The 57,671-nt window shown below is 37.8% G+C and carries 57 protein-coding genes and 1 other annotated feature (1 of these 58 only partly in view); of the genes, 35 read left to right on the top strand and 22 right to left on the bottom strand.

Annotation, left to right across the window (positions count from 1 at the left end; genetic code table 11):
• Positions 1-51: 51 nt before the first annotated feature.
• From DS745_RS05590 to DS745_RS05545, 10 genes are all read left to right on the top strand, one after another.
• A complete protein-coding gene (locus tag DS745_RS05590; RefSeq protein WP_129077299.1) occupies positions 52-2,847 on the top strand; it encodes an EAL domain-containing protein in 2,796 nt (931 codons plus the stop codon).
• A 10-nt stretch (positions 2,848-2,857) separates the two neighbouring features.
• Positions 2,858-4,498: a thiamine pyrophosphate-binding protein gene (locus DS745_RS05585; RefSeq protein WP_129077298.1), complete on the top strand. Its 1,641-nt coding sequence runs from the start codon at positions 2,858-2,860 to the stop codon at positions 4,496-4,498.
• 271 nt (positions 4,499-4,769) lie between these two features.
• Positions 4,770-5,219 (top strand): hypothetical protein, encoded by a 450-nt coding sequence (locus tag DS745_RS05580; RefSeq protein WP_129077297.1) that lies wholly within the window; start codon positions 4,770-4,772, stop codon positions 5,217-5,219.
• A gap of 84 nt (positions 5,220-5,303) precedes the next feature.
• Positions 5,304-6,344, top strand: coding sequence for a hypothetical protein (locus DS745_RS05575; protein ID WP_129077296.1), 1,041 nt, complete (start codon positions 5,304-5,306; stop codon positions 6,342-6,344).
• A gap of 73 nt (positions 6,345-6,417) precedes the next feature.
• Positions 6,418-7,002, top strand: coding sequence for a hypothetical protein (locus tag DS745_RS05570; RefSeq protein WP_129077295.1), 585 nt, complete (start codon positions 6,418-6,420; stop codon positions 7,000-7,002).
• Between the two features lie 40 nt (positions 7,003-7,042).
• Entirely contained in the window at positions 7,043-7,624 is a 582-nt protein-coding gene (lepB, locus tag DS745_RS05565) for a signal peptidase I (RefSeq protein WP_129077294.1), read from the top strand.
• A gap of 411 nt (positions 7,625-8,035) precedes the next feature.
• A complete protein-coding gene (locus DS745_RS05560; RefSeq protein ID WP_206662916.1) occupies positions 8,036-9,367 on the top strand; it encodes a sensor histidine kinase in 1,332 nt (443 codons plus the stop codon).
• Positions 9,360-9,989, top strand: coding sequence for a response regulator (locus DS745_RS05555; RefSeq protein WP_129077292.1), 630 nt, complete (start codon positions 9,360-9,362; stop codon positions 9,987-9,989). Before DS745_RS05560 ends, DS745_RS05555 begins: the two co-directional genes overlap by 8 nt.
• Before the next feature lie 39 nt (positions 9,990-10,028).
• On the top strand, positions 10,029-11,162 hold the full coding sequence (locus DS745_RS05550; RefSeq protein ID WP_129077291.1) for an HD-GYP domain-containing protein: 1,134 nt from the start codon (positions 10,029-10,031) through the stop codon (positions 11,160-11,162).
• A gap of 128 nt (positions 11,163-11,290) precedes the next feature.
• The gene (locus tag DS745_RS05545; RefSeq protein ID WP_129077290.1) at positions 11,291-11,488 is read left to right on the top strand and encodes a hypothetical protein; all 198 of its coding nucleotides are present in this window, start codon (positions 11,291-11,293) and stop codon (positions 11,486-11,488) included.
• A gap of 25 nt (positions 11,489-11,513) precedes the next feature.
• On the opposite strand, the gene DS745_RS05540 is transcribed toward DS745_RS05545, so the two are convergent.
• A complete protein-coding gene (locus DS745_RS05540) occupies positions 11,514-11,816 on the bottom strand; it encodes a hypothetical protein (protein ID WP_129077289.1) in 303 nt (100 codons plus the stop codon).
• A 185-nt stretch (positions 11,817-12,001) separates the two neighbouring features.
• Between DS745_RS05540 and DS745_RS05535 the strand changes: the two genes are divergently transcribed.
• Positions 12,002-13,072 carry a GGDEF domain-containing protein gene (locus tag DS745_RS05535; protein ID WP_129077368.1) on the top strand — a complete coding sequence of 357 codons (1,071 nt, stop codon included), beginning with the start codon at positions 12,002-12,004 and terminating at the stop codon, positions 13,070-13,072.
• A 165-nt stretch (positions 13,073-13,237) separates the two neighbouring features.
• Positions 13,238-13,828, top strand: coding sequence for a DUF6944 family repetitive protein (locus DS745_RS05530; RefSeq protein ID WP_129077288.1), 591 nt, complete (start codon positions 13,238-13,240; stop codon positions 13,826-13,828).
• Between the two features lie 40 nt (positions 13,829-13,868).
• On the opposite strand, the gene DS745_RS05525 is transcribed toward DS745_RS05530, so the two are convergent.
• On the bottom strand, positions 13,869-14,159 hold the full coding sequence (locus DS745_RS05525) for an MTH1187 family thiamine-binding protein (protein WP_129077287.1): 291 nt from the start codon (positions 14,157-14,159) through the stop codon (positions 13,869-13,871).
• Between the two features lie 254 nt (positions 14,160-14,413).
• Between DS745_RS05525 and DS745_RS05520 the strand changes: the two genes are divergently transcribed.
• The gene (locus tag DS745_RS05520; RefSeq protein ID WP_129077286.1) at positions 14,414-16,072 is read left to right on the top strand and encodes a glutamine--tRNA ligase/YqeY domain fusion protein; all 1,659 of its coding nucleotides are present in this window, start codon (positions 14,414-14,416) and stop codon (positions 16,070-16,072) included.
• Between the two features lie 402 nt (positions 16,073-16,474).
• The gene (locus DS745_RS05515) at positions 16,475-17,866 is read left to right on the top strand and encodes an L-cystine transporter (RefSeq protein WP_129077285.1); all 1,392 of its coding nucleotides are present in this window, start codon (positions 16,475-16,477) and stop codon (positions 17,864-17,866) included.
• A gap of 37 nt (positions 17,867-17,903) precedes the next feature.
• Here the strand turns inward: DS745_RS05515 and DS745_RS05510 are convergent, their stop codons facing one another.
• Together DS745_RS05510 and DS745_RS05505 are read right to left on the bottom strand one after the other, a co-directional pair.
• Positions 17,904-18,713, bottom strand: coding sequence for a histidinol-phosphatase HisJ family protein (locus DS745_RS05510; RefSeq protein ID WP_129077284.1), 810 nt, complete (start codon positions 18,711-18,713; stop codon positions 17,904-17,906).
• A 29-nt stretch (positions 18,714-18,742) separates the two neighbouring features.
• Entirely contained in the window at positions 18,743-19,963 is a 1,221-nt protein-coding gene (locus DS745_RS05505; RefSeq protein ID WP_129077283.1) for an NAD(P)/FAD-dependent oxidoreductase, read from the bottom strand.
• A 388-nt stretch (positions 19,964-20,351) separates the two neighbouring features.
• On the opposite strand from DS745_RS05505, the gene cshA reads away from it, so the two are divergent.
• Entirely contained in the window at positions 20,352-21,887 is a 1,536-nt protein-coding gene (cshA, locus tag DS745_RS05500; RefSeq protein WP_129077282.1) for a degradosome RNA helicase CshA, read from the top strand.
• 253 nt (positions 21,888-22,140) lie between these two features.
• On the opposite strand, the gene DS745_RS05495 is transcribed toward cshA, so the two are convergent.
• Positions 22,141-25,320, bottom strand: a complete 3,180-nt coding sequence (locus DS745_RS05495; RefSeq protein WP_129077281.1) for a hypothetical protein — start codon at positions 25,318-25,320, stop codon at positions 22,141-22,143.
• 307 nt (positions 25,321-25,627) lie between these two features.
• Between DS745_RS05495 and DS745_RS05490 the strand changes: the two genes are divergently transcribed.
• The 5 genes from DS745_RS05490 to pgmB are packed head-to-tail and all read left to right on the top strand — an operon-like array spanning position 25,628 to position 27,648.
• A complete protein-coding gene (locus DS745_RS05490) occupies positions 25,628-25,765 on the top strand; it encodes a PhnD/SsuA/transferrin family substrate-binding protein (protein ID WP_129077280.1) in 138 nt (45 codons plus the stop codon).
• Between the two features lie 5 nt (positions 25,766-25,770).
• On the top strand, positions 25,771-26,130 hold the full coding sequence (locus DS745_RS05485; protein WP_241657725.1) for a PhnE/PtxC family ABC transporter permease: 360 nt from the start codon (positions 25,771-25,773) through the stop codon (positions 26,128-26,130).
• Positions 26,130-26,582, top strand: a complete 453-nt coding sequence (locus DS745_RS25095) for a PhnE/PtxC family ABC transporter permease (RefSeq protein WP_241657724.1) — start codon at positions 26,130-26,132, stop codon at positions 26,580-26,582. Before DS745_RS05485 ends, DS745_RS25095 begins: the two co-directional genes overlap by 1 nt.
• A 34-nt stretch (positions 26,583-26,616) precedes the next feature.
• Entirely contained in the window at positions 26,617-26,913 is a 297-nt protein-coding gene (locus DS745_RS25090; protein WP_241657723.1) for an ABC transporter permease subunit, read from the top strand.
• Between the two features lie 54 nt (positions 26,914-26,967).
• On the top strand, positions 26,968-27,648 hold the full coding sequence (gene pgmB / locus DS745_RS05475) for a beta-phosphoglucomutase (protein WP_129077278.1): 681 nt from the start codon (positions 26,968-26,970) through the stop codon (positions 27,646-27,648).
• Between the two features lie 58 nt (positions 27,649-27,706).
• Here pgmB and DS745_RS05470 read toward each other — a convergent pair whose 3' ends face one another.
• Positions 27,707-27,847: a YfhD family protein gene (locus DS745_RS05470; RefSeq protein ID WP_129077277.1), complete on the bottom strand. Its 141-nt coding sequence runs from the start codon at positions 27,845-27,847 to the stop codon at positions 27,707-27,709.
• 173 nt (positions 27,848-28,020) lie between these two features.
• Positions 28,021-28,199: a binding site (T-box leader), on the top strand.
• A gap of 153 nt (positions 28,200-28,352) precedes the next feature.
• Between DS745_RS05470 and DS745_RS05465 the strand changes: the two genes are divergently transcribed.
• Positions 28,353-29,738, top strand: coding sequence for a glycine--tRNA ligase (locus DS745_RS05465; protein WP_129077276.1), 1,386 nt, complete (start codon positions 28,353-28,355; stop codon positions 29,736-29,738).
• 401 nt (positions 29,739-30,139) lie between these two features.
• On the opposite strand, the gene mutT is transcribed toward DS745_RS05465, so the two are convergent.
• Positions 30,140-30,526: an 8-oxo-dGTP diphosphatase MutT gene (gene mutT, locus DS745_RS05460; protein WP_129077275.1), complete on the bottom strand. Its 387-nt coding sequence runs from the start codon at positions 30,524-30,526 to the stop codon at positions 30,140-30,142.
• 204 nt (positions 30,527-30,730) lie between these two features.
• Here mutT and DS745_RS05455 point away from each other — a divergent pair, with 204 nt between their 5' ends.
• The 8 genes from DS745_RS05455 (at position 30,731) to DS745_RS05420 (ending at position 38,199) form a co-directional block, all read left to right on the top strand.
• Positions 30,731-31,408, top strand: coding sequence for a uracil-DNA glycosylase (locus tag DS745_RS05455; protein ID WP_129077274.1), 678 nt, complete (start codon positions 30,731-30,733; stop codon positions 31,406-31,408).
• An 11-nt stretch (positions 31,409-31,419) separates the two neighbouring features.
• Positions 31,420-32,244, top strand: coding sequence for an aldo/keto reductase (locus DS745_RS05450; RefSeq protein WP_129077273.1), 825 nt, complete (start codon positions 31,420-31,422; stop codon positions 32,242-32,244).
• Between the two features lie 16 nt (positions 32,245-32,260).
• Positions 32,261-33,124, top strand: coding sequence for an NAD(P)-dependent oxidoreductase (locus DS745_RS05445; RefSeq protein ID WP_241657722.1), 864 nt, complete (start codon positions 32,261-32,263; stop codon positions 33,122-33,124).
• Positions 33,125-33,326: 202 nt separating this feature from the next.
• Positions 33,327-35,438 carry a sensor histidine kinase gene (locus tag DS745_RS05440; RefSeq protein WP_129077271.1) on the top strand — a complete coding sequence of 704 codons (2,112 nt, stop codon included), beginning with the start codon at positions 33,327-33,329 and terminating at the stop codon, positions 35,436-35,438.
• Between the two features lie 111 nt (positions 35,439-35,549).
• A complete protein-coding gene (locus tag DS745_RS05435; RefSeq protein ID WP_241657721.1) occupies positions 35,550-36,761 on the top strand; it encodes an ATP-binding protein in 1,212 nt (403 codons plus the stop codon).
• Positions 36,758-36,988 carry a DUF5327 family protein gene (locus DS745_RS05430; protein ID WP_129077270.1) on the top strand — a complete coding sequence of 77 codons (231 nt, stop codon included), beginning with the start codon at positions 36,758-36,760 and terminating at the stop codon, positions 36,986-36,988. Before DS745_RS05435 ends, DS745_RS05430 begins: the two co-directional genes overlap by 4 nt.
• A 460-nt stretch (positions 36,989-37,448) precedes the next feature.
• Complete coding sequence (locus DS745_RS05425; RefSeq protein WP_129077269.1) at positions 37,449-37,754, top strand: hypothetical protein; 306 nt, start codon at positions 37,449-37,451, stop codon at positions 37,752-37,754.
• Between the two features lie 70 nt (positions 37,755-37,824).
• Entirely contained in the window at positions 37,825-38,199 is a 375-nt protein-coding gene (locus DS745_RS05420; protein ID WP_129077268.1) for a DUF423 domain-containing protein, read from the top strand.
• Between the two features lie 40 nt (positions 38,200-38,239).
• Here DS745_RS05420 and gerQ read toward each other — a convergent pair whose 3' ends face one another.
• The 6 genes from gerQ to DS745_RS05390 form a co-directional block, all read right to left on the bottom strand.
• The gene (gerQ, locus tag DS745_RS05415) at positions 38,240-38,737 is read right to left on the bottom strand and encodes a spore coat protein GerQ (protein ID WP_129077267.1); all 498 of its coding nucleotides are present in this window, start codon (positions 38,735-38,737) and stop codon (positions 38,240-38,242) included.
• A gap of 36 nt (positions 38,738-38,773) precedes the next feature.
• Positions 38,774-39,205, bottom strand: coding sequence for a cell wall hydrolase (locus tag DS745_RS05410; protein ID WP_129077266.1), 432 nt, complete (start codon positions 39,203-39,205; stop codon positions 38,774-38,776).
• A gap of 936 nt (positions 39,206-40,141) precedes the next feature.
• Positions 40,142-40,885, bottom strand: a complete 744-nt coding sequence (gene hemQ, locus DS745_RS05405) for a hydrogen peroxide-dependent heme synthase (protein WP_129077265.1) — start codon at positions 40,883-40,885, stop codon at positions 40,142-40,144.
• Positions 40,886-41,002: 117 nt separating this feature from the next.
• A complete protein-coding gene (locus DS745_RS05400) occupies positions 41,003-41,740 on the bottom strand; it encodes an enoyl-CoA hydratase/isomerase family protein (protein ID WP_129077264.1) in 738 nt (245 codons plus the stop codon).
• Positions 41,741-41,754: 14 nt separating this feature from the next.
• Positions 41,755-43,677, bottom strand: coding sequence for an oxidoreductase (locus DS745_RS05395; protein WP_129077263.1), 1,923 nt, complete (start codon positions 43,675-43,677; stop codon positions 41,755-41,757).
• A gap of 88 nt (positions 43,678-43,765) precedes the next feature.
• Positions 43,766-44,359 (bottom strand): TetR/AcrR family transcriptional regulator, encoded by a 594-nt coding sequence (locus DS745_RS05390; protein WP_129077262.1) that lies wholly within the window; start codon positions 44,357-44,359, stop codon positions 43,766-43,768.
• A 206-nt stretch (positions 44,360-44,565) separates the two neighbouring features.
• On the opposite strand from DS745_RS05390, the gene pta reads away from it, so the two are divergent.
• Complete coding sequence (pta, locus tag DS745_RS05385; RefSeq protein ID WP_129077261.1) at positions 44,566-45,543, top strand: phosphate acetyltransferase; 978 nt, start codon at positions 44,566-44,568, stop codon at positions 45,541-45,543.
• 48 nt (positions 45,544-45,591) lie between these two features.
• On the opposite strand, the gene DS745_RS05380 is transcribed toward pta, so the two are convergent.
• From DS745_RS05380 to DS745_RS05355, 6 genes are all read right to left on the bottom strand, one after another.
• Complete coding sequence (locus tag DS745_RS05380) at positions 45,592-46,626, bottom strand: FecCD family ABC transporter permease (protein WP_129077260.1); 1,035 nt, start codon at positions 46,624-46,626, stop codon at positions 45,592-45,594.
• A complete protein-coding gene (locus DS745_RS05375) occupies positions 46,623-47,627 on the bottom strand; it encodes a FecCD family ABC transporter permease (RefSeq protein ID WP_129077259.1) in 1,005 nt (334 codons plus the stop codon). Before DS745_RS05375 ends, DS745_RS05380 begins: the two co-directional genes overlap by 4 nt.
• 71 nt (positions 47,628-47,698) lie before the next feature.
• Complete coding sequence (locus DS745_RS05370; RefSeq protein ID WP_129077258.1) at positions 47,699-48,694, bottom strand: ABC transporter substrate-binding protein; 996 nt, start codon at positions 48,692-48,694, stop codon at positions 47,699-47,701.
• Positions 48,695-48,769: 75 nt separating this feature from the next.
• On the bottom strand, positions 48,770-49,606 hold the full coding sequence (locus DS745_RS05365; protein ID WP_129077257.1) for an ABC transporter ATP-binding protein: 837 nt from the start codon (positions 49,604-49,606) through the stop codon (positions 48,770-48,772).
• A gap of 130 nt (positions 49,607-49,736) precedes the next feature.
• A complete protein-coding gene (locus DS745_RS05360; RefSeq protein ID WP_129077256.1) occupies positions 49,737-50,237 on the bottom strand; it encodes a hypothetical protein in 501 nt (166 codons plus the stop codon).
• A gap of 13 nt (positions 50,238-50,250) precedes the next feature.
• A complete protein-coding gene (locus DS745_RS05355; RefSeq protein ID WP_129077255.1) occupies positions 50,251-51,018 on the bottom strand; it encodes a hypothetical protein in 768 nt (255 codons plus the stop codon).
• 371 nt (positions 51,019-51,389) lie between these two features.
• Here DS745_RS05355 and DS745_RS05350 point away from each other — a divergent pair, with 371 nt between their 5' ends.
• Positions 51,390-52,067, top strand: a complete 678-nt coding sequence (locus tag DS745_RS05350) for a hypothetical protein (RefSeq protein WP_129077254.1) — start codon at positions 51,390-51,392, stop codon at positions 52,065-52,067.
• A gap of 132 nt (positions 52,068-52,199) precedes the next feature.
• Here DS745_RS05350 and lipL read toward each other — a convergent pair whose 3' ends face one another.
• The gene (gene lipL, locus DS745_RS05345; protein ID WP_129077253.1) at positions 52,200-53,018 is read right to left on the bottom strand and encodes an octanoyl-[GcvH]:protein N-octanoyltransferase; all 819 of its coding nucleotides are present in this window, start codon (positions 53,016-53,018) and stop codon (positions 52,200-52,202) included.
• A 220-nt stretch (positions 53,019-53,238) separates the two neighbouring features.
• Here lipL and DS745_RS05340 point away from each other — a divergent pair, with 220 nt between their 5' ends.
• The 3 genes from DS745_RS05340 (at position 53,239) to DS745_RS05330 (ending at position 55,589) form a co-directional block, all read left to right on the top strand.
• Positions 53,239-53,460, top strand: a complete 222-nt coding sequence (locus DS745_RS05340) for a YuzB family protein (RefSeq protein ID WP_129077252.1) — start codon at positions 53,239-53,241, stop codon at positions 53,458-53,460.
• A gap of 317 nt (positions 53,461-53,777) precedes the next feature.
• A complete protein-coding gene (locus DS745_RS05335; protein ID WP_421721802.1) occupies positions 53,778-55,073 on the top strand; it encodes an HD domain-containing protein in 1,296 nt (431 codons plus the stop codon).
• A 12-nt stretch (positions 55,074-55,085) separates the two neighbouring features.
• Positions 55,086-55,589 (top strand): YwgA family protein, encoded by a 504-nt coding sequence (locus tag DS745_RS05330; RefSeq protein WP_129077250.1) that lies wholly within the window; start codon positions 55,086-55,088, stop codon positions 55,587-55,589.
• 112 nt (positions 55,590-55,701) lie between these two features.
• On the opposite strand, the gene DS745_RS05325 is transcribed toward DS745_RS05330, so the two are convergent.
• Positions 55,702-55,887, bottom strand: a complete 186-nt coding sequence (locus DS745_RS05325) for a 2-hydroxymuconate tautomerase (protein ID WP_129077249.1) — start codon at positions 55,885-55,887, stop codon at positions 55,702-55,704.
• Positions 55,888-56,241: 354 nt separating this feature from the next.
• On the opposite strand from DS745_RS05325, the gene DS745_RS05320 reads away from it, so the two are divergent.
• Complete coding sequence (locus DS745_RS05320; protein ID WP_129077248.1) at positions 56,242-56,763, top strand: YwhD family protein; 522 nt, start codon at positions 56,242-56,244, stop codon at positions 56,761-56,763.
• A gap of 362 nt (positions 56,764-57,125) precedes the next feature.
• On the opposite strand, the gene DS745_RS05315 is transcribed toward DS745_RS05320, so the two are convergent.
• A protein-coding gene (locus DS745_RS05315) for a transglycosylase domain-containing protein (RefSeq protein WP_129077247.1) crosses the window boundary here: on the bottom strand, positions 57,126-57,671 show its end. It continues 1,539 nt past the right edge of the window; the window shows 546 of its 2,085 coding nt (coding positions 1,540-2,085); the start codon falls outside the window, past its right edge; the stop codon is at positions 57,126-57,128.

Below are 57,671 nucleotides of genomic sequence, written 5' to 3'. Positions count from 1 at the left end.
TCGAAATAGTCTATATCTATTTTTAGGATGTGTTTAGGAGGAAAACAGTCAATGTCCTACAATCAAATGAACTATTCCCCCCTTTCGAGACTTTCAAAATTGTTGACGGATAATATAGAGTTAAAAGAAGTACTAGAACAGGTTGTTATGGCTATTTCTGACGAAGTGAAAATCTGCCATGCAGTAGGGATTATCTTACGACATCAAGATGGGACATTTCAAAATTTTATAGAAAAGACAGCGGAGAAGAAACTAGTAGGTTTAGGTACACTAGTTGAACAACTAGTTAACGATAGTCTGTTGGATACTATAGTGGATACAAATGAATCGTTACTTAGTAAGGATTCTGAGATTTTAAAAAGATACAAACTAAAGTCACTTCTTATAACTCCTATAACATATAGTCAGGAACTGTATGGATGTATCTATTTGGCAGATTATGAAGCTGACCTGACAAGTAGAGAAGAAGCAATTATCAAGAAGTATGCTCAAACAGCAGCAATTGTTGTTTCAAATGCTGATAATCTAACACATAAGGAACATCTCCTTTACGAGAAACAGTTGTTGCTAGATGTAACAAGAGATTTTGCCCATCTTGCAACGATGCAAGAAGTTTTAGATAAGTGTTTTCATTATGTATCGCAGGTACTAAATAATGTGAATATAGGTGCTCTTATTCTTGATCCAATTGCGGAAAAGAAAATTAAGCCAACGAGACTTAGTAAAGCTAGTAAAATGACAGAAGTCGAATGGAAAGAGAAACATTCAGAACTAAAAATTGATCATAACAAAGATCCGTTGTATCAAGAAGTGTTGCAGACGAAAAAAGCAATTTTTATTCCAGATGTCTTTGCCGATGAGAGGCCTAACCATGATGCATGTCGAGCATTCGGAATAAAAAGTTTATTCCGAATTCCACTAGTTGCCATGGGTTCCGTATTAGGAGTCATTTCAGTCGTTAATCTAGATGAAGCCAATTCTTATTATACAACTGCACAAATGCGTCTAGCACAATCAATCGTTGATGCTACAGCCTTAGCTTTGTCTAATTTACTATTTAGAGAAAAACAAGAGATCATTATTGAAGAACGTACGGCAGAGATTTCGTTAAAAAACAAAGAACTAGAAAAGGTAATAAAAGAACTTCAGCGTTTAAGTAGAGAAAAAGAGTTAATATTACATTCAGCAGGTGAAGGAATTTTTGGTTTAGGTATTGAAGGCGAGATTACATTTTGTAATCCTGCAGCAGCAAGAATGTTAGGTTACGAAGATAAGGGCGATTTAATCGGGAAAAAATATCATAGTATTTTTAATCGTATAAAAACAAATAAAACGAATTACTTAGTTGAATTTGCTAATTATATTGATAATCATTTGAGCAACTATGGCTCCAATGAAGAGTTTTTTAGAAAAGATGGTTCTCGTTTTCCTGTTGAGTATGCGGTATCTCCGATTAAGGAAGATGACAAGTTAAGTGGATATGTAGTAATTTTCAAAGACATTACAGTGCGAAAGCAAATGGAAGAAAAGATCAAATTTCAAGCGTACTATGATAGTTTGACAAGCTTACCTAACCGTGTATTGCTAAAAGATCGCTTAAGCCAAGCAATTACAAATGCCAACTTGCATCAAGAGAAGCTAGCTGTATTATTTATTGACTTAGACCGCTTTAAGTTAGTTAATGATACTCTCGGCCACAGTTATGGTGATCACTTACTACAAAAGGTTGCCGTTGCACTAGCAAAATGTGTTCCAGAGGGTGCCACGGTATCTAGACAGGGTGGAGATGAATTCACGATCATCTTACCTACGATTCTCGAAAATGAGCAAGTAAATGCTGTTACTTCAAAAATTATTAATGCATTCTCACAACCTTTCGACCTAAAAGGTAATGAAGTATTTATTAAACCGAGTATAGGTATTAGCGTTTTTCCTGAGGACGGTGAAGATGTTGATACCTTAATCAAAAATGCTGATACAGCCATGTATAAATCGAAGGAACTACAAGGAAATAATTTTCAATTCTATAATGCCTCTATGGAAAAAAGTAATTTACGAAGTGCAAAAGTGGAAAACGGACTTCACAAAGCACTAGAAAATAATGAGTTTGTCTTACACTATCAACCACAAATCAATTCTAGAACAAATAAGCTAATTGGTGTCGAAGCTTTACTACGTTGGAACCATCCGACGATGGGTGTAGTTTCGCCAGCTGACTTTATTCCTGTAGCAGAGGAAACAGGTTTAATAGTCCCAATAGGTGAATGGGTTCTCAGAAATGCTTGTAAACAGGTAAAATCATGGCACGATCTAGGTCTCGGGCCAATTGTCGTTTCTGTTAATCTATCGGCTCGTCAATTTGAGAAGCAGGATTTGATTGAATTAGTTAAAGACGTACTAGCTGAAACAAAATTAGATCCGAGTTTCTTAGAATTAGAGCTTACTGAAAATCTAATCATTAAAAATACTGATGCAACATTAGAAACAATGGTGAAACTCCGTGAGTTAGGAATTAAAATTTCAATTGATGACTTTGGAACAGGCTATTCTTCATTAGGGTATTTAAAGAACTTCCCAATCAATACGTTGAAGATTGATCGTTCGTTTGTAAGTGATGTTGTAGGGGATCTTGCGAATGCTGCAATCACTAATACAATTATTACTTTAGCAGATAATTTAAGCCTAAATGTCATCGCTGAAGGTGTAGAAACAGAAGACCAGATGAAATTCCTTTCTTCCAAAGGCTGCTTTTTAATGCAAGGCTTCATGTTTAGCCCACCAATTAAGGCTGAAGATTTTATGGAGAAGTACTTTGAGCAGGATGACCAAGAATTACTTTTAAACTAAGGAGACGACTATGAAAGCGGTACGTGCGGTATTACATTTTCTAAAAAGGGGCGGAGTAAAATACATTTTTGGAATCCCAGCAGGTTCCGTAAATGCTTTTTTTGACGAGCTGTATGATATGAAAGAGTTGACTCCTATTATCGTAAAGCACGAAGGAGCTGCTTCCTACATGGCTGCCTCTTATGCGAAATATAGTAACGAGTTAAGCGTTTGTATCGCTAGTAGTGGGCCTGGGGCAACAAATTTAATCAGCGGCTGTGCAAATGCGATGCGAGAACATTTGCCTGTACTGTTTTTAACAGGAGCAGTTCCTGTATCAACAGTAGGAATGAATGCATCACAAGAACTTAATGCCGAACCTATATTCCGCTCTATTACGAAATACAGCGTTACCGTCAACGACTCAAAAAATCTCCTTACTGAGGTAGCAAAGGCAGTGGAGATAGCAATAAGTGGTGTGCCGGGGCCAGTACATATTGCGATGCCAATTGATGTACAGCTCCATCAAGTCGATTTAGCTACGCTACCACCGTACCCAAACCGAACACCAATTTATCCGGATATGATGGCCATTAAGCAAGCCGCAATTGCAATGGTTAGTGGTAAGAAGGGATTTATTTTTGCTGGGCAAGGAGCGAGACACTCATCGTCGCTATTGTTAGAAGTAGCAGAAATGCTGCAATGGCCGATAATTGTCACACCACAAGCAAAAGGGGTAATTCTGGATAATCACCCCCTATATGCAGGAGTGTATGGTTTTGCAGGTCATGAGTCTGCTTCTAAGTTAATAAATGAAGATGAACGTAAGGTTATGTTAATTGTCGGTTCAAGTTTGGGAGAGACGGCAACAAACAACTGGAATGAGAACCTTACGAAAGACAGAGTCGTCATTCAGCTTGACTATGATAGTACAGTATTTGGTCGTAAATATTCTGTTGATATACCAATTCATGGTGACATTGATTTAAGCCTGTTGCATATATACGAATATTTGAAGGACTTAGGAGCAAAAAAAGACAATGGAGTCACTGCGGAAAAGAGTGTCTATCAATCTAATAGGGAGTTTGTTTCACAAGATGTTTTATTAAAGTTACAAGATTTTTTACCTGAAACGACTCGCTATACCATTGATGTCGGTGAATTTATGGCTTATGTCGTGCATTACATGGTGGTAAAAGATATAGATACGTTTGATATTAATATTCACTTTGGGGCAATGGGTCAAGGGATTGCTGCTGCTTTTGGTTCAATCTTAGCCGAACCAAATCGCCCTGTTGTTTGTATTACCGGCGACGGTTGCTTTTTCATGCATGGCATGGAAATGCTAACAGCAAAAGAATACAAGCTCCCAATTTTATTTGTGATTATGAATAATGCTAGATTAGGAATGGTCTATCACGGACATTCATTACAATATAACCGCTCCCACCCGCGCTTTGAACAGCAAGCCGTTAATATTACAGCTATGTCTGAAGCATTAGGAATTCCAAGCGTCCGGGTAGAGAGTTTGGATGATATTAATAAATATGTGATTAATCATTTAATGAGTTTTGAGGGACCAACGATATTAGAGGTCTCGTTAGTAGATGAGAATACTCCGCCGATGGGGGAGAGAGTAAAGTTTTTGTCATCGTTTGGGAAGGTAAATTAATAAATAATTATAGTAATCTCTTAGTTCTCCTTAGTGGAAAACTAAGAGATTTTTTGTTGTTTTTGGTAGATGAATAAAGGCTCTTAGTACTGATTGGTGAGGTATCACCTCCTACTTTAGGATGAGGTGGAATCAAACTAGAGGATATGATAGTTCAACCTGGTGCCGGATTATCTTGGGAAGAGAATGGGAGTAATATTTAAATCAAGAAGAACAGCAAAACAAACAAACTTAACCGGTTATAAAGTTGTTTAAGGAGGCGATGCTTCAGTTGGTAGTTAAGAAAAAAGTAAAAATTATTATAGCTGTCATAGTTTTCACCTTAACGTTAAGTGTTGGTAAAGTATTTGCCAGCAGCGACCCAGGAGAGCAGTTGAAACTTTGGTATGTTCATACGTTCAAACAAACAATAAGTGGCGTTGCAGGCAATGTCGAAGGACATCGTCAAGCTGAACTAGATAAGCTAGTTCTTGAAAAAGAAAAACTGCTAGAAAGTGTGAATGCACAAATAGCAAAAACTGCAACTGAGGTAAGCAAAAGTGCTAGTGAAACTATCTCTTTACATACTGAAGGACAAATTGAGCAACTAACAGAGACAAGAGATATGATTATTAATTACAACATCGAAATTGATTTTCAAACATACATCGATCAGAAGATTGAGCAAATTGAAGATGAATTATTTAATTACTTAGTTCAAATCATTAATGAAAAAGATTAGCAGATTGGCAAGTAAAGACATTGTTTTCAAAGTTAAAATTTTAACTCAAATAAAAAAATAAAAAATGACGAGGAGAATGAAAAAATGGTTATGAAATCACTTAAAACAAAAATCGCAGTAGGTGTAGTATCTTTCAGTTTGGTAGCAGGTGTAGGAACAGTGTTTGCAAATGTTAATGCTGCAGAGCAACTAAGAACTTGGTATGATGTACAATTTGGATTAAAAACAACGGCAATTTCGGATGCAGTTGATTCACATAGAACAGGTGCCAAGGTAGATATGGATGAAGATAAAGCTAAGTTCCAGAATGACAGTGTGAATGCTATTAAAAAGGAAGGTATTAATGTATTAGCTAATTCAAGCGCTGATATTGGGAAACGTTTAGGTAAACATACTAAGGATATGACTACTGAATCAACTAAGATTTTACTCCCTCGTTTAGGAGTAATGGACAGTGGTTTCTCGAGTTTTCTTAGTGATGAAAGAAAAGAAAATAAAGACTTTTTTGATGGAGTATATGCGCAATATACATCTGAGTTGACAAGTGCAGTTAATGATCAAGGTGTGGCTTCAGAAAAATTAGTTGAGGATGGAATTAACTTAGTTAGCAATACTTCTAATAAAGCTTTAACTGAGGCAGTTAATTTAGCTAAATCAACAATCACATCGGAACTAAATAGACGTGGAACCAGTACTCAAACTACACTTTTTAATACTGTGAACAAAAGTGCTGAAGATACAATGAAGAAGGTTACTAGTGAGACAAACGAAAAGGTAGTTAAAATTAATGATGACATTAGAGATTTAGGAAGTAGGTTGACAAGCGAAAGTTTAGCAGAACTTGATAAGATAGTTTTAGCTGGATTTGCTACAGTAAATGAAGAGGAAGAAGCTGTTGTGACTGGTGTTCAGGTTGTTAATGTAGTAACTATAGCAAATATAAATCCACAAGATAAAATTACTGGTTATAAAGTTGAATACAATTTAGTAATTAAGTTTAGTGTAGGACCAGATCAAATTCTAACTGAAACTATTAACAATATGCCTACTGACAAAACTACAATGGAAAGAGTATATGTAGATAGTAATGGGAAAGAGTGGAAGTATATTGTGACAAGAAACTAAATAGTACTACATCTTCAACCCAGAAATCCTCCCTCGAGGATTTCTGGCTATTACATAAAAGGAGGTTAGCCAAATGAGTAGATTATCAAAATATCAGTACGAAAAAAAACAGAGTTATAAGCGTAAACTTGTAATTGGACTTGTTTCTTTAAGCACTACCTTTGTATTAACGACGGGTGTTGCGTTTGCTAATTCAGATATAGACATTTCTACATTGCTGCAAAATTGGTATAACAAAAAAGCCAATGAAGCAATTCAAAGTATGGAGGTTGCAGTTGAGAATGAATTAGAAAGACAAAAGCAACGTTTAAAGGAAGAAGTCCAATTAGCATTAGAGAGGTCTGCATTTGAGATTGCTTCGTTTACTCAACAACAAATTGAAATGATAACTAATTTGATTGAAGAACACGCTGACCACCTAGTTGCTAATATAAATTATTTCAATGATACAGAAAGACAAAAGATAGAAAGCCAATTAACAGATATTATGAATGATGCAATACAAGCGATGAACCAACTAATATCTGATAGCCAGCCGGTTGAGGAAGAGCCAGGAGACAAAGCTAGCATTGTTGAAGAAGATGATGCAGAACCGATTGGTGAAGATAGTAGCAACGAGTTTGGTTATAAGGAAGATAATAGAACAAAACAAAACTAGGTTTGTTCTAAAACTCTAATTATTGGTAGGTGGATATAACGTGCAGTACGCAACTAATTTAGAAATCGAAACTATTCCTGTTGGTAAGCAAAACGAAGAAAAAAAGAGAGATAATAAGAAAGAAATTATCGGCTGGGTTAAGTTTATTTTTTTCTTAATGCTTGCCGTATTTGCCATAAAAACTACCATTGGATTTACATTGATAGTTGGCGATTCTATGCAGCCGTCCTTGAAAGACGGAAGCTTTCTTTTAGTAAACAAACTCTCAGCGACTATCGGGGAGCCTAATTACGGAGATGTCGTTGTTCTTGAAGAAGGAGGTTATGATGTTATCAAACGAGTAATCGGTGTACCTGGAGATACTGTATCTATATCAGATGGGATAGTGTATGTAAATGAAATACCATTACCCGAGCTGCATACAATAGGTGATGCAAATGATATGGCAGCTGTTACAGTTGGCCTTGGACATATCTTTGTTATGGGAGACAACCGAACTCCTGGTGAGAGTTTAGATAGTCGTGATCCAAACATGGGCCCAGTGCCGATTACCAATATAAAAGGGTATGCTTCTGTATCTTTATTCCCATTTTACAAAATAGCAAAACCGTTGCAACTATAAAAATAATAGAAATAGGCAGAATGACTATTGTACTTATAATAGTCATTTTCCAATTTTAGACAAGTAATTAATTCTTTCTACAATTTTCCATAAAAAATAAACAAAAAGAGACAAAATAACCCCGTTGTTCTATATAGTGAACAATAGTAAGATTTAACTAGATAATATTTTGTAAGTAAATACCAGTTGTAGGTGAATGAAATGGGAAACTTGGTAAGAGATATAAACGCAATTATAATTATATTTCGTTTAAGTGTTTGCTTATTTATTTTTCTTTTCTACGTTAATAGTTTTAGTACATATGGATTATTATTAATATTTTTTGCGTTGGTTTTAAATGTAAGTTATCTAAGTACTTTCGTATTTAATTTAAAGGTGCAATTTACACAACTTCTTATTGGATTAGACCTAATGATTACCTTTTTCTTAATTGTAAAAACTGGCCAAATAGAAAGCCCATTTATTATTTATTTATTAGCAACCTTAGGATTACTATATTTCTTATTCCGCGGATTGCAGTATTACTTATTTTCTCTAGTTTATGTTTTAGCTTGTATCAAGTTACCAGTGGGTTTTGTTCCACGGTTAGAACTACCTTATACTGTCCCTTTTAAAGTTGGGTTACTGGCACTATCATTCTTTTCACTAACGTTCGTTGGTAATTACTTATTTAAAAGTTTTAAATTTTGGTATTTTCATCTTTTATTAATCAATCGCTCAGTCGCCAAGTTAGACAGTATTTTTGACTTGGGTGTTGTAACATTACGTTTGGAGAAGTTATTACAACGAGTTTTTCAATCAAGAAAAGTCTGTATATGTTGGTTTAACGACATTACTGAAAACAGAGAATGGGAGAAAAGTTTATTTATTAACGAACTGCTGAAAAAGGATTTCCATAAAAAGGAGAAAAGAAAAGAAGTTTTATTAACGAACCATATTGGTCAACAAGATTTGTTTTACTTTTTTCCTATTAACCAGCTAGGAAAGACTAATCAAGGATTTATTTTGGTAGAGAAAAGTGTACATTGGTATGAGCTTATTTATTTGAATATTTCGTCAAATTTCTTGATTAGCCAAAAAAAGAAAATTGCCTTAAAAAACGAAATCACAAACTCACTTAAAGAAGAAGTCCGAAAAAAATTAGCTCAAGATCTTCATGATGGTGTAGCGCAACAACTTTTCTTTCTTTCTACCAAAGTTTTTCAACTAAAACAAGTGACTTCCTTTACAGAGTCAGTTCAATTAAATGAACTAATAAACCAAATGGAAACACAAATCCAACAGAGCAATCGCGAAGTTAGGGAACATATTCGATTTTTAATGGAGGGAAAAGAAAATCATAATATTTTTGATGCAATCGAAAATTTAATTAATAAAAGGAAACAAGGGACAAGCCTTAACGTAAGTTTCACTAAAAAAGGTAGAGTAATAGAAGAGTCACTTGAGATAAATGAAACATTATATCGAATTGCAGAAGAGGCAATCAATAATATTTTAAAACATGCAAATGCGAAAAACGTAAATGTTGTTTTAGAGGTTACTCCCATCCAATGGACCTTGAAAATCGTAGATGATGGAATTGGTATTTGTGAAACAACTGAAAAAAAATCAAGTCTTGGTTTGAATGGAATGAGAGAAAGAGTGAAAAACGTCTATGGACAAGTTATGCTTCGTTCAAAACAAAATCAAGGAACTGAAGTTATTGCAATAATTCCGAGAATAGGAGTTGAGGAGATTGGTTAATGTACTGCTTGCAGATGACCATCAGATCGTAAAGGATGGATTAAAAATCGTATTACAAAGTATACCGAAATTTGCAGTAGTTGATGAAGCATCTAATGGAGATGAATTATTAGAAAAGGCACTTCAATGCCAACCGAACCTAATTATTTCTGATTTAAAAATGCCTGGAGAGTCAATTATTGAAACTAGCAAAATGATTAAAACAAAATTACCTGAAGTGAAAATAATTATTTTGACCGCCTATGATGACAGTGACGATATTTATCAAGCTTTAGATAGCGGCATTGACAGTTACATTATGAAGGATACTTTGCCGCAACAAATCCTAAACACGATTGAAATGGTATTAATGGGATACTCATGTTTTCAACCAAAGCTAAATAAGGCATCGAAGGCAAAGAGCAAAAATAGTCACGAACAAATTTCCTTAACAGAACGGGAGAGAGAAGTGTTCGAACTAATTATAGATAACTATACAAATGCTCATATAGCTGAAAGATTGTACATTTCTGAAGCTACCGTAAAGACCCATGTTAGTAGTATCTTACGAAAAACTGGGCAGCCTAACCGCTCACAAGCAGTTCTTTATGCTTTAAAAACCGGATATGTTCAAGTAAGTTGAAGAATGAAAGGAAGTGTCTAGGCTTTGGTTGACATTCAAATGAAAAACCATATTGGCACACTATCTATCGTAATTGTTGGGGTTTTAGTTTCCTTGGAATTTATATTGGGGCTACTTAACAGTTTCATCATTGATATTAGTTTATTATCAATTGTCATTGGCTTCTTAATAAGTCTAATGGTTATAGTCACCTGCTATCTATTGCTTAAGGTCGTAATAAGTAAGAAGGGGAATTTAGATATAGCAGCCCTCCTGTGCTTACTTTTACTATTTTACTTCGCGCTCTATGATCCATTTCATAATTCCTCTTTAGGATTTGGATTTTTGTTTTACCCAATTATTATCAGTTTGTTTGGTAATAGAACACTATTCTTTAGGTGGAGCACTATCTATCTGGTGTCTACCGTAATTTTGGTGTTTTACTTGTACTCTCTAAGTACAGATTTAGTTAGTGTAGCAAGTGTATTATTATATGGTTTAGGAAGCATTCTTCTAGGCAGTCTTATGTTCGAATCGAATAAAATCTATAATGAAAGCCGAAAAAATTTAGATAAGAAGAAAAACCAACATCATGTATTGAATTTACTACATTCTTTCGTTCCGGTCATTGAAAGAAAGACACAAATTAACCGTAATGAAATTGTTATTATGAGTAATTTGATTAAAAGGGTAATGGATAATTTCCCTAATGAGAGAGTTGACGAAGCTGAAGCTTACTTAATATCATTGCTACACTTCGTCAGTAGAATTAAATGTCCAGACTATATCTTTGACAAAGATGGAAGACTAACTACCTACGAATTTAATCTAGTTCAGGAACATTGTATGTTTGGTAAAGATATTTTAGGAGATATAGAAGAATTCGAGAAGGTGAAAATAGCATTTCTACACCATCATGAAAAAATAAATGGAAAAGGTTATCCTCATAGATTAAGAGAGGGTGATATACCTATATTTTCACAGGTACTCGGGATTGTCGAAGCTTACCTAGCTATGACTAATCCGAGGGCATATCGCGAAGATGCATTAACTCCAGCCTTAGCTATTTCTGAAATTTTAAAGGAAAAGATCTATGACAGTTGTGTGGTCGAAGCTCTCACCTTAGTACTTAGGCTGAATGAAACGGAAAAACAAATTAGTATAAGTAGTGATCGTAATGCAAACTCTGCCTGAATAAAGGCAGAGTTTTGCTTTTTACTAACTCATCTAAAAATCATTCTAATGGATGATATAAATAGTCCTCACGACTAGTGATGTAAAGGTAATCGAATGAATACAATATTTTATAAGGGGGGAATGAAATGTATCAAAAAACATGTCATAGCTGTAATAAAGTATCTTATAGTAGTTATCCAGATGGTTTATGGTATTGTCCCTATTGTAAAAAAGAGATAACCGATTTTGGAACCATTCAATCCAATAACTTAACAGTTGTAAGTATGGAAAAGTCTAATGAGAAAAAACAAAATAATAAGCAATCTCCTAGCCTGTTAGTCTAAGTTTATACTTAGGCTAAATTTAGTTTTAACTGTCTTCGCCACTTAAAGCCCTCAAATACCCTTTCTGTTCCAGCGTCTTTTCACCATTAATACAATCTTCAATATACTGTCGCAACCTTTGATTTTGTTGGAACATTTGCTCATTCGCAGCAGTTAAGTACTCTATTTTCGCATGAACAGGTTGGTTGAAGTCTGGAGGATTACTTACTGGTGATTGCCTTAATTTTTCTATCGCTATCTGAAGTTCTTGAATATGTTGAACCATATACTCTCTGTCTTTTTCTAGTTTATTTAAGCGTGTTTCCACTTTTTCTATTCTTTCCTCCATCAGTGCACCCTCCTATTGAATTCGGATATCTTATATTTAGTACGCTCTAATCATTACAGATATGACTAACAGATAATCTAGTAAAATTTAATCTGTTAACTCAATAAAATTGATTTACATAAATTTCTACAAAACGTATAATTTAGTATAGGACGAAAGATATAGGAGGAGTTTCCTTGAAGCGCATGAGAAGAGTTATAGTTCAAGCATATCAATCAGATCACGCTCTCGAGATGGTGTTCTCTTCTTTGCGGTGGTTTTTTCTAATCTTATCTGTTATTGTTTTTTTAATTAATTATATAGATAACCCAGTTGAGTTACACTTAATCTTATTCTCAGCCTTGGTAGTATTCGGATGTATCTATATGGGACTGTCGGATTTTTGCCTTTATAAAGCACCTGAAAGTTCAAAAGCATACTTAATTATGACTAAAGGTGGTCCTTTTTTTGATTTTGTATCATTTTTTGCATTAATAGCACTAACGGGTGGAATTTATAGTCCACTAACCCCAATCGCTTACCTCATTATTCTACATGTTTCAGTTTATTGGAGACTTGTTGGGGCGATGACATTCTCTCTACTATTTATGTTAGGTTTTACAATTTTATTTATGGTTCAAGGATATTTCATTATGTCATTTGACTATATAACGTATCTTACACAACTTGTATTCTTACTCCTTGTCGGATTATTAGGAGGTATCGTTGTATCTAGGGAAAGATACCATTTTTCTGAAAAGAATACATTTGAGAATTTAGCCAACAAAGATCACCTCACTAATTTAGATAACCACCGTTCATTTCAAGAGCAGTTGCGAGTCACTAAAGACAAAGATACGCCTTTCTACCTCGTTTTTGCTGATATTGATGGATTTAAGAAAATAAACGACCAATATGGGCATGTAGTAGGCGACATTGTTCTAAAAAAAGTTGCAAAGGTTCTTCGAATAAATATTCCCGAAGACATTGGAAGTGTTTTTCGCTATGGTGGTGAGGAATTTGCCATTCTTATATACACTGATGAGCAAAGATATGTAGAGGAATTACTTGCTAATTTAAAAGAAAAAATATCAGAGGAAGTCCATTATTGCAATGAAGGAAAATTCACAGTAACCATGAGCTTTGGCTGTAAAAGGAATTCTAATGAGGAAGAACCGATTAAATTAATAGATGAGGCAGATAAACTATTATATCAAGCAAAGCGGCAAGGGAAAAATAGGGTTGTCTACGAGCTTCTAGATTTAATAAAAAGCTAGAGAAATAAATCAAAGGGCAAACTAGGGAGACTAGTTTCGTCCTTTTTTTAGCTTTGGCCTTTTGTATTGTTTTAAAATCAAAATAAACGTTTGACTTCACTCAAAAATTTCTAATGAATATATTTAAAGTAGTAGTGTTTTTAATTAAGGATTGGTGAGGCCACGTTGGAAAATTATGAGGAGTTAATCTCAGCAGTAGGACTGTCAGACCGTGAGAAGATACTAATAGGTACCTGGTTAGATGCGATTGGTACAATTATCTCTGCAATAGGTGAAACAAGGGAGTTACTAGGTTTAAATGACATAAATAAGCTACTTGTTGCCATTGGTGATGGTTTACAAGGGGCCGGTCCGTTTCTAATTGGTACAGCGAGAGAAGATGAGCCTCTAGCGTTTGCTGGTAACTGGATTGATGGTGCTGGGGGGGCTACAGCGTCATTAGGTGCATATAGGGAATTCATTGGTCTTGGGGAAGAAAAAGATAACCTTCGGATCGAATTTTTGGGGTATATATTACAATCGAAGGGTGCATCGTTAAGCGCAGTTGCTGACTATTTAGCTGGTGAAGAACAACTCGCCGTAGGTAATGCTATACAAAGTTTAGGAGCAGGCTTAGAAGCAATCGGAGCTGTTTTGCTAATAAAAGATAGGGAAAGGGAAGGTGTCCCTATTACAACCTTGGGAGCAATCTTACAAGCTATTGGCGCAAATTATAATGCAATAATCATAACTAGAGATTATTTAGAGGAAACGTAACAAAAGCTGCAAACCTATAGAGGTAAGCAGCTTTTGATTCTTATTGATCAACAACCTCAACTTGATGCTCTAATGACATCGGCTTATCAATTCGGTCATCAATAGAAATATTTGTTACAACGCGTTGTGTTCCATTTTGAATTTCGTTTTGGTGGATTTGCTTAGCGCAATCCATGATTTCATCTAAGCTACCTTCAATAACCGTAGCGGTTGGAGTTACTTGGTAATTAAGGCCGCGCTCCTTAATAATGTTTACAGCTTGTGAAACATTACTACTAAAGCTTGGCGTACTTGACCCTACTGGGACGACGCTAATTTCTAATATTGGCATAGACGATCACTCCTAATATGAATGATTTGGTCAGATCTGACCTAATAAATAGGTTGATCCGTTCCTTTATAAATAACCGTTCCTAAATATTCATAAACCGGGTTTATTCTGTTCCTGACTCAGATACACTACAGACATAGATATATTTGCTAATTTATGATATAACTTAAATTATTATTTAGAGACCGAATGAATTTCAAAATCACCTAAAAAATAATGAAATTCATTAGACTGGAGAAAGGTTGGTATGTATTATGGAGAATAAAACGAGCAGTTCAAACTTTATTAAACATATTGTTGTCGAAGACTTAAAAGCTGGAAAGTACGATGAAATTGTCACCCGCTTTCCACCAGAACCGAACGGATACTTACATATTGGACATGCAAAGTCGATTGTACTTAATTTTGAATTAGCAGATGAGTTTAAAGGGAGAACAAACCTACGTTTTGACGACACAAATCCGGTGAAGGAAGATGTAGAGTTTGTTGAGTCTATTAAAGAAGATGTAAAGTGGCTAGGATTTGATTGGGATGGCCTATTCTTTGCGTCTGACTACTTTGACACGATGTATGAAAAAGCAGTTCTTTTGATCAAAAAAGGATTAGCATATGTTGAAGATATGTCTCAAGAAGAAATTCGTGCCTACCGTGGAACGTTAACAGAGCCAGGCAAAGAAAGTCCGTCAAGAAGTCGTTCTGTTGAAGAAAATCTTGATTTATTTGAGCGTATGAAAAATCGAGAGTTTCAGAATGGTGAGAAGGTTCTTCGTGCGAAAATAGATATGGCTTCACCGAACATCAACCTACGTGACCCAGTAATTTATCGCATATCCCATGCAACACATCACAATACAGGTGACAAATGGTGCATTTACCCAATGTACACATTTGCTCATCCTTTAGAGGATGCGATTGAAGGGGTAACTCATTCAATTTGTACCTTGGAGTTTGAAGACCAACGCCCATTTTATGACTGGGTAGTTGAGCAGTGTGAAATGGATGCAACGCCAAGGCAGTATGAATTTGCTCGCTTGAACCTAACAAATACAGTGATGAGTAAGCGCAAACTGAAAATGTTTGTCGATGAAAATATTGTGGACGGCTGGGACGACCCACGTATGCCGACAATCTCTGGCTTACGTAGAAAAGGGTATACACCAGAAGCTATTCGTAATTTCTGTCGTGAAATCGGAGTTTCTCGTGCCTTCAGTACTGTTGATGAGCAAATGTTGGAGCACTTTATTCGTGAAGATTTGAAGCTGAAAGCCCCGCGTACAATGGCCGTATTAGAGCCACTAAAGGTTGTCATAACGAACTATCCAGAGGGCGAAGTAGAGTGGTTAGATGCTGAGATTAATCCAGAAAACGAAGAAATGGGAACACGTAAAATCCCATTTTCACGTGAAATTTATATTGAGCAAGATGACTTTATGGAAGATCCGCCAAGTAAGTACTTTAGACTATTCCCAGGAAATGAAGTTCGCTTAAAGCATGCTTATTTTATCAAATGTGAAGAAGTTGTTAAGGACGAAAGTGGAAACGTTGTTGAGCTTCGTTGTACGTACGATCCTGAAACAAAGAGTGGAACTGGTTTTACTGGTCGTAAAGTAAAAGGAACGTTACACTGGGTAGAAGCTACCCATGCGAAGGCTGCTGAATTTAGGCTTTATGAGCCACTAATCTTAGACGACGCTGGAGACGAAGGTGAAGATAAGAACTTCCTTGAAAAAGTAAATCCGAAGTCCGTCGAAGTATTAAGCGGGTTTGTGGAAGAAAACATGGCTGAGGCTAAAGGGCATGATAAGTACCAGTTCTTCCGTCATGGTTATTTTAATGTAGATCCAAAGTTATCGACGAATGAAAATTTAGTTTTTAACCGGATTGTATCGTTGAAGAGCTCATTCAAACTGTAGAAGTTGAGGCTGCCCACATATATGTGGGTGGCCTTTTTTAGGTAAATGATCGAATAATGAGTTGATATGATCGAATAAATGGTTGAATTGATAGAAAAATCTTTTCAATTGATCGGATAACCTCTTTTATTGATCGAAAAAGTTGCTCATTTGATAGAATAACCAAAAATTTCACATGAACTGAAGCCAAAAAATCTATTTCAGTGAAAACTTCGACGTGAACAAGATTAATTCTAAGTGAATAAAACAAGTTCTAAGTAAAATTTCACATGCACTGACATAAAAGTAATCTATCACCCGTAATATCTAGTATATTATCTCCCTTATAATTCGTAGTTGACTGATAGGGATTGTAGGTGTATAGTATTGTAAATAAATACAAATTATGGAGGGGGTTTAGAAATGACAACGCTATTAGTTCTCTTAAACATTGCAATTTTATTATTAGTTATTTCTGGTCTGTATGTCATGCAGAAGAAGCATGTCTCATTTTCAAAACGAGTATTTGCAGCACTTGGGATCGGAATTATCTTTGGTCTTATTTTACAGTTTGTTTATGATCCCAAATCTGAAATTATTAAAACCTCAATGGATTGGTTTGGATTAGTTGGCACGAGTTATATTCGGTTTTTACAAATGATTGTGATGCCATTAATTTTTGTGTCGATCCTAGCTGCTTTTACAAAAATGAAGCTCGCGAAAAATTTAGGGAAGATTAGCTTATTAATTATCGGAATGTTAATTGCGACAACGGTAATTTCCGCTGCAGTTGGGATTGGAACGACGATTACCTTTAATTTGGAAGCAATTCAAATTGAACAAGGTGATGCGGAACTTTCTCGAGGCGACTCATTAACAAACGCTTATAGTAGTAATCTTGAAGGAAAAACATTACCGAACCAAATCCTTGAATTACTACCGCGAAACCCATTTTTAGACTTTACGGGTGCTAGAGCAACATCTACTATTGCTGTTGTAATCTTTGCAGTATTTTTGGGAATTGGGTATCTAGGAGTAAGTAGAAAAGAACCAGAGCAAGCCGAAATGTTCAAAAAGATTATGGACAGTGTCTATGCGATTGTCATGCGTGTTGTCACACTGATTCTTCGTTTAACTCCGTATGGGGTGTTGGCAATTATGACACGAACAGTGGCGACCAGTGATTTAAATGCAATCTACAATCTAGGAAAATTCGTTATTGCTTCATATGTTGCCCTAGCAATTGTATTTATCATTCATTTATTAATCCTTATGGGTGTTGGTTTAAACCCAATAACTTATATGAAAAAAGCATTTCCGGTGTTAGCGTTCGCCTTTACATCGCGTACAAGTGCTGGGGCGCTACCAATGAATATTGCTACTCAAAAGAAATTAGGTGTATCAGATGGTATTGCCAACTTTGCAGGCTCGTTCGGGCTATCAATCGGACAAAATGGTTGTGCAGGGGTTTATCCGGCGATGTTAGCAGTTATTATTGCGCCAACAGTAGGAATAAATCCTTTAGATCCTGGTTTCTTGGCGATGTTACTAGCAATTGTTGCGATTAGCTCTTTCGGTGTAGCTGGTGTTGGTGGAGGAGCCACATTTGCAGCACTTCTCGTTCTATCAGCCCTCGATTTACCAATTGCTCTAGCGGGGCTTTTAATCTCTGTTGAACCACTCATTGATATGGGGCGTACCGCTTTAAATGTTAGCGGAAGTATGACAGCGGGGCTTGTAACAAGTAAAGTAACTGGTGAAATTGATACTGACATTTACAATAACCCAGAGCAACAAATTGAAATTCAGGCATAAAGAAATGAGGGGCCGACACCATTGTCAGCCCCTTGTTTTATTTTAATTGAACAAACCTCGGCTTACGCTCTCGAAAAGTCGTCACATACTTAAATCCTGCACTCTGGAGTAGCTCATACCCTAAATCTAAATGCTTTCCAACAAAATGCTTGCTATGAGCGTCTGTCCCAACGGTAATAATCTCGCCGCCAGTCTCCTTATACAGCTTCAAAAAAGGCAGGTCTGGCAACGCGCAATCAATCCGGTACCGGAAGCCAGACATATTGACCTCAATGCCTCTGCCCGAGTCAATTAACGCCTTGAACGTATCTTCAATAATGTCATAGTAATTCGCCCAGCGAACATCAGTCCAATGAGATTTTACAAAATGCAAGTAACGCTTAATCAAAGTTAAATGACCTAAGACGTTAAAATCATGAAACTCTTTGACATATTGATTAATTGTTAAAAAATACGTCTCAACCGCTTCATTCAAGCTCTTACCTTCAAAGTAGTCGCCATTATGTAAATCTTTATCGTCAGCCAGATGAACTGAACCGATGATAAAGTCGAAAAAGTTTTCGTTGGCAAATGCTTGATTTTCAACATGCTTGAAAGGGTGAATGCCAATTTCGACCGCTTTTAGAACGGTAAGCTTATCCTGGAACTGTAACCTTACCTCATCAACAGCCTTGCCATACTCGGCATAATCAAAATCAAAGATTAAATCACAATTTGGGTAAAAGTAATCAATATGTTCAGTAAATGCTATTTCTTTTACACCAGCAGAAATCGCAGCCTGGCAAGCATCTTCCATTTTCATTTTTGAATCAGCACTAAATAATGAATGTACATGATAATCAAACATACACCAAAACCCTCTCCGTTGTTTTGACGTTATTTTATCACACTAGAAAGAGTAGGTCTTGTTTGAATATATAAATCTAAATCCGGATGAGAACCTTTAACAATTAATTCACTAATCATCTGTGCAAGAACTGTACTATATACAGTCCCGTTATCCCCATACCCATAGAGAAAATAACTGTTAGGGATATCTTCATAAATTCCCAAAATCGGCATACCATCATGAGTGCCGCCGTAAAAAGCTGCCAAGTAGAATTCAGGTTCAAATTTAATACTAGGGAACAATTTAGTAAATTCTTTTACTAACAAATCACGCTTATGTAAAAGCATGGAGTTCCGTCGGTCAGCAAATTCTGTTGTCTCATCAAGGCCACCGAAGATAATTCGATTGTCTGGAGTTGTTCTCATATAAAAGTAAGGGCGCGCAGTTTCCCAAATTAAAGTGCGCTTATGCCAGAATTCTTCAACAGGCTTAGAGATGATGGCATACGAACTTGTAATGAGAGCATTCTTTTCTTTTTTAACCTCTAAACCCTCATAGCCAGCAGCAACGATTACTTTTTTGGCCTTAATCAATTTTTGACTCGTCGTAAAATATTGGACATAATCTTCTTCAGCTTTTTTTCGAATTACCTCAGTGTTTGAAAAAATCTTAACTCCATTGCTCTTCGCTTTTTCTAAAAGTCCGTATGTAAATGCTAGCGGATTTAATTCAGCATCGTTATAGGAGTAGATAGCTGCGGGAGTTTGAAAAGGGTATAGCTTTATAAGCTCCGCTTCCGTCATATAAACAACATCAAAGTCATGCTTTTTTAGAAGCTGATATTCTTGATCAATTTTCTTTACATCATCTTGTGAGCTAGCATAATAAAGACTATCTCTTCTTGTGAAATGGCAATCGATAGGAATATCTTTAGCTAATTTTTCAATTTCATCAATTGCTTTTTGACAAATCTTAAGATGTCGTGCAGCGCGGTCTTCGCCAAAAGTGTTGGCTAACTCGAAAAACATTTTGTCACCAGAATATTGAATTAAAGCTGTATTTGCAGAAGTACTTCCTGAGCCAATTTCTCGCTTATCAACAACAACTACGTCTAGATCGTATTGCGATAAATAATAGGCGCACTGGGCACCTGAACTACCGCCACCGATAATTAAAACGTCACATGTAAGGTCTTCTTCTAGTTGAGGATAATTAGGATGATGACCAATCGTTGTTGGCCAATAAAATCTACCAGTTTGTAAGTCCATTTGAACAACTCCCTTTACTAAATAATGAACAAAATTAGTTTATCCTGAAAATAATCCTTTATTTAATTGTAAAAAAGTAGTAAGATAGGAAAGTTGCATTGTTTTTTCTATTTCATGGTTACAAATTGTAATTATGGGGAATGACTTAATTGATGCAAACAAATTAGAAACGATCGTTTCTAATGGGCGGTTATGGGGTTGACTTGTTGCAGAGAAAATTCTCTGATGGTAAGTGTTCAAAAGTTGGGCACTATATTTTTATAACCAACATATAAAAAAGCTAGTCGAGTAAACTTAGCTGCTAACTTAGCAGCTAAGTTTCTGGAGTCAACCTCTTATACCGCCCGTCAGAAGGGATAAAAAAAACAATTTTAAAGGAGAAATGAATTTGGCAACTTTTAATGACTTTGGTTTAGACCAACAAATTATTCGCGCAATATCAGATATGGGGTTTGAGGAGGCAACACCAATTCAAGCTCAAACAATTCCAACAGCAATCTCAGGAAAAGATTTAGTTGGGCAAGCACAAACAGGAACGGGGAAAACAGCTGCATTTGGGATTCCGTTAATTGAGAAAGCAAATACGAATGATCCTGATATTCAGTCAGTTATTTTGACACCAACAAGAGAATTAGCGGTTCAGATCGCTGAAGAACTAAATAAAATCGGTAACTTTAAGGGAGTTAAAGCTTTACCAATCTACGGTGGCCAAGATATTAGCCGTCAAATGCGCGCCCTTAAGCAACGCCCGCAAATTATTGTAGCAACACCAGGACGCTTTATGGACCATATGCGTCGTAAAACGATTCGTTTACAATCAATTAGCATCGTTGTTCTTGATGAAGCAGATGAAATGTTAAATATGGGCTTTGTTGAGGATATTGAAACAATTTTAGCTGAGGTTCCTGAATCTCGCCAAACATTGTTGTTCTCAGCAACGATGCCGAAACGTATTCAAGCACTTGCGCAAAAATTCTTACGTGAGCCTGAATTTATTACAGTTAAAGCAAAAGAAATGACAGTTGAAAACATTGAGCAACAATATATGGAATTAGCAGAAAAGCAAAAGTTCGATGCACTTTGTCGTATGCTTGATATTCATACGCCAGAACTTGCGATTGTCTTTGGTCGTACAAAGCGTCGTGTTGATGAGCTTTCAGAAGCGCTACTTAAGCGTGGGTATATTGCTGAGGGGATCCATGGCGATTTAAACCAAGCAAAACGTGACAGTGTTATCCGTAAGTTTAAAGAGTCAACAATTGAAGTGCTTGTAGCAACAGACGTAGCTGCTCGTGGGATTGATGTTAGTGGTGTTACTCACGTTTATAACTTTGATATTCCTCAAGATCCTGAAAGCTATGTTCACCGTATCGGTCGTACAGGTCGTGCTGGTAAAACAGGTTTAGCACTTATGTTTGTTACACCAAGAGAGATTGACCACTTGAAGTCAATTGAGAAAATGACGAATCGTAAAATTACTCGTATCAATGTTCCAACATTTGCTGAGGCAATTGAAGGACAACAACGTTTAACGATCGATAAGCTTTTAGAAACAGTCGAAGAAAAAGAATATTTAGCATACAAGAATAGTGCTGAGCAGTTACTAGAAGAAATTGATTCTGTAACACTTGTTGCAGCAGCGTTAAAGATGCTTGTGAAAGAACCAAACACTACTCCTGTTAAGATTACAGGTGAAGCGCCACTTCGTGTGAAAAAAGCGCACTTTGATGGTAAAAAAGGCGGCGGCGGTGGAAATTACCGTGGCGGCGGCAGTGGTGGAGGAAGAGACCGAGACCGTGATCGTAACCGCGGTGGCGGTGGAGGTGGCGGTAGCCGTCCTCGTAAAGAAGGCGAAGGACGTCCACCAAGAAACAACGCAGAGCGCAGCTTTAAAAAGCGCAATCGCAATAAAACAAGTCAATAATTATAAATAGAGGTACCCCTTAACTTAGTTAAGGGGTATTTTTGCATGAGAAGGAGCTAATATTTAGGCGTATAATATGCATTTGCCGTGCTATTCGATCAATTGGAGTAGTTATTCGATCATTTCAACGGACTATTCGAGCATTCATAGGGGCTATTCTATCATTTGAGTCAATTATTCGATCATTTCACCGCGCCGCCCTGAAAACAGACTAAATCAAAAAAAGCATGAGCCCAACTGGGCCCATGCTATCTTAATACTGCTCAAATAATTGCTGCATAATATAATAAGATGTTTTCAAGCGTTCTCTATATGGACGAACTTCCCAGTTGTCCCAAGTATAGTTAGCCATCTCCGTTGCATTTAGCGAGTTATTTCTTAGCACAGGGAATGAGTTAACAATCTTGCCGTCTGGTTCTGAAACAACAACGGCAAATCGAATTCCATCAATAAACTCACTTGCTTCAATTCCCTTACTCCAGATATCTCCAAAAACTTCTTTTAAGCTAGGATCTTTTATATTAAGTAACAACCATGGAATACGGAATTCAACCATCCCGTCAGATATATAGAAATCGGATAAAGAGTCAAACTGGTCAGATGCAGGATCAGCAGTCCCGTGACGCAGCAGGCCTGTTTCATATGATGTGAATGGAATGATTTCTCCTGTAGTCGGGATCGTCATTTTTTTGCTAATTACATATTCAATCGGGTGAAAGATACCGTTATTTTTCTGAGAAGGATAGTCAAGCCTTGGAATCATATTGAGCCCTTCACCATACATGTAATAGAAGATATCGTAATAGCTATCAACTACTATTCTAGTAGACTCTAACCCATTGAATTCTACTACAAAATCGATACCAGCCCCAGCGGTTGTTACTCCTGAGACCTCTGTGTTTCCTTGGCCCTCAATCGTGTCTATCAAAACTCTAGCATTCAAACTAGGATCAATATCTAGACGGAGATAAAGGTAACGTTCATCGTGGTCTACAAAAAATACTGCTTTATCGTTTTCAAACAGTGGTTCGCCCGTCCAATCATCTTTCGAACCTCGCATTGGAATTTTTAACGTATCAAAGCTTAATAATCCAAAATTTTGCTCGTTCGTTTGAGCATCTGACCAATATGGACGGCGGTAGGGACTATCTAAATCCATTGTGTTCCACGTTCGTTTAAACCACTCATCCTGCCAAGCGAATATGAGGCCGCCTAGCATTCTTTCTTGGACAATATCTTCAAAGAGATGAGCATTAATGTCACCTTGCTCCTGCTCATTTAGAAAGCCTTGATTCTGACCAAAAGGGTTTTCGTGTGTTAATCCACGTGAGCTTGGGACACCAAACTCAGCAATCAATACAGGCATTTGGTGGGCTGCATGTAGATCTTGAAGGTATGCAGCATAGCTATTCCTTTCACCACGATGATCGACAAACGCTAAGTAGTCTGGGTCAAAGTTTAAAAAATCTGGATAATAAGGATACGCATGGTATGATGCGAATTGTCCTGTTTGTATATGGTCCTTCAAATAGATCACATTCGGATCAATGCCAACCAAGTCTTCTTCATCAGGAGTAGGCTCAGATGGGTGTTCTAATAAGTCTGTGGTTACCCAGTTGGTAAAACTAATTGGACGTTGCCAGTGATAATGCTCAAGTTCGTAACCAATCGTAAAGTCAAAGATATTCGCTATCCAATTCTCGAACGGTTCTGCACCTTTTGTGAAAACATGCTTGCCATCAAAATCGCCTAGGTTAGCGTAAACTTCATTTGTATTTAACACCATGAATGGATACCACTCAATCCCGAGGATCCAGCCGATCACATAAGGTGAGACGTCAGCCGTGTAATTTCCACTTGCGTGTCCTGGCCGTTCAGGTACTTGAATATTACCGTGGATGGCGTCGATAACATGTGTAATTTCTTTTTTAAATTCTTCCATAGGGTAGAAAGCATCAAGTGTTTCTTCCAATGGTTCTTCATCAATCCAAACTCCATGGAATAGATATAGAGGATTTGCAGCACCTTGGTTATACCGCTGCAACGCTCTGTAAAAGTGTGGTGGGTGGAGGGTGTAGACCCGAATGGCGTTAGCGTTCATCTCACCAATCATTTGGAACCAGCGGTAATACTCGTTCTCGGTAATTGCAGCTTCTCCTGGCCATGTCCCGGGCTTGGCCATCCCCATATTTACTCCCTTGATAAGGATTTCTTTCCACTGTCCATCCTGATACACTTCAAACGAGTTTGCGTTTAGTTTTGACATATAAAAGCCATGTTCATCTTCATAGATAGAAACTTCTTTTTTACTAGGTTCGACTTTATCTTGTTCTAAACTTAATATTTTTGACATGATTGGCACATACGTTTTCCAATAGAAAGCTTTTGTGTCACCTTTTCGATCTAAAGAAAGCCATTTTCGAAGTGCTGCATAGCCCTTCATTTGATGGAAAGAAGGTACCTCACCAACATCAACGTAGTCTCCAGCAAAATAATAAGAAGTAAATCCTTGGTTTCTAGATTGGAGAATTGCTGCAAAACTAGTCGGTACCTCGAAGCGATCAAGTAGTTCTTTTCCTGCGGCAGTTAAATCCCATTGATAATTTGCCAAAATGTCATCTTCATGGTGAGGAGTGACAATATCAAACCAGTAATAATATCGTGGACTTCTTTTTAAATTGAAAAGTGCTTGTCCTTGTTCTGTAAATGCAAGGCTAATACCTCCTTTACCAACATGAATATCTTCTTCAAGAACAATAATTCTTTCATCTTCATGAAGTAATAGATATCCAGCACCAGAGAAATTCCAAGCTTGGTTATACTGTGCCTCATATTGATCAATTGCCCATTGAGGGACTTCCTCAGACAATTTAGAATTAAGCTCTACCATGTATCGCCCAATCCAACCATCCCAATCTAGCGATAAAAGGCTTGTTAGTGCGTTTCTCGCCTCTGGAGAAGTAGGGCTAGCAAAGCTATTAAATTCAGCAACTAATGTTGCATTTTGAGTTTTTAGATAATGGTGAATGACTGATATTTCTTCAGTTGTAATTCCTCCATAAATCTTTTCGGAGCGTTCCCCTCTGTTTTCTCCATAAAACTCTTCTTCGAATACCCCATAAGTATCAGCTATGTATATCAAATCAACATCTTCTAAGTCAGACGGTAGTTCGAGAATTTCATAGCTGTTATTTGGTAAAGGAAAGAAACCATAATAATCCTGGCTAGCATCATAGCTTGCCCCCGTATCCGTTTTGATAACTTTTTTGTGATTTAACAGCCAAGTAAGTCCGTTATGTTCTCGGTAGTCTTTAACAGGTACTGTCTTATCAATAATAACGATGTTCAGACTGGTACTACTAGAAATAAACCAATAGATAATAGGACTTAATAATAGAATTACAATTGGAATGAAGAAAAAACATTTTTTCAAAAATAAATGCCTCCTAAATTTCATGCATCGGAAAGTGAATTCCGTTAATTTAAGGATAACATGTTTCTTTACCTATTTAATAAATTATCTTTAGTTTTTCATTGCATAGTTACTGTATTTTATTACCAATAGTAACTGGAAAATCAGAAATGAAAGTAAAAATAAGTTGAAGAGAAAATATTAAGCATTTTTAACTGCTTTATTTATTGTCTTATCAGGTTGTGGTCAAGCGGCAGAACCGGCCCCAGAGACAACACCAGGAACAGATGCTGCACCGGAAACTGCAGAGGAAGTTACATCTTTAGTCATGGGATTTGTACCGTCTCAAGACGCTGACAAAATTGCAGACACAGTTGAACCGTTAGCTGAACGTCTTTCCGAGGTATTAGGGGTAGATATCCAAGCACAAGTACTAGTAGATTACACAGGACTTGTAGAAGGGTAAATGCGTTGTTCTTATTTTCATTAGGGATACTTGTAAAATTAATTAGTGAGACTGTGGAGGCGATTGATCCTGGGCCACTAGAAGCAATTCGAGCTACAGGCGGAAATATTATTCAAATAATTTGGTTCGGTGCTATCCCACAAATTTTGCCCCAGTATGTTTCTTATTCTTTATATGTACTTGAAATTAATGTTCGTGCTTCTGTTGTATTAGGATTTGTTGGTGCCGGTGGCGTCGGCTTAATTTTAAAACAGCAGCTGTCCTTATTTAACTATGGTAACGTATCCACCATTATATTTTTAACATTTGTAGGGGTTACCGTGATTGATGTAGTAAGTACGAATGTAAGAAAGAGGTTAGTATAATGAGTAATGGTCCAATTATCGTACAAAGACCAGACACAACCAAATATTGGATCCGTTTTACCCTTATTACCTTATTTATGGCATTTCTCTATTACATTGCTTTTACCCAAACAGATCTTGCCTCAAGAGCACGACCAGGACAAGCTTGGTTAATTCTAAGAAGATTATTTTGGGAGCCATTCTTTACAGAAAAGGTGTTAACGCAAGTTCCGATGTATCTTGACTTTATGTTAGAAACAGTCGCAATTGCCTATGCTGGTACCTTAATTGGTTCGATATTAGCTATTCCAGTTGGCTTTTTAGCTGCAAATAATGTGGCTGGACACTTTTCTGCCGTAGGAAAATCGATTTTAAACGCAATTCGAGCGTTTTCGGAAATCATGTTTGCGATTATCTTCGTTTCTGCCGTCGGAATGGGTCCATTTGCCGGGGTATTAGCGATCGGATGTTAGGGAACTCTACTCCGAGGTAATTGAGTCAATTGATATGCATGTGGTTGACGCACTAAAAGCAACAGGTGCAAACTGTATTCAAGTAATGTGGTTTGCGGTTTTACCTCAAGATATTCCGGAGTTTTCATCCTATGCATTGTACCGCTATGAGATTGACGTCAGGTCATCATCGGTTCTAGGGATCGTTGGTGCTGGAGGGATTGGGGCCCCATTAATTCTGGCTTCTAACCAGCGAAACTGGGAAGCGGTCGGAATGATGTTGATCATTATTATTGTGACAGTTACAATTATTGATATCGTGAGTTCTTCAATAAGAAGAAGATTGGTGTAATACAGGTCCTCTGACTTAGGTTAGAGGTCTTTTTAGGTGAGGGGAGGATTTAGAATGGTAAAGAAGCTAGAAGCAGTGATTTTTGACCTTGATGGTGTTATTGCAAACACTGTTGAGCTCTATTTTATAGCTGGAAAACGACTGGCAGATGAACTAAACGTTTCATATGAACGGCAATTAAATCAGAGGCTTCAAGGACTTAATCGCTATAAGACAGTCGAGATCATGTTAGGGAGTAAACTAGATCTCTACACGCAAGAGGAAATCCATGAAATAGGAGACCGTAAGTCCTTATATTACCGTGAGTTACTAGGTAGTCTTTCTGCTAAAGACCTTCTTCCAGGAATGGTTGAATTTCTAAAGGAGTTAAAAACACATGACATTAAAACGGGACTAGCATCTTCAAGTTCGAATGCACATACTGTGGTAGAGAAGCTAGGTATAGAAAATTATTTAGATTATATCGTCGATATCAAACAAATAAAACATGGCAAGCCAAGTCCTGAGATATTTATAGCAGCAGCAAAAGGTCTTAGTGTAGATCGAAGAAAATGTGTCGCCATTGAAGATGGAGAAGCAGGTCTAACAGGTATTTTAAAAGCTGAGATGTTTGCAGTAGGTGTTGGTGCCCATAAAGAAATGCAGCGAGCGCACTGGCAAGTGGACAAAACAAGTGAAATTACTTACGAAAGACTATGTGAAAAGTGGGAAGAGTATCAGCAAGGGTTAGACTAGGTAGGAAAGCAAGAAAAGAGAACGTGCAGAATTACACGTTCTCTGATGAATAAATAAATCAATCTCTCTCGTCATACTTTCCGTCAATTTCTTTTGCCCACTGTAGATCATCGTCAGTAGTTGCGATGTCTTTACGAGGTGTTTGCGGTAAGCTTTGCTTGTTTTTATCGCGTGCTTTTTGTTTGCGTGCGCGTCCCATTGTTGGTCATCTCCTTTTGGTTTTGGCTTCGGTTATATTTTTCACATTGGCGTGTGGGTTATGTAAGGTAAAAATTTGTGACATATGTATAATTTCATTGATTTATAACGAAAATAGGTTTGACGAATAGTTGTAACATCTGGTATGATAAACAACAAAATTAACCAATTAAATAAGAGACGTTGAAAGACATATAGTAATTAAATCAATCTTCCCAAGCGAGCTAGGGGTGGTGAGAGCCTAGCGAAGACATTTAATGAAACGGCAGTCTGGAGTTTTTTTGATAAAGTGGGTATGCATTTATTGTGTACCAACTAGGGTGGAACCGCGGGAGACAACTCTCGTCCCTAGGCTAGAGAAGCCTATGGACGGGAGTTTTTTATTTACTTCTTAGTCTTTAACGGCTTTTCAATAGATTTTATTATGAGTGTCCGCCTGAAGTGGAAAAATGAAAGAAATTGTCCATGAAGGGTGCCAGGCACCACTAAAAAAAGGAGTGGGTAACATGTCAAAGGTAACAATGGATCAAATCGTATCACATGCAAAGCACCGCGGGTTTATCTTCCCTGGGTCTGAAATCTACGGAGGATTAGCAAACACATGGGATTACGGTCCTCTAGGTGTTGAGCTTAAGAACAATGTGAAGAAAGCTTGGTGGCAAAAATTTATTCAAGAGTCGCCATATAATGTTGGTCTTGATGCAGCTATCTTGATGAACCCTCGTACGTGGGAAGCATCAGGTCATATTGGCAACTTTAACGACCCGATGATTGACTGTAAGAAATGTAAAGCAAGACACCGTGCTGACAAGATCATTGAAATTGCGTTAGACGCTAAAGGAATTGAAATGGTTGTTGATGGTCTTTCTTTTGAAAAAATGGAAGAGCTAATCCACGAACATAACATTGCTTGTCCTGATTGTGGAGCGATGGATTACACGTCAATTCGTCAGTTCAACTTAATGTTTAAAACTTTCCAAGGGGTAACGGAAACAAGTACAAATGAAATCTTCCTTCGTCCTGAAACAGCACAAGGGATTTTTGTAAACTTTAAAAATGTGCAAAGAACGATGCGCAAAAAGTTACCGTTTGGTATTGGTCAAATCGGGAAGAGTTTCCGTAATGAAATTACACCAGGAAACTTCACGTTCCGTACTCGTGAGTTTGAACAAATGGAGCTTGAGTTTTTCTGTAAGCCAGGTGAAGAACTAAAATGGTTCGATTTCTGGAAAGAAGAAGCTGATAAATGGTTATCTGGACTTGGCTTGTCAAAGGAAAATGTACGTATGCGTGATCATGCTGATGATGAGTTATCTCACTACAGTAATGCAACTACTGACTTTGAATATAAGTTCCCATTTGGTTGGGGCGAGCTTTGGGGTGTTGCATCTCGTACTGATTTTGACTTAAAGCAGCATATGGAGTTCTCAGGTGAAGACTTCAACTACCTTGATCAAGAAACAAACGAGCGCTACATTCCATACTGCATTGAGCCTTCACTAGGTGCTGACCGTGTAACATTAGCGTTCCTAATTGATGCTTATAAAGAAGAAGAGTTAGAGGACGGAACAAGCCGTACAGTAATGCAGTTACACCCAGCATTAGCACCTTTTAAAGCTGCAGTACTGCCGTTATCGAAAAAATTATCTGAAGGTGCCAATGCCGTATTTGCTGATTTAGCAAAACACTTCATGGTTGATTACGACGAAGCAGGCTCAATCGGGAAACGTTACCGTCGCCATGATGAGATCGGCACACCATTCTGTATCACGTATGACTTCGACTCACAAGAAGACAACATGGTAACAGTACGTGACCGTGACACAATGGAACAAACTCGCGTAGCAATTGCAGAATTAAAGAGCTTTTTAGAAGCAAAAATGCAGTTTTAAGATAGAAAAAAGAGCTTAGCCTGGTGGCTAAGTTCTTTTATTATCGTTATTCGATCATTTGCTGGAATTATTCTATCAATTGGCTAATTAATACGATCATTTAGATAAGTTATTCTATCAAATAAGGTTGTTTTTCAATCATTTGGTTAAGTTTAAGCCTAGAACTTACAAAAAGGAGAAGAGCTTAGCCTGGGGGCTAGGCTCTTCTTTTCAGTTATACGATCATTTGCAAGGAGTATTCTATCAATTGGTTGATTTATTCGATCATTTGCTGGGACTATTCAATCATTTAGGTTAATTATTCTATCAAATAAGGTGTTTTTTCAATCATTTGGTTAAGTTTGAGCCTAGACTTGTAAAAAAGGAGAAGAGCTTAGTCATCATTTAAGCTCTTTTGGGTGCTACTCCACTACCCTCGCCACCGTTGGCAAATCTGCCGGAGCCCACTCAATAGAGGTTAAATGGTCCTTGCTAACCCAACGCAGCTCCGCATGCTCTAGCGCTTTTGGTTCACCTTCAATAATCTTGGCGTGGTAGGTAAGCAGCCTCACTTTAATCGTAGGATACTCGTGTACAATGTTGGCAACCAACTCACCGACTTGTAGTCTGCAGCCCAGCTCTTCTTGAATTTCCCGCACGAGAGCTTCTTCAGGAGCCTCGCCTTCTTTAATTTTACCTCCAGGGAATTCCCATAGGTTTGGCATCGACATGGTTGAAGAGCGTAAGGCGCACAAAATTTCGCCTTGTTCGTTCTGGATAACGGCACCAACAACGTTTATTGCTTTCATTTTGAAACCTCCAAACTTTCCGTTACTCTTACTATAACCATAACAGTATAATAGTGATAACAAATAGATGAATTTCATAATTACCTTAATCGAGCCATATTGAACTAAATGTAGTTGCGAATGTTTTAACGCAACTACATTTAGTATCGTAATGGCGATAATATTGAATTATGAAATTCATAAAAAAAGTAAAGGAATTTAGTGATGATAAAAAATGATTGGTTCCAACTTCTAAAAGAAGAATTTGAAAAACCGTACTTTAAACAAATAGAACAAATCTTACAAAACGAAGCAGGTCCTGTGTACCCAAACCAAGAAGATCGTTTTAATGCGCTAAGCTCTACTTCTTATGAAAATACGAAAGTTGTTATCCTAGGACAGGACCCTTACCATGGCCCAGGTCAAGCGCATGGGTTGAGCTTTTCTGTTCAAAAAGGTGTGAAAGTACCGCCAAGCTTAAAGAACATCTATAAAGAGTTAGAGGCAGACTTAGGTCATCCAATCCCTACTCATGGGAATTTGCAAGCGTGGGCAAACCAAGGGGTGCTCTTATTAAATACGGTCTTAAGTGTAAGAGAAAAAACTCCAAATTCCCACAAGGGAATTGGTTGGGAGATCTTCACCGATAAGATTATATCCTTACTTAATGAGCGAGAACAACCAGTCGTCTTTATTCTATGGGGCAAACATGCCGCGCAGAAACGTACGCTGATTACAGAGCCGCATCATCTGATCCTTGAGTCCGCGCACCCAAGTCCGTTTTCGGCAAACCGCGGCTTCTTCGGTAGTCAACCGTTTTCGGTAGCCAACCATTTTTTACAGGAAAAAGGATTGTCAAAAATTGACTGGAGAATTCCAAATCAGTACGATAAAGAAAAGTGAGGAGGTTAGGTATGAAATCAATTCAAGACACAACAGTCCTACATAACGGCGTAAACATGCCGTGGTTAGGATTTGGCGTTTATAAGGTAGAAGAGGGTCAGCAGGTCGAAGAAAGCATACATACAGCTTTTGAGGTGGGATATCGAAGCATTGACACGGCAGCCTTTTACGAAAATGAGGTTGGTGTGGGTAAGGCAGTAAGAAACAGCGGGATCGCGAGAGAAGAAATCTTTGTAACGACAAAGGTCAAAAATCCAGATCAGGGCTACGAGTCGACGCTGCGTGCCTTTGATGAAAGTTATAAAAAGTTAGGGCTAGACTACATTGACTTATACCTGATTCACTGGGCGGTTCCTGGCAAGTATTTAGATACATGGCGAGCGCTTGAAAAGCTTTATAAAGATGGGTTGGTTCGAGCGATTGGCGTAAGTAACTTTCAAATTCATCACATAGAGGATGTATTTTCAATCTGTGAAGTCAAGCCGATGGTAAATCAGGTTGAATACCATCCACTTCTGACTCAAGAGCCACTGCTTCGCTACTGCAAGGAACAACAAATTCAACTAGAGGCATGGAGTCCGTTAGCTAGAGGTCAAATATTGGGCAATCCAACCTTAGTTGAGCTAGCAGAAAAATATCAGAAATCACCGGCACAGATTGTCTTACGTTGGGACTTACAAAATGGTGTTGTGACCATTCCGAAGTCTGTGACTGTAAAGCGAATTAAAGAAAATGCGGACATATTCGATTTTGAGATATCGCAAGAAGATATGAAGCTAATTTCTGGCTTAAATGAAGACTTCCGAACGGGTCTTCACCCAGATGAAATCAAATAGTCGAGGAGGAGAACGAATGGAGAAGAAGATTGGGTTTATTGGTGTTGGTGTGATGGGGGTCCACATGGCTTCGCACCTGATGAACGCGGGCTATGAGGTTGTTGTTTACAATCGAACCAAAGAGAAGGCGTTGCCATTGCTTGAGGCTGGAGCCGAGTGGAAAAATACGGTGAAAGAGGTAGCAGAAACTGCTGATGTGATTATTACGATTGTTGGCTATCCTCATGACGTGGAAGAGGTCTACCTTGGGGCAAATGGCTTACTGAACCACGCGAGAAAAGGTACATATTTCATTGATATGACAACGTCTAAGCCAGCATTGGCAGTGGCGATCCATGAGGAAGCAAAGAAACGTGACATGCATGCCTTAGATGCTCCTGTTTCTGGTGGTGAAATCGGTGCAAAAGAAGCTAGACTAGCGATTATGGTTGGTGGAGATGAGGCTGACTTTCAAGCGGTGTTACCAATCCTTGAAAAAATGGGTAGTAATATTATGCTACAAGGTGGAGCGGGCGCAGGTCAGCATACGAAAATGTGCAACCAAATCGCGATTGCTTCAGGTATGATTGGTGTTTGTGAAGCAGTGGCCTATGCTGAAAAAGCAGGGTTATCTGCTGAAACGGTGTTACAAACGATTCAAACAGGGGCGGCTGGCAGCTGGTCATTGAGTAACTTAGCACCTAAAATGATTCATGGGAACTTTGAACCAGGTTTTTATATTAAGCACTTTATTAAGGATATGACGATTGCTCTTGAGTCTGCGGAAGAAATGGGACTTTTAACTCCTGGCTTAAAATTAGCGAAGGAATCCTATGAAAAGCTGGCTCAACAGGGTCAGGAAAATAGTGGAACTCAAGCACTGTATAAATTATATCAGTAAAATATATTTCCGGAGAGGCTGTAAAAGGCCTCTTTTCTATTTATATCAAGGTTATTACGTTAAAGACAATGAAAATATAGGAAACAATTACCTGCTAATAAACGCCAAAAACAATGTATAAAACATAGAATTTTGTCGATTTTTACCGCGTTTCAAGGTAAAATAGAGTATAGCTTAAGTTGTATCAGTCAGGAGTTGTCCTATGTTTAAAACATTAAGAAGTAAGCTGCTAGGCTTTTTTCTTTTAATTACATTTATTCCGCTATTGTTCCTAGGATATATATCCTATCAATCGCAAAAGCAAGAGCTTACGAAATTCATAGAACAATCGCTCCTTACATACTCAAATGAGATTGCTTTAGATATTGAGCTTCTGTTACTAGAACGATTATCTGACCTGAAATATCTAGCAAACAACCCTGTCTTGGCGGAACCGAGTTCTAGCAAAGAAGAGATTGAGGAGCAGTTTAAAGTCTTTTTAGATATTTATAATATCTATTCAGATGTCATCTTCGTTAATCCTGAGGGAATTGCCGAGATCAGCGTTAATGAAAAAGTGATAGGTCATGATATTAGTGATCGAAAATGGTTTAAAGCGTCAATGGAAGGTGAGATTTACTTATCAGATATTTATTACTCACCGATACTTGAAGAACCTGTGTTAATTATGTCAGCTCCGGTTTGGGATACCAATGGAAATATAGTTGGTGTCATTTCGCCACTGTTTGACCTGAATTATCTTTGGAGAACATTTAATAAATTTTCAGAGCTTGAACAAATGGTTGGATTAAACGGCTATGCTTTCTTACTTAATAAAAGTGGAGTTATTATTGCTCATCCATATCAAGAAAAAATATTGAATGAAAATCATTTAGAAATAAATAATCTAACAGCTGAGGTTGTTTTTGAGAAAAGTAATGACCAAAAGATTTTTCATAATGAGGAAACAGATCTAGTATTGTTTTATGTCCAAATTAAAAGTATGGAAGGTTTGGCTGAAGACTGGTTTGTAGGCATGTCTGTATCAAGAAAAGCAGTTTTTTCACCTCTACATGAGCTTCTGTTAAACTATCTAATTGTCATAGGACTAGTGCTTTTTCTAACGACGATTGCTGTGTTTAAATTATCTAGGTTTATTGTTGACCCTGTAGAAAAGTTAGTGGAGGCAACGTCAGACTTTGCGATTGGAAAACCATTGCCGTCTCTAGTTAATAATAGCTATGAAGAGATTGACTTGCTAAATCAGACTTTTATGAAAATGACTAACGAGCTTGCTGAACGTGAACGCGTACATAAAAAATCGACGTTGATCATTGAAACAACTGATAACGGTGTATTTTCCATAAACAAACGAAATCAGATCATTACTACATTTAATCGTACCTGTGAGCGTTGGTTTGAATTGCCTAAAAGTAAAGTAATAAATCGACCGATCACGGACGTTGCAGCTGAGTCTGTAACATTTCAAGAGTTCATAGCTTCAAGTCAACTCCTAAATTATATAAATGAAGACAAGAGGTATGAAGTTCAGTGTGAAAATCGACACTACTTTATTAGTTTGTCATCTTTACCTTCCCTAGAAGTGCTTGAGGAAGAGGAATTGTTAATTATCATGAATGACCTTACTGAAAAGAAACAAATGGAACAAGAGTTGTTTCGTTCCGAAAAGTTGAAAGTTGCTGGGGAAATGGCAGCTGGTCTGGCGCATGAAATACGAAATCCTCTAACGATTATCAGAGGTTTCATTCAATTGTACAGTAAAGAGGATGTGACGAAGAAAAGAGATTATGAACTCGTTATTAATGAAATTGATAGGGTAAACCATTATATTAGCGATTTGCTTAATGTAGCAAGCCCTAAAATAAAAGGCTCTAATTCTGATACTGAAGTAGTTTCTCTTTTAGAAGATATACTAACTCTTCAAAACTCACAATTTGGTCAGAAAGAGATTACATTAGTCAAAGAATTGGACAGACTGCCTACAATTTTTGCTGATTCAAATAAGTTGAAGCAAGTTTTGATTAATATCATTCAGAATGCGGTGGAGTCCATGCAAGATGGGGGCACGTTAACCGTTGCTACGAAACGCCTTCTTAATGAAGGCAAGATGTCTATTCGCATTGAAGATACCGGTACTGGCATGGACGAACAGACAATTGAGAAACTTGGGACACCATTTTTTACGAAAAAGACAACAGGAACTGGGTTAGGATTAGCGACAAGCTTCCGAATTATCGAAGAAATGAACGGGAAAATTGAAGTCCGCTCGGAACTAGGAAAAGGAAGTACATTTCTTATTGTTTTACCAATTTAATAATAATAAATTAGGTCATTATCATTTGATGATGACCTAATTTGTCTATAATGGTATAATATTGGAAAATATTAACGAAATTACTCGAATGTTGTTGTATGTGGAGGATATATGAACGAACATACTAAGCTCATCCATAAACGCAATCAGCTCATGGCGAAACTCCTTTGGCTTTTTCTACTTTTTTCAGTAGTAACAAATATCTTTGTTGATCCAGCGATTTTGGTAGTCATTTTACCCGCTGGTTTTATTAGTTGCTTTTTCGCAACTATGCTAGTTCGTAAGCAATGGTTGATCGAGAAAACACCTTATTTAGTCGTAACCATTATTTATGGCTTTTTTATTACACTAACGATTTATGAGCCATTATTTATTAATTTTATCTACATATGGTTTGCCTTAATTCTCAGTTCAATTTATCAAGACTATAAACCAATTTTTCTAGCTGGATTTTATACGTTGTCTTTTACAAACTTCTCGTATTCCTTTTATTTTGAAGAGATCTTTCCTTTTATGGACAGGGAAGATATTTCCTATATCTCTTTATTTGCGGTTTTTGTGACAATCTTTTTAATCTATGCTACAAGATTTAATGACAAATTAAAAAATGAGCTTGAGCGAGAAAAACGTGAAACCGAGCAGCTACTCGTAAACTCAGATAAGCTTGCGACTGTTGGACAGCTGGCAGCTGGAGTGGCGCATGAAATTCGAAATCCATTGTCAGTGATCTCAGGTTATATACAATTACTAAAAGAAGACCATAAAGAGCTGCAACACGTTGATATTATCGATAAAGAGCTAACTCGTATGAATTTGATCATTAGCGAATTTCTCGATATTTCAAAACCAAATTCAATGCAACTCGAAACTAAAGATTTAAATCTAATTGTTCAGCAGGTCGTAACATTACTAAATGCCGAAGCACATTTCAAAAATGTAGCTATCGAGATAAAACAACCTAACAATGCTATTGACATTGAATGCGAAGAAAATCAAATAAAGCAAGTGTTGATAAATCTAGTTAAAAATGGAATTGAAGCAATGCCCAATGGTGGTGTTGTGACGATTGAGCTTTTAGAAGAAGAGAACGAGGCAAAAATACGAATTTTCGATGAAGGCACTGGAATACCGGAAGAACAGCTTGCTACGCTTGGGAAGCCGTTTTATACGACCAAGGAATCAGGTACAGGACTTGGACTAATGGTCAGTTTAAAAATTATTGAAAATCACCGAGGGAAGATGTTGTTTAGTAGTGTTGTTGGAAAAGGAACGATCGTGGAAGTGATCCTACCTCAAAAAAATGTAAGTGAGGGGAAAGCATGAGAGAAATCATTTTAAAGAAGATTGAAGAACGAGTAGTAGCAGCCAAAATACATACAGGTGAAAAACTTACCGAAGATTTAATTAGTATAAAAGCCTATTGTGACTTGCTGTTAGAAGCAGAGAAAGACGAGCGTCCGGCAACTGTAAGTGCCCCAAGGCAATCAGCTGAAAAACCTAAGCTAGTTACTCATGAAAAACCTGATAGTGATAGTTTATTTGATTTTTAATAATAGGCTCTTTTCGTAAACATTGTGGCTTTTCTAACCTAAAATAATCGGAACAATACCCTAGATGAAGATATCAGCCAATATATTATGTGAGAAAAGAGCAACTTGATAAATTAGTGGTGAATTCTTAGTAATTTGTGTAAAAATCGGTCTTTTGGTATTTTTACGACGAAAGCAACAAACTTTGCGGAAACGTCCTAATAATAGGTTTTTTTCGTAAACATTGTGGCTTTTCTAACCTAGAATAATCGGAACAATACCCTAGATGAAGATATCAGCCAATAAATTTTGTAAGAAAAGAGCAACTTGATAAATTAGTGGTGAATTCTTAGTAATTTGTGTAAAAATCCGTCTTTTGGGATTTTTACGAAAGCAACAAACTTTGCAGAAACAGCCTAATAATAATCGCGGGTATAGACCAAATTAAGAAGGTAATTACTCTTTCTTTGGAGGTTATAAAATGTTAAATAATTCAACTGGTATGGGAATTCCGATCTTTTTCTTTACACGCGGTGGCGGATTAGCAGAGGATGTAAAGTTAAATGAAGATAGCTACGAAGTGTTTGTTGAGGGGCAGTATGTAGGTGATAAAACCCTTTATGCTCAAAATGAAGACTTTCACGATATTGGTGACTTTTTAGAACGACAGGGATTTCAAAATCTCGAAATTGAGTTAAAGGGCGACCACATTATTGTCCATGCCGATAATGATGATGAGAAAAAACAATTGCGTCAGGCCTTAGAAGTCTATTTGAAAAACCGTTAATTTTGTAGAAGCAAAGTTTCTATGCTATTCTTTGTGAAGAGTAACAAATTGGAAAAGGAGCATAGGAGCTATGTTAAAATTATTTTTAATGATTGGAAGTATTAACATGTTAATCGCTGTAGGGCTTGGGGCTTTTGGTGCTCATGGCTTACAAGGAAAGTTAACGGAGAGAATGCTTGAAATATATCAAACAGGCGTTCATTACCACATGATCCATGCCATTGCTATTCTAATTATTGCAGTAGTTGCTGATCGATTAGGAAACCCAGCGATGCTTACGTGGGCTGGTTGGGCAATGTTCATCGGGATCATTTTTTTCTCAGGAAGCTTGTACATATTAAGCATCTCAGGTATCAAAATACTTGGAGCAATTACACCAATCGGCGGATTGTTTTTTATGATAGGATGGGTGTTATTAGCCCTAGCAGCGTTTCGAGCAGTATAAGAATTAAGAGGCCCTTCGTGTGAAGAGCCTCTTGTTTTATTTATCTCGGTGAGTAAGTAGCTAACGTCGGCGGTACAGTTGGTGTAGGAGCTGCTGTAGTACCTGGTACCATACCGAAGCCAACATCATAGGCAATTGGCTCATCAAAAACAACATAGTCTAAATTAATCATAAGTAATAAGTAGTACTTTCCTGATGAAGGGTCACTAATAATAATATGGTCACGACCAGCTTCTTCAACAACGCCTCTAAAAATTTTTGCATTCCATTCAACGTTATTTTCATATGTTAGATAAAACGTTCCTGTTCTACCGCGGTTTAAACGTAAAATATTCTCAATATAAGACTGTTCAAGAGGAAGCATGCCAGGTTGCTGAGTTGGTGTCATTGGAAATTGCTGTGTAAACCCTGGCGGAACTGACGGCATAGGAGCACCAGGGAAAAACTGCTGCTGTGGTGGAATTTGATAAGGTAGTGTTGTAGTATCTGTAGTTTGCATTTGTTGCTGCATCCATGGATATTGCGGGTATTGATACATGAGATCACTCCTTTATATATGAATGAATATAATGAATTAGTATGTTGAATAAACAGATGGACATTCGCTAGCTAGTGGCGTATAGAAACAATGGAGCTTATATCTTCCTGAATTCCATTGGCCCCACCATTGAGCAGGACATGATCCTTCAGGACGGAAAAACCATAACGCGAATTCAGCTGGGTGGTGACGTTCGCCTTTGACAACTTTTCTAGCCAAGCGAACTTCACGCTCTCTTGCAGCTTGATAGAAATAGCCTTTTTGCACAGCTTCAAAACCACCTGGCGATTGGAATGCCATCCTATCGATTGTGTTAACATCTCTAAAATCAAGACAGTCGACACGAGTTCGATTTACCATGACATTACCAGCCATCAGCATTCCGAGTTCTCCTTCACCCTCGGCTTCGGCTCTCATTAAACGTGCCAATACTTTAATATCATTTTCTGTAGCTTTAATGACTGCCATTTATACTCACCTCCTAAAGTTATGTAAGCTACAAAGATGACTGATAAGGAGCAAGATTATTACTGTTATATTGGCATAAATAAAACTACAGGTAATCAACGTGTATTGCTATAACTTCCTTCCACTATCCTATTCGTATGTTTGAGAATTATGATTTATGAATTATTAGATTTAGAAATATAGTCTTAGGATTTGGCATGGTTGGAGGGGGATTTTGAGTGACTATCTCATGGGTTAGGAGAATATTAGAGAGTATTTGGTTGTCTATACAGGTTATGTAGAGATAGGGGGTGAATGTGGTTTTATTATGACTAGGTTTACCGAAAGTTAGGAGAATTAGGTTTAAAAGAGAGTTTATTATGACTAACTTTACCAATAACTAGGGAAACTTGGTTTAAAAGAAAGTTTATTATGACTAACTTTACCAATAACTAGGAGAATGCAGTTTAAAAGAGAGTTTATTATGACTAACTTTACCAATAACTAGGAGAATTAGGCTTAATAGTGAGTTTATCATGACTAACTTTACCAATAATTAGGAGAGTCAGGTTTAAAAGAGAGTTTATTATGACTAACTTTACCAATAACTAGGGGAATTGGGTTTAGTAGTGAGTTTATTATGACTAACTTTACCAATAACTAGGAGAATGCGGTTTAAAAGAGAGTTTATTATGACTAACTTTACCAATAACTAGGAGAATTCGGTTTAAAAGAGAGTTTATTATGACTAACTTTACCAATAACTAGGAGAATGTGGTTTAAAAGGGAGTTTATTATGACTAACTTTACCAATAATTAGGAAAATTCGGTTCGGAAAATGTTTATTACGACTAACCAACTTAAAAGTAACTCCTCTATAACTAGGCACAACCGCACATCCACCAAAATCATCAAAAAACCAAGCACAGCCCAACTGGACATGTGCTCGGTCATCAACTAAACGTGTAGATACTTTGGTAATGTATCTTTTAATAAAAGGTTTCCAACGAAGAATGAACCGAATTCACCGAAACGAGCACTTACTTCGTCAAAACGCATTTCATAAACAAGCTTTTTAAACTGTAGTACGTCATCTGAGAATAAAGTTACGCCCCATTCCCAATCGTCAAAACCTACAGATCCAGTAATGATCTGCTTTACTTTACCCGCATAACCTCTACCAATCATGCCGTGGCTACGCATCATGTCTTTACGCTCATCCATAGAAAGCATGTACCAGTTGTCGTTGCCTTCGCGTTTCTTGTTCATTGGATAGAAACAAATATGCTTTGCTTTTGGCAAAATAGGTTTAAGACGAGCTTGGATTTCCGGATCTTTGTTAGGGTCTACACTTGGTGGTAGATAGTTACTTAATTCTACTACTGAAACGTAAGAGTATGTAGGAATTGTATATTCTGCAAAACGAGTTTTGTTAAATGCATTCTCAATTTCATTTAGCTCTTCCATTGTTGGACGTAAAAGCATAAATGACAAATCAGCCTTTTGGCCAACAATGCTGTAAAGCGCATGGCTTCCGACTTTCATTGCTTCTGTTACTTCCCATTTTTCTAATAAACCTAATAATTCATTTGTAATTGATTGGCGATCTTCTGTAGAAAGGTACTTCCACTTTTCCCAGTTCATTGCTCTGAAATCGTGTAAACAATACCAGCCTTCTAGCGTTTTAGCTGCTTCACTCATTCTAATTCACTCCCTCAAAAACTTCATATACATGCTCATTATACTATTTACCAATTTAAAAACCAAATTTAGTGAACCTAAAAAAAGTGGTGTGAGAACACCTCACACCACTTGCGCTTATCTTTTCTTAACAAAACTCTGAATGGCTTGAATATGTTCAGGCGACTTGCCAGCTTTGCGCTGAGTCTCAACTTCCATCTCTAACACTTCTGCTAACGACTTATCAAATGAGTTGCGCATATTTTTCTTCATTAACCCGTAACTAGTAAGCGGTACACGAGTTAATTTTTGCGCAAATTCAGCTGGTGAACCGATCTGATTGATAAGCCCGCACCCTAAAGCTGCTTCAGCTGTAATCGGCTCACCTAAGCAAAGCTCTAACGCCTTTTGTAACCCGACAATCCTTGGCAAGTAATAAGAAGCACCGGCATCTGGCACAAGACCAATTTTTAGAAAACTCACTCCCATAACAGCATTGGCATCAGCATAACGGAAGTCACAAGCAAGCGCAATGCTAAGGCCCGCCCCAACACTAGTCCCGTTCAAATAAGCGATAATCGGTTTATCAATCGACTCAATAATTTCGATCAGCCTATTGTACGTTTTCGCAAGGTAATCGCCATGGTCAAAGGAAGCGAAGTTCTCAACGGGGATACTCTTTAAATCAGCACCACTTGAGAAAGCACCGTCACGCCCTTGAAGGATAATGACTCGAACATTTTCATCGTTACCAGCCTCTGTAAATGCTTGCTGCAAATCCTCGTGCATTTCTAAATTAATCGCATTCCTAACCTCTGGTCGGTTCATCGTAATCGTCGCAATACCCGCTTGAACCTCGTATAAAACTGTATTCATGTTCCCCACTCCTTTTATATTAATCTAGCAACAACTGCTCCATCATAAATTGCTTTTTTTGCATCGAGCTCACTAGCCTCTTTTGCGCCACCGATCAAATGAACTGTTTTGCCGTTAGCCGCAAGTTTCTCATACAAGCTGTTGTTAACCAGCTGTCCACTTGCGTATACAACTAGATCAGCGGGGATCGTCTGCTCTTCTCCATTTTGGAAAAATACGATGCCTTCCTCGGAAATTGATTTGTACTCTGAGATACCACCGATCATTTTCACGTGCTTCATTTTTAATTCCATCAACGTCGCCCAACGCGTCGTTTTACCTATGCCTTTAGCAAAAGCTTTGCTTCGCTGAAGCAAGGTAATTTGTTTCGCACCTTTTGCTTTTAAGAGAAAGGCTAAATCACAGGCAACGCCGCCGCCACCGATAATCACAATGTTGTCTTTCACATCGACCGTTCCTTCAAACATACTCTTATAGGAAGCCGCTTTTTCGATGCCAGGGATATCTGGTTTTCGTGGTTCAACCCCAGTTGCCACAACAACCTCATCTACTTTTTCCAGCAGCGGGTCATTGTCAGTCAGCTGATAGTTTAGTAGAGTTTTCACACCTAATTTTTCAAGCTGGACTCTATAGTAACGGAGTGTTTCGTCAAACTCGCTTTTCCCGGGAACGATCCTTGAAAAGTTCAACTGTCCGCCAATCGCAGGACTTTGATCGACTAACGTAACTTGATGACCACGGAGTGCTAGTACTCTCGCTGTTTCCATCCCGCCAGGACCAGCACCGACTACCAAGACATGTTTTTTCGTTGTAGCAGGAACAATCGTCAACTCTAGTTCTCGACCTGCTTCAGGATTGACGAGACAGGAGGCCGGTTTCAGTTCGAAGACATGATCTAAACAGGCTTGGTTACAGGCGATACAAGTGTTAATATCCTCTGTTCTATTTTCGTAAGCTTTTGTTAAAATCGCAGGGTCTGCTAAAAACGGACGGGCCATGGAGATCAGATCTGCTTTTCCATCCTGTAAAATTTGCTCTGCGTCGTCCGGATTGTTAATGCGGTTACTTGCGATTACTGGAATAGAGACTTGTTGTTTAATAGCCGTAGCCACTGGAACGAAGCGGTTACGAGGAACCTTCATTGAAATCGTCGGTACCTTTGATTCGTGCCAGCCAATTCCGATGTTTAAGAGGTCAACCCCAGCCTTTTCTAACTCCTTTGCCCAAATCGCTGTTTCTTCTTCTGTTGTACTATTTTCGATTAAATCCAAGCCTGACATTCGAAAAATAATTGGATACGTCGGCCCTACATTCTCGCGAACGGCTTTGACAATTTCAAGCGAAAAACGGAGACGATTTTCAAATGATCCACCCCACTCATCGGTACGTTGATTCGTTACTGGTGAGGTAAATTGATTGATTAAGTACCCCTCGGAACCCATAATTTCCACAGCATCAAAGCCAGCAGCTTTTGCTCGTTTGGCAGCGCTACCAAAAGCGTCGATGGTCGCGCGAACCTGTTCAGCAGTTAATGCAACAGGCAGATCAGGATTAATTGGCGATTGGATCGCAGACGGAGCAACGACGTCACAGCCTGTTAATGCCTGATAGGCATAGCGTCCGGCATGGAAAAGCTGCAGGGCGATCTTTCCACCAACCTCATGAACTCCATCGGTTAATGATTTGCAGTACTCCACATCCTCGTCTTTGTACATTGACATAAAGTGAAGTCCACCACTCCCCTCTGGGCATACTGCAGCACCACCGGTGACAATTAATCCGACCTTGTTTTTCGCACGTTCCTTGTAAAAGGCTGTTAATTTTTCAAGGCCATTTTCTTCCCCTTCTAAACCGACGTGCATCGATCCCATGATAACTCGTGATGATAAAGTTAATTCATTAATTTTGATAGGGCTAAACAGTAATTTCGTAGACATACTAAAACCCTCCTATATTTTTTATATTGAACGGTCAATATAAATAAAGCGTTATATATCAACACCATTATATAAAGTGTTGGTATAGTTATTCAATATATTTTTTGAAAATTTCCACAAAATCACGATTTATTTTTTCTTTCGACACGGTTTCGTTTGTTACTAGGTAGTAAAAGGCAATTCCCATCGCTTGAGACAGAATTAAGTTTGCTACCGGTTTTGTTTCAACCTTTTTAATAACGCCTTCTTTAAAACCAATCTTCAAAATACCTTCAATAAACTCCCCTAAATTTAGAAAAAATCTTGAAATGACACGCTTTAGTTCATCATTATAAGGGGCCTGTGATAAGTAATTGAGAAGGATTAAATAGAAATCAGGGTTTTGGTCAGGAACTTCGGCGACCGTCTCTAAATATGCCTGAATTTTCTCGTGGTAACTAGTAGCTTGATCAACGTTCTTTTGCACAAGCTGCTCAGTTTCTGAAAACGAGCTTTTTAAAACATCGACTAGCAAATCATCTTTATTTTCAAAGTAATGATAGATGACACCGGTACTAAGCTTGGCTTCTTTAGCAATGTCTTTAATTGAAAAATGTGGCAACCCTTTCGCTACAATACATTGCTTCGCAGCTTCAATGATTTGTTGCCTTCGTATTGGTTCCATCCCTACTTTCGGACTCATCTTATCACCTCTATCTACATGTTATCGTAATTTTATCACAAAAATGACTAAAGATAGTTTTATTGAAATTTTTCAGGGAAAACTACGAAAGGTAATCTGAAAATTAGAACATTGTGCAAACATTATCAAAGTTGGTTTATTTTTCTTAGAAGAAGGAGTACACTTTTAATATAGGATGATCTGATGTTTTATTAGGAGGAAGAAAAATGAGCGGTTTATTTGAACAAATTGAATTGAAAGTAAAAAGTCAGTTTCCTACAATTGTATTTCCTGAAGGAACTGATGAGAGAATTTTAGAAGCAGCAGCGAAGTTAGGTGAAAATAAAGTTTTACATCCAATCGTTGTTGGTAGCCACGAAGAAGTGTCTAAAAAAGCAAGCGAAATTGGTGTAACACTCGACCATATTGAGGTTGTAGACCCAGCTACTTATCCTGAGTTTGATGAACTAGTGACTGCATTTGTTGAACGTCGTAAAGGGAAAGCAACCGAAGAAGAGGCACGTAAACAGCTATTAAATGTCAACTACTTCGGAACAATGCTCGTTTATTTAGGCAAAGCTGCAGGTTTAGTCAGTGGTGCAGCTCACTCAACTGGTGACACAGTTCGCCCTGCGTTACAAATCATCAAAACAAAAGCTGGAATTCGCAAGACATCTGGTGTTTTCGTGATGGTCAAAGGTGACCAAAAGCTAATCTTTGGTGATTGTGCAATCAATATCGCACCTGATAGCAATGATTTAGCGGAGACAGCAATCGCTGCAGCCGAGACGGCTCGCGTGTTTGATATTGATCCAAAGGTGGCGATGCTCAGCTTCTCCACAAAAGGCTCAGCGAACTCGCCAGAGACCGAGCGAGTTTCGGAGGCCACAAGGTTAGCGAAGGAAATGGCTCCAGACCTAGTGATTGATGGGGAATTTCAGTTTGACGCAGCTTTTGTACCATCTGTAGCAGCCAAGAAAGCTCCAGACTCACCGTTAAAAGGTGAAGCAAATGTCTTTATTTTTCCAAGCTTAGAAGCAGGAAATATTGGCTATAAAATTGCGCAGCGTTTAGGTGACTTCGAAGCAATCGGCCCAATTTTACAAGGCTTAAACAAACCAGTAAATGATCTTTCACGTGGATGTAATGTTGATGACGTTTATAAACTAGCGTTAATTACAGCGATGCAAGGATTGAACGGCTAAAAAATGTGAGAGCACGAACGAGTAATCATTCGTGCTCTTTTTTTATGCTTATTTGTTCCTATTTCGATAAATCAAATAGATAAAAAACGGAGCACCGATCGCTGCGGTGAAAATCCCTGCGGGAACATCATAAGGTTGAAAGGCTGTTCTACCTATTAAATCTGCTAACGCAACGAGTAATGCACCGACTAAAGCAGCTGTTGGGATTAGTGAGCCAAAGGAGGCACCAACCATTTTTCGAGAGATATGGGGAGCGATTAAGCCGACAAATCCGATTGCACCACCAATGGCAACCGCAGCACCTGCCAAAATCACGCTAATAAACACGAGTAAAAAGCGTTGAAGCTGAACACGTGAGCCAAGACTAGTGGCGACATCATCCCCAAGTTCTTGAACACTAACATTCCTTGAAAGTACAAGTGCCAAAATCACAAATACCAATACAAACGGTAACAACACATAAAACTTTTGCATGGAAGCCGCATAAATACTGCCAGTTAGCCAGACATAAGCTTCAGCTGCAGTATAGGCATTTGTGACAACAATCATAAACGTTGTCAGAGATCCCATCGCTGTAGCCATCCCAATACCAATCAAAACAAGTCGGAAGGGGCTAACTCCTTTTTTCCAAGCCAAAAGGTAGATCAGTACTGAAACAGTTATTGCGCCGATAATGGCAGCTAACGGTAAAAGCTTAATACTGACACTGCCACCTAAATAAACAATAAATGCCGTAGCTGCAAAAGCTGCACCGTTTGTAATGCCGATAATATCAGGGGAAGCTAATGGGTTACGAATTACCCCTTGCAGGATCGCCCCAGAAACCCCCAGTGCTGCACCAATCAAAATCGCAACTAGAACCCTCGGTAGGCGTAAGGAAAGAATAATAAAGTCATATTGCTTCGATCCTTGTCCGAACAAGGTTTGAATAATTTCAGATAAAGGAACAAGGGTTGAACCGATTCCAATCGAGAGAATTAGCGTAATTAGTAAGGACACAAATAGCACCGACATGACCCTGAGATTTTTTTTCTCGATCAAAAAAGAGAAGTTGCCTTTGCGGACTGTAATAAATTTGCTCATAAAGAAAGCACTCCTTTACGGGCGATGTAAATAAAAAATGGAACACCAATGATCGCCGTCATTACGCCAATTGGAACCTCTGATGGCATGATAATAAAACGAGCGAGTACGTCAGCTAGTAACACCAAAATGGCCCCTAAAATAGCACTATAAGGAATTAACCAGCGATGGTCGGAACCGACAAAATAGCGGCCAATATGAGGGATGATTAACCCAATAAAGCCAACAGTTCCTGCTACTGCAACAGATCCACCTGCAAGGAAAATCACTAAAATTCCAATAACCAGTTTAATTACACCGGTCTTAACTCCTAAGCTTTTCGCCACATCATCGCCAGACAACATTAAATTAATATCCTTAGAAATAAACAGTGCGACAGCAACAGCGACAATCATATAGGGAAGGACAGGAAAAAGCATTTCTAATGTTCGACCCGACACAGAACCTGTTAGCCAGAACAACACTTCCTGCAATCCTTTTTGATTAAGAACTAGTAAGCCCTGGGTACTTGATAAAAATAAAGCTGAAATCGCTGACCCTGCTAAAATTAGTTTAATAGGGGTGATCCCGTCACGGCCAATCGATCCAAGGAAATAAACAAAAAAGGTAGAGAGAGCAGCTCCAAAAAATGCGACCCACATATACTGCACCATTGATGTCAGGGACAAAAAGGTTGAAGCTAAGACAACAAAAAAGACTGCACCTGTATTAATCCCTAGAATACTAGGCGATGCGAGAGGATTACGGGTGATTGCTTGCATCAGCACACCTGCAATCGCCAAACAACAGCCAATGACAGTGGCAATAATAGCACGAGGCAGTCGAGTCGTTAAGACAATGACATGCTGAAGGTTTTCTTCATCATAATGGACGAAGGTATGATAAGCTTCCGAAAAAGAAATCTTTGTCGCGCCAAACACAATGCTTGCAACAAAAGAGATCATAAATAGTAGTAGACACGCTAGAAAGCCAATTAGTTTTTTACGATTATTTTCAAACATTTTATTTCCCCCAGACAAAACTGTAGAAAAGCATAGAAAAGAATGAGCTAGTAAGCCCATTCTTATTAAATCTATTTTTTAAGGTTAAAAATAGTATAAAGATCATCAAGCATCATCATTGCAGCAGTTGCTCCACCTGACATGTTCCAAGTTATCGCATCTACTTCAAATACTTGGTCGTTTTTCACAGCATCTAAGTTTTTCCATAATGCGTGACTAGTCCAGTCTTCTTTTGTTTTATAAACAGCACCGTCACCTAACCAATCAGAAGTGATATCAAAAATAACGTCACCATTCATTTCAGGAATACTTTCTTTTGTTGTTAATTTCACACCCCACTCATCAACGCGTTGATTTTCAGGACGAGAGAAACCGACTTCAGCTAAGATTGTTCCTGCGAACCCTGTGTAGTAAATTCTTGAATGGTCTGGATCAAAACGAACGATCGATACTTCAGTATCTTTTAGTTTGTCACCCATTTGTGCTTGAATGTCCGCCACTTTGTTGTCCCACTCTTGTTTGAAAGCAATGTCAGCATCTTCTTTTCCAAGAGCTTTTGCTGCTAATGTCATGTTCTCTTTCCAATCAAAGACGCTCTCAGAAAAGACAGTTGGAGCAATTTTTGAGAGCTGTTCATAAATTTTTTCGTCACGTAATACAGAACCAATAATTAAATCTGGTTGTAACGTTGCGATCGCTTCTAAGTTTGGCTGACCCTCTTCTCCAAGGTTCATCACACCAACCATTTGATCTTTTAGGTAATTATAGAAAGGTTTCTCTAACCAAGACTCAACAGCGCCAACAGGTGTAACTCCTAAGGCAAGGGAGATATCAACCATCCCGTTATATAATACAACAACTTTTTGTGGTGAACCTGCAATTTCTGTTTTTCCCATTGCATGTTCAACTACTCGCACCTCAGTAGTTTTTGTTTCAACTGTATCTTTCGTAACTTCCTCAGTTTTAGCTGGTTCTGTAGTTGTGGCTTCTTCTGTTTTGGCGGAGCATCCTATTACAACTGCAAATGAAACAAGGATACTTACGAGCATTAGTAAAAATTTTGACATATGGTTATTCCCCTTTATTATTATGTAATTGATAACGATTTTCATTATCATCATAATTCTTGAAAACACATTTGTCTAGTAGGTCTTTACTAAATTTTTTTCGACAAATTCTTTAGCAGTAGGTAGTATTCGGCCTTTACCACTTGGAATACAAAGAGGCGTACCAAAAAAAGGATCAGTCATAACGTGAGACTCTAATCCAAATACATCCTCAATCAGTTTTGCAGTGATCGTATCCTCTGGGGTGCCTTGAGAATAAACTCGACCATTTTTCACGGAGACAATATGGTGAGCATAACGACATGCCAAATTAATGTCATGTAGCACCATGACAATCGTTCGTTTTTCTCGTTTGTTTAAATCATAAAGCAAATCAAGGATATCAACTTGATGGGCTAAGTCTAAGTAAGTGGTTGGTTCATCAAGCAAAATTGTATCGGAGCCTTGCGCCAAAATCATCGCAATCCATGCCCGTTGGCGTTGGCCACCAGAAAGGGCATCAACTGGACGGTCGGCTAGATCTTCTAATTTGGTCATTGCTAATGCAGTCTTCACCATTTCTTCATCTTGCTTTGACCATTGATTTAACCAGCTTTGATATGGATAACGGCCTTGTTTGACTAAATTTAAGACAGTCAAACTTTCTGGAGCGATAGGTCCTTGTGGTAAGATTGCTAGTTTTTTAGCTAATTCTTTTGTCGGCCATTTACTAATTAATTGCCCATCAATAACCACACTACCTTCCGTGGGCTTTAATAGACGAGCTAATGAACGTAGCAAAGTAGACTTTCCGCAGCCATTGCTACCGATAAAAACAGTTATTTTCCCCTTAGGAATTGCTATGTTCAAGTCTTTAATAATCGGATTGCCACCATATGAGACGGTTAATTGTTCTGTATGAATTGCATCCATTGGGCTTCACCTCTGAAAACGATAGTCATTATCATTCTATTCTTATGCAAGAAAATCTTACCATGAATTTAATTGTTGTCAATAAAAAAACAGGGCAAATTTGCCCTGAAATAATAACCACCGTTTATAATTACATTTGCGTTTGGGAATTTGTGGGCTGAGATAGACTCGATTTGCCGACAATGGAAACTCCTAGTGCTAAGTTCGTCCAGAGAATTTCACTTACCATCCGGGAGTCACTTTCGCTGCATTCAACAATTAAGACTACTTCGGTAAACGGGGTAGGTACTTTATTACGATCTTTCGTTTTCATTTTGGTGTAAAAATAGTCAATGATAAAGCCTAAGATTGCGCCGACAGCAAAACCAATCAGTCCCCAAATAATAGGCCCCCATTTCAATATGAAACCGTAGCTCGCTCCGAGTACAGAAAAGGCCGTACCAAGGGCTGCTGCAATGTCAAACAGACTGACCCCATCGGAACGGTGAATACTATCAAACAACTTCCTTTCTTCTCTTCTTTTATCAAAAGGTACAGCTAAGATTCTTTGTTTATTAATCCCATTTTGCTGCAAATTTATGATTGCTAACTCTAAATTCTCAGATTGCTCAAAAGATGAAACGACGATCATAGGACAACCCCTTTTAAACCTTTAGGTCAAGAGTTTGATATTCTCTTTTTAGATATTCGGATTGCTCGACTTTAAATAATTTGTTGTATTCGACTGCTAATGAATATGACTCATATAATGAAAAGCCGTAAAGTGAAGGCAAGAATAACGCCCATTGAGCATTAAGGACAGCCGTTGCTGTAGAGAAATCACCTAACAATGTTAGATGAAGTGAATTGAGAATGTTTGAAAAGTATGTACAAAGGATCCAACAAAACAATAGAAAAAATCCAGTTGGAATTCTTCGCAAATACAAATGCCCCATTCCAGGCATCAACATTGACCAGATCATCGACAAGAGCGGCTGACGTCTGTCTAAAAAATTAATACCCATGATCCCCAATTTAAACGGGACAATCGGGGCTTTTTCGTAATTTGCTATAATGTATAGTTTGTTAATATCGATTGTCTTTCGATAACAATCCCACATCGATATGATGTAAACGGGAATATAAAGTAAAACCCATCTCGTATCTATTACCTGTTTGGCAAGTTCAAACTGTCCTGTAAAAGAGTAAACCATAGCTAAATTGATATTCGCATTTAAGTTAATGAGAAATTCCCATAGGAAAAGAATAAACCCTTTAATATAAGCTCCGTGCATCATATGCCCCATGCCTGGGAATGCAGCCGACCACCACACGGGAACCCATGGGTTTCTCAATTGGATAATATTTGTATTATAGGGACTAACATGAGCTCGATAATAACGGTAATTTTGAGTGTTTGTTTGATTATCCATTCTAAATTTAGGCTCCATTGCTAGTTTTTATTAGTTTTAGTTGAAAACCAATTCAATATGCAACCTAAGATCATAAATTTTTAACTGTTTTGAATCAGTTGAACATTTGTGTAACCTTTCTTTCGGATAAGCGTCCAATTAATAAAAGAAGGCTCTTTTCGTAAACATTTTGGCTTTTCTAGCCTAAAATTATCGGAAAAATACCCTAGTTGAAGATATCAGCCAATAAATTATGTAAGAAAAGAGTTTTACTTACTAAATTTGTGATGAATTCTTAGTAGCTTGTGTAAAAATCCGGCTTTTGGGATTTTTACGAAAGCAACAAACTTTGCGAAAACAGCCTAAAAGAAAGAGAAAGAGGTTTTTATAAAATGAAAAAAATAATTTTACTTAGTCTTTTTATAGCTGCTACACTAATTTTTACAGCTTGTAACACAGGAACAGAAACATCGGAGCCAGCTCAAACTCCAAATACACCAAATACACCAAATACACCAAATACACCTGACACACCTGACACACCAGTAACTGATGAAACAACAGAAGAACCAGAAACACCGATAACGGAAGAAACAGCTACTCCAGCCCCGCCTAATTTGCCTGAGACAGCAGAATTACCCGTGTCAGTGGAAGGCGAAGTAACAACGGAAACTGGGCAACTCTTTGTGGGCAAAAATGGCTATTCGCTTTATGTACTTGATCGATATACATTTGAAAGCATCGAAAATGGGATAGATACATTGTCGTCTACTTACGATTCAACCTTTTTTGTAACGATAGAAAAAATGAAAAGTGAAGCAACCGCAGTTAAAGAAGAATTAGTTCAAACAGCTAAAGCAAACGTTCATGACTTAGATCCAAAATCGTTAGCCGAAAAAAGCTTCCACAATGCGGATTTCTACCTAGTTACGGAAACCGAAGATAGAACGACTTTGGTATATGTTGCTAATCAAGGCTACTTGTATACGTTTCATTTCCCATTAAAAGAGGCTGCTGAAGGAATTACACCTCGTTTTTGGTCAATGCTAAGCTCGAAAGTTATTCACTAAACTAAAATAAGGGTAAAGCTATCAGGCTTTACCCGGGACAAAAGTGTCTGACACCACGCGGATCCTACTAAGTATAGACAATTAGATTTTTAATATGTCTGTATTCGGTACCTAGTTGTGTCTGACACTTTGTTATATAAGTTCATTTCGTTTATGCATCCGCTCGAGGTTTGTCTGGTAAAGATCAAGCTCGGAGTCAAATAATTGTGTTTGTTGAATTGTAATGGTTGGATCATGCGTAATCGTTTTTAACAAACGAAGCATTACGTCTTGAACAGTAATTGGCTGATCAAGTAATTCGCTAAGTGAGGCCATCGTACTTGGAACAATTTTTGGGTAGACAAATTTGGTTTCGGTATTCTGAACAGCTACCTCATAGAAGTCTTTAATTAAAGCCGCACGCTCACTTCCGCTTTCGTTTACACAAAGATAAATCTGAACAGCAACGCCACTACGTACGCGTCGTTGTGAAATCCCCGCGAATTTTTTCCCATCTATACTTAAGTCATAGCTACCTGGACAATACGAGCCGACGATTTCTCGAGCCTCGATGTTCTGTGTTTTATCTTGGAACATTTTTTGAATCAGTTCATACATCGCATCATAACCACTGTTAATCGAAATTTGCTTATCCTCTTTCATTATGAGTGAGATATTCAGTATGCCTTCATCTAGAACAACGGCCAGTCCACCTGAATTACGGACAATGGGTTCAAAACTATGGTTCTGTAAAAATTGAATCCCTTCCTTAATAAAAGGAAGCCTGCTATCTTGGATGCCCAAGACAATCGTCTGGTGGTGAACCCAAGTTCTAATGGTAGGAATGGAACTCCCCTCTCCGACTGAAGCACAAAGAGTGTCATCAATTGCAAAAGAATTAAGTGGGCTAAATTGTGGCCCAAGTGTTGTTTGATCAATAAAACGCCAGTTCGTAATGGTTTGAATGCTCATGGGGGATAATACTCCTTGTAAGTTCTGCTATTAACAAATGGATCTTTACAACATATCTGCAATTCTTATAATAGCAAATCTTTCATTTGCATAACAACCACTATCAGGTGTACAATGTTTTTTAGGCAAAAATCTAAGTATTGTACGTAGTCTAAGAGGAGTCACCCTTTTCTTAAACTATCATCCATTCATATAAGAATAATGGAAGGGTGTTATTTAAATGAATAACGAATTTAGGATTTGTGATATATGTCAGGCAACAAATGTTAAGACCCTTGTTCCAAGGCTTAACAAACTTGATCCAAAAGCAGAACTTCATATTGGTTGCCAATCGTATTGTGGCCCTGGTCGAAAAAAGTCATTCGCATTCGTGAATAACCGTCCAGTTGCAGCTCCAGACGAAAGTCAACTGATTGAAAAAATAGAGAAGAAGCTTAAATAAGCAAGTCGCTTTCCTTGTGAAGGCGACTTCTTCTTTTCAACGTAGGGAAAATCAATTATGGATTATGAATTGTGAATTATGAATTGGAAAAGACCAAACCAAAGCATATGTGGGGTTTTGGAATTTCGAACTACCTATAAAATTTCACATTTTGCATTTTACATTCTACATTTTACATTCTACATTCTACATTTTACATTCTACATTCTACATTCTACATTGTTCTTTGGTTTTAATTCAAAATTGACAATTCATAATTATCTACTCATATTTTATAATATAGATAAATGGAAGATTGGTTTGAAAGGGGTGTTGGTGTGTCGAACATTTTAGGAAAGCTTGAGGAAGAAAAGGTTTTTAAGGATCCAGTTCACAGATATATTCATGTAAGGGATCAGCTTATCTGGGAGTTAATTGGAACGAGAGAATTTCAGCGGTTACGAAGAATTCGTCAATTAGGAACTACATATACGACGTTCCATGGTGCTGAACATACAAGGTTTAATCATTCGTTGGGTGTCTACGAGATTATGCGCCGAATAATTGATAACTTTGAGGGGCGCGATCATTGGGATGATAGTGAACGTTTGGTTTGTCTTTCTGCTGCTCTACTTCATGATATTGGTCATGGGCCATTTTCCCATTCGTTTGAAAAGGTTTTTCATACTGACCATGAAGAATGGACGCGCCGCATTATTTTAGGGAATACCCAAATAAATAAAATCCTTAAGATGGCTGGCAATGACTTTCCAATGAAAGTTTCAAATGTAATTGCCAAGACCTATCCGAACAAGCTGGTTGTTAGCCTTATTTCAAGTCAGATCGATGCGGACCGCATGGATTATTTACAGCGTGATGCTTATTATACAGGTGTAAGTTACGGACATTTTGACATGGAACGAATTCTACGCGTGATGCGCCCAACGGAAGAACAAGCCGTGTTTAAACAGAGTGGAATGCATGCGGTCGAAGATTATATTATGAGCCGTTACCAAATGTACTGGCAGGTTTATTTCCATCCAGTGACACGAAGTGCCGAAGTTATTTTAAGTAAAATTTTGCACCGTGCAAAGTACTTATATCAACAAAAATACCAGTTTAAACAGGATCCAATTCACTTTCATTCGCTATTTAATGAAAAACTGAGTTTGGAGGATTATTTGAGGCTAGATGAGGCGATAATCATGTATTATTTCCAAATTTGGCAAGATGAAGAAGATCGAATTCTGAGCGACTTATGTGTTAGATTTAATGATAGAAAATTGTTTAAGTACGTCGAATTTAATCCTAGTAAGCAATGGAATGACTGGCCAAAGCTGATTGAGTTATTCAAGCAAGCTGGGATTGATCCAGACTATTATTTAGTGATTGATTCATCATCAGATTTACCATATGACTTTTACCGTCCGGGTGAAGAAGGTGAGCGAATTCCAATCTTTTTGTTGACTCCAGCGGGAGATTTACGGGAGCTTTCAAGGGAATCGGATGTTGTTGAAGCTATTTCAGGTAAAAAACGAACAGATCACAAATTGTATTTCCCGGCTGATGTACTAGATAATGAAAACGTACAGGGAGAAGTCAAGAAACAAATAAAAGCAATACTTTATAAATAGGGGGAGACAAGGTTGTTAAATGATCACGCGAAAATTATGGCGTTGATTTCAGAAGCTGGAGAAGTTATTGGAAGAAAAAAGCTGCAGAAAATCATTTATATCGCCAAAAAAATTAATTTCCCATTTCAAGAACGATACAATTTCCATTTTTACGGGCCTTATTCCGAAGAGTTGACTCTTCGTATTGAAGAAATGTGTAACCTCGGGTTTGTTCATGAGACCAAAGAGAAAAAGGGCGGCTATTATCAATATCGTTATACTCTTTCGGAAGAAGGAACAAAGTTTCTTTCAATATCTTCTTTAAATATGCCAAAATTACAAGATTTTATTACAGATATCAATGACAAGAGCTCCCGCTTTTTGGAGCTCGTCTCTACTCTTCTTTTTTTCGACGATTTATCAGCCGAAGAGCAGGTCGAAAAGGTTCATACGTTAAAAGGTAAGCTTAATTTCACTGAAGATGAAATTGCAGAAGCGTTTGCTTATATAAATCAATTGAAACAAATCACGCAGTAAATTGGGACAAGCTCACTTATTTCAATTATCAATTATGAATTGTTAATTTGCTGTAGGTAAAGCTTCGAACCCTTTTTAAAATATAAAAAAAACGGCGGTTAAGCCGTTTTTTTTATTGGTCACTTTTACGTATGCCAGCATGTCCTAGGTGTTCTTTTGCAATTTCTTCAATGATAACATAGATATTTTCTTTTGGTGCTGCTGCTGTTTCACTGACAGCCTCTGTGACTTTTTCAACTAGCGCTTTCTTCTGTTCATCGGATCTACCTTCTAATAGTTTAACGGTTACGAATGGCATATTTGTAAATCTCTCCTTTTAATATATAGCTGTTTTCGCAAAGGTTTGTTGCATTCGTAAAAATCCCAAAAGCCGGATTTTTACACAAGATAATTAGAATTCACAACTGATTTAGTAAGTATTACTCTTTTCTTACATAATTTATTGGCTGATATCTTCATCTTGGGTATTTTCCAGATTATTTTAGGGTAGAAAGCACAATGTTTACGAAAAGAGCCTAATAAATAAAAAAATAACACACAATATATAGTATCATTCGACACAGTCTAGAAAATTCCTCTTATGCACCAAACGTGCAAAGCATACTTTCAATTTGGTATACTGTAAAAAAAATAATTAAAGGCGGGATAGCTTGTGGACCTTTTAAATAATAATAACAACAAAGCTGGTGGCAGTGGCTTCAATATTTTAGGGAAAGATCCGGTTGATCATAAAGGATACGGTGCTGGAACATTAAACTTAGACAATATGTCTCCTGTCATCGTTGATGTTGAAGCTGGTGAAGCCTATGTTGATATGGGGGCAATGCACGCACGAAGCCAAGTAGAAAAAGGAATTAAATTTCTAACAAATAAAGAAGAGGTTCCTAACGGAAAGCCTTACTGGTTAATTTGGATCACTGTGGACCACAATGCTCAAGGTGCCTATTTCGCAGGTGTTACTGCGTGTGAAATGACAGTTGATCGTGAAATCCGCCGTGGCTACAAAAGTTTGCCAGAGCACGTTAACAAAATGGATAAATCACTAAAAAGACATATTATGGTTGACCATATGGATGAAAACTCAAAGCAAGTGTTAGGGAAGTTTCTAAAAGGGTTTAATGAAGAAATGTACTTGAATTCAAATCAAAAGTTAAAAGATGATCTTGGTGTTTAAAACTTTGTGAACATAATGTGAACAACTTGTAATTTTTTTATGATAAAAGTAAACTAGAATAAGTATAAATACTTTTTATACTAGGACAGAAAAAAGGCTAACCCCTACTCAAGGTTAGCCTTTTTTCATTTTATAGAGATTTCGCGGACACCAGATCCGTTATTTTAGTAAAATATCGCGTTTTAGAAAATGAGAGGACACTGGTTCCGTTAATCTTATGAATATTGGCTATTTTGCGTTGGAAATCGAGAAATAAGGGACTCCCTGTCCTCGAAAATATTTCGCGGACACCAAGATCTATTTTCGCCACGTTGTGAAGTAATTTTCTCCTGTCCGAACAAATCAACTCCGCAATCTACAACCTAATGCCCGCTAAACCACTTGATAAAGCGATCCAATAGCTTTTCTTTTTTTGCCTCTTCAATTTCAGCGATTTCCTCTTTAGCCTTTGAGATACTTTCAGGTGTATTGATGTGCTCTTGGCAGTATTCTACAGGCTCTGTTCCAGCTACAAAGTAACTGACGTGCTGCACAGGGCATGCATCGGTTGCGAGGCGTCCGTTATCTGGATTGATTGTCGCAGCGACTACATTTGCAGGTTTCGGGAACGGTAGTTTTAACTTGTCAGCTAGGGCATCTTCAAGAAACTTTGCCCAAATCCGTTTTGCATACTGCCCTTCTCCACGTTGTAAATTACCCTGATCGTGTCCTACCCAAACTCCAGTCAGTAACTGTGGTGTATAGCCGATCATCCAGCTATCTGAAGCTGTAGTTCCACTTTTTCCTGCGACAGGTCTGTTAACAAGGTGGATGATACTTCTTCCAGTAACCTCACTGTGACTACTGCTAAGGTTTAAATCAAACATCCCTTTCATCAGGTCGGTCATTACATAAGCTAAATTAGGATC

This window comes from Anaerobacillus alkaliphilus (assembly GCF_004116265.1).
GTDB classification, from domain to species: domain Bacteria; phylum Bacillota; class Bacilli; order Bacillales; family Anaerobacillaceae; genus Anaerobacillus; species Anaerobacillus alkaliphilus.
The sequence above is the reverse complement of the archived record's forward strand: the minus strand, read 5'-3'. Positions and strand labels throughout refer to the sequence as shown.

Excerpts from the sequence above, each read along its gene's own strand:
- DS745_RS05590 (WP_129077299.1), top strand. The coding sequence starts at position 52 with ATGTCCTACAATCAAATGAACTATTCCCCCCTTTCGAGACTTTCAAAA.
- DS745_RS05585 (WP_129077298.1), top strand. The coding sequence starts at position 2,858 with ATGAAAGCGGTACGTGCGGTATTACATTTTCTAAAAAGGGGCGGAGTA.
- DS745_RS05575 (WP_129077296.1), top strand. The coding sequence starts at position 5,304 with ATGGTTATGAAATCACTTAAAACAAAAATCGCAGTAGGTGTAGTATCT.
- DS745_RS05570 (WP_129077295.1), top strand. The coding sequence starts at position 6,418 with ATGAGTAGATTATCAAAATATCAGTACGAAAAAAAACAGAGTTATAAG.
- DS745_RS05560 (WP_206662916.1), top strand. The coding sequence starts at position 8,036 with ATGATTACCTTTTTCTTAATTGTAAAAACTGGCCAAATAGAAAGCCCA.
- DS745_RS05550 (WP_129077291.1), top strand. The coding sequence starts at position 10,029 with ATGAAAAACCATATTGGCACACTATCTATCGTAATTGTTGGGGTTTTA.
- DS745_RS05545 (WP_129077290.1), top strand. The coding sequence starts at position 11,291 with ATGTATCAAAAAACATGTCATAGCTGTAATAAAGTATCTTATAGTAGT.
- DS745_RS05540 (WP_129077289.1), bottom strand. The coding sequence starts at position 11,816 with ATGGAGGAAAGAATAGAAAAAGTGGAAACACGCTTAAATAAACTAGAA.
- DS745_RS05535 (WP_129077368.1), top strand. The coding sequence starts at position 12,002 with ATGAGAAGAGTTATAGTTCAAGCATATCAATCAGATCACGCTCTCGAG.
- DS745_RS05525 (WP_129077287.1), bottom strand. The coding sequence starts at position 14,159 with ATGCCAATATTAGAAATTAGCGTCGTCCCAGTAGGGTCAAGTACGCCA.
- DS745_RS05520 (WP_129077286.1), top strand. The coding sequence starts at position 14,414 with ATGGAGAATAAAACGAGCAGTTCAAACTTTATTAAACATATTGTTGTC.
- DS745_RS05515 (WP_129077285.1), top strand. The coding sequence starts at position 16,475 with ATGACAACGCTATTAGTTCTCTTAAACATTGCAATTTTATTATTAGTT.
- DS745_RS05510 (WP_129077284.1), bottom strand. The coding sequence starts at position 18,713 with ATGTTTGATTATCATGTACATTCATTATTTAGTGCTGATTCAAAAATG.
- DS745_RS05505 (WP_129077283.1), bottom strand. The coding sequence starts at position 19,963 with ATGGACTTACAAACTGGTAGATTTTATTGGCCAACAACGATTGGTCAT.
- DS745_RS05490 (WP_129077280.1), top strand. The coding sequence starts at position 25,628 with ATGGGATTTGTACCGTCTCAAGACGCTGACAAAATTGCAGACACAGTT.
- DS745_RS25095 (WP_241657724.1), top strand. The coding sequence starts at position 26,130 with ATGAGTAATGGTCCAATTATCGTACAAAGACCAGACACAACCAAATAT.
- DS745_RS25090 (WP_241657723.1), top strand. The coding sequence starts at position 26,617 with ATGCATGTGGTTGACGCACTAAAAGCAACAGGTGCAAACTGTATTCAA.
- pgmB (WP_129077278.1), top strand. The coding sequence starts at position 26,968 with ATGGTAAAGAAGCTAGAAGCAGTGATTTTTGACCTTGATGGTGTTATT.
- DS745_RS05470 (WP_129077277.1), bottom strand. The coding sequence starts at position 27,847 with ATGGGACGCGCACGCAAACAAAAAGCACGCGATAAAAACAAGCAAAGC.
- DS745_RS05465 (WP_129077276.1), top strand. The coding sequence starts at position 28,353 with ATGTCAAAGGTAACAATGGATCAAATCGTATCACATGCAAAGCACCGC.
- mutT (WP_129077275.1), bottom strand. The coding sequence starts at position 30,526 with ATGAAAGCAATAAACGTTGTTGGTGCCGTTATCCAGAACGAACAAGGC.
- DS745_RS05455 (WP_129077274.1), top strand. The coding sequence starts at position 30,731 with ATGATAAAAAATGATTGGTTCCAACTTCTAAAAGAAGAATTTGAAAAA.
- DS745_RS05450 (WP_129077273.1), top strand. The coding sequence starts at position 31,420 with ATGAAATCAATTCAAGACACAACAGTCCTACATAACGGCGTAAACATG.
- DS745_RS05445 (WP_241657722.1), top strand. The coding sequence starts at position 32,261 with ATGGAGAAGAAGATTGGGTTTATTGGTGTTGGTGTGATGGGGGTCCAC.
- DS745_RS05440 (WP_129077271.1), top strand. The coding sequence starts at position 33,327 with ATGTTTAAAACATTAAGAAGTAAGCTGCTAGGCTTTTTTCTTTTAATT.
- DS745_RS05435 (WP_241657721.1), top strand. The coding sequence starts at position 35,550 with ATGAACGAACATACTAAGCTCATCCATAAACGCAATCAGCTCATGGCG.
- DS745_RS05430 (WP_129077270.1), top strand. The coding sequence starts at position 36,758 with ATGAGAGAAATCATTTTAAAGAAGATTGAAGAACGAGTAGTAGCAGCC.
- DS745_RS05425 (WP_129077269.1), top strand. The coding sequence starts at position 37,449 with ATGTTAAATAATTCAACTGGTATGGGAATTCCGATCTTTTTCTTTACA.
- DS745_RS05420 (WP_129077268.1), top strand. The coding sequence starts at position 37,825 with ATGTTAAAATTATTTTTAATGATTGGAAGTATTAACATGTTAATCGCT.
- gerQ (WP_129077267.1), bottom strand. The coding sequence starts at position 38,737 with ATGTATCAATACCCGCAATATCCATGGATGCAGCAACAAATGCAAACT.
- DS745_RS05410 (WP_129077266.1), bottom strand. The coding sequence starts at position 39,205 with ATGGCAGTCATTAAAGCTACAGAAAATGATATTAAAGTATTGGCACGT.
- hemQ (WP_129077265.1), bottom strand. The coding sequence starts at position 40,885 with ATGAGTGAAGCAGCTAAAACGCTAGAAGGCTGGTATTGTTTACACGAT.
- DS745_RS05400 (WP_129077264.1), bottom strand. The coding sequence starts at position 41,740 with ATGAATACAGTTTTATACGAGGTTCAAGCGGGTATTGCGACGATTACG.
- DS745_RS05395 (WP_129077263.1), bottom strand. The coding sequence starts at position 43,677 with ATGTCTACGAAATTACTGTTTAGCCCTATCAAAATTAATGAATTAACT.
- DS745_RS05390 (WP_129077262.1), bottom strand. The coding sequence starts at position 44,359 with ATGAGTCCGAAAGTAGGGATGGAACCAATACGAAGGCAACAAATCATT.
- pta (WP_129077261.1), top strand. The coding sequence starts at position 44,566 with ATGAGCGGTTTATTTGAACAAATTGAATTGAAAGTAAAAAGTCAGTTT.
- DS745_RS05380 (WP_129077260.1), bottom strand. The coding sequence starts at position 46,626 with ATGAGCAAATTTATTACAGTCCGCAAAGGCAACTTCTCTTTTTTGATC.
- DS745_RS05375 (WP_129077259.1), bottom strand. The coding sequence starts at position 47,627 with ATGTTTGAAAATAATCGTAAAAAACTAATTGGCTTTCTAGCGTGTCTA.
- DS745_RS05370 (WP_129077258.1), bottom strand. The coding sequence starts at position 48,694 with ATGTCAAAATTTTTACTAATGCTCGTAAGTATCCTTGTTTCATTTGCA.
- DS745_RS05365 (WP_129077257.1), bottom strand. The coding sequence starts at position 49,606 with ATGGATGCAATTCATACAGAACAATTAACCGTCTCATATGGTGGCAAT.
- DS745_RS05360 (WP_129077256.1), bottom strand. The coding sequence starts at position 50,237 with ATGATCGTCGTTTCATCTTTTGAGCAATCTGAGAATTTAGAGTTAGCA.
- DS745_RS05355 (WP_129077255.1), bottom strand. The coding sequence starts at position 51,018 with ATGGATAATCAAACAAACACTCAAAATTACCGTTATTATCGAGCTCAT.
- DS745_RS05350 (WP_129077254.1), top strand. The coding sequence starts at position 51,390 with ATGAAAAAAATAATTTTACTTAGTCTTTTTATAGCTGCTACACTAATT.
- lipL (WP_129077253.1), bottom strand. The coding sequence starts at position 53,018 with ATGAGCATTCAAACCATTACGAACTGGCGTTTTATTGATCAAACAACA.
- DS745_RS05340 (WP_129077252.1), top strand. The coding sequence starts at position 53,239 with ATGAATAACGAATTTAGGATTTGTGATATATGTCAGGCAACAAATGTT.
- DS745_RS05325 (WP_129077249.1), bottom strand. The coding sequence starts at position 55,887 with ATGCCATTCGTAACCGTTAAACTATTAGAAGGTAGATCCGATGAACAG.